We start from the raw sequence: 42,987 nt of genomic DNA on the forward strand, positions 1-42,987 counted from the left end.
CCGTCGCGTGGAAAGCTGCCATCCAGCAGGGTCGTGACCGTGAAGTCGCCAATATGAAATGACCTTGCGATGGTCGAGTTTGCTTTGGTTTCCGGGCTGGCGGCCAGAACCGGTGCGGCCGCAGCAGCAAACGGCAAGGCAGCGGCACTTCCCAAAGCGGCGCGGCGTGTAAGTTTTATTGTCATCTTCGTTCTCCCTGTCAGGACATCAATGTTGCAGTTAGGGCGTCGAGAGTTTCTTGCCAGTTTATACGCCATTCAGATGGGGTGCATGGATGAATAATACGTGTTAATTTTTGTTCATGGCGCGATCAGACAATAAGACAGTTCCGACAGATCAAAGCGTCGAGAATTTCCTGAAAACGGTTCAACCGGCGCGCCGTGCTGAAGACGCGCACCAGCTTGACAAGTTGTTTCGCGCCACCACCGGGTTTAAACCGGTCATGTGGGGCCCGTCGATCGTCGGGTATGGCCGCTACCATTATCGCTACAAAACGGGTCGTGAAGGGGACTTTCTGGCAACCGGTTTTTCGCCGCGCAAATCAGCTTTGGTGATTTACACCATGCCGGGTTACGCAGATTTTGCGGATCTCATGGCCAGATTGGGAAAGCACAAGCTGGGCAAGTCCTGTCTTTACGTCAACAAACTGGCGGATATCGACACGGGTGTTTTGCGCGAACTCATTCGCGCCGGACTGGACGACCTCGACAGGGTGTGGCCGGTGAAACCTTTCTGAATCACCTGATGGATCAAGCGGCGGCTGGACAAAATCGCGCCTTTGTGACAAGAGCCGCGCCAACAGGAGACACCCATGACAACCACCCGTTTCGCCCCGTCGCCCACCGGTTACATCCATGTGGGCAACCTGCGCACCGCCCTGATGAACTATCTGATCGCCCGCAAGGCAGGCGGCACTTTCATCTTGCGTATCGACGACACTGATCCTGAGCGGTCGAAAGAAGAATATGTCGACGCCATCAAGCAGGATATGGAGTGGCTGGGCCTGCATTGGGACCGGATTGAACGTCAGTCCGAGCGTCTGGACCGCTATGCCGAGGCCGCCGACAAGCTGCGCGAGATGGGCCGGTTTTATGAAGCTTTCGAGACGCCCACCGAGCTGGACCTGAAGCGCAAGAAGCAACTGAACATGGGCAAGCCTCCGGTCTATGATCGCGCCGCGCTGAACCTGTCGGATGCCGAGAAAGAGGCCCTGCGCACTGAGCGCGGCAACGGCGTCTGGCGCTTCAAGCTGGATCATGAACGGATCGAATGGACCGATGGCATCTTGGGTGACATCTCGATCGATGCGGCGTCCGTTTCGGACCCGGTGCTGATCCGTGGCGATGGTCAGGTTCTTTATACGATCGCGTCGGTGGTGGATGACACCGAGATGGGCGTCACGGATGTAGTGCGCGGCTCGGACCATGTGACCAACACGGCGACGCAAATACAGATCATCAAGGCGCTGGGGGGCACCTGCCCGCGCTTTGCCCACCATTCGCTGCTGACCGGCCCGCAGGGTGAGGCGCTGTCGAAACGTCTGGGCACGCTGGCGTTGCGCGATCTGCGCGAGCAGGGTGTGCAGCCTATGGCGCTGCTGAGCCTGATGGCACGTCTGGGCTCGTCTGACCCGGTTGAGCTGCGCTCGGAAATGGCCGAACTGATCGAAGGGTTCGATGTGAACCGGTTTGGCGCCGCGCCGACCAAGTTCGATGTGCAGGACCTGTTCCCGCTGACTGCCAGGTATTTGCAATCGCTGTCGCTGTCCGATGTGGCCAGTGCCGTTGCGGATGCCGGTGTTCCCGATGAATTGGCAGAACCTTTCTGGGCAATGGCCCGTGAAAACATCACCACCCTGGCCGATCTCAAGGGCTGGTGGGAGCTGTGTCGTGACGGGGCAGATCCCCTGATCGCCGATGAAGATCGGGAATTCATTACCCAGGCGATGGCTTTTCTGCCCGAAGGCCCGTTCGATGGTGACACGTGGGGCACCTGGACCAAAGCCGTTAAAGAGGCAACCGGTCGCAAGGGCAAAGGCCTGTTCATGCCACTGCGCAAAGCGTTGACCGGCATGGAGCGCGGCCCGGAAATGGCTGCGCTGATGCCGTTGCTACAGGTGATCCGCGCGCGCGGCTAACGTGGTGGCACACCAATTTTCTGGGCCACGTCATCGGCGTGGCCCTTTTTGTTACGCCGGCTGTACGAACCGAACCGACAAACTTGTCAGGCGGTCATCGACAAAATCACGTTCGACAGGTTTGAGTTGCTGGTGGCGTGGGTAACGCGGTTCGGCGCGATCATTCAGGATCGGGGCGTCCCAGCCTGTTGTCGTCTCAAAGAATCGATCCGCGCCGTCCTCGCCGAATGCCCGCAAGTAACCCTGCACGACAACATCGATATAGCTGAGCAGCAACGGGTGGTGATTGCTGGGCTGGCTGTGCCGATCCTGCGGGACGGCGTAGACAGCTATTTCGACGTCGTGCGTCAGGGGATGTGAAACCGACTGCGTTGCAGGAATCCGGTCATACGCCCATTCCCGTTCATCCAGCGCGGCCCAGTCATTATTGGGAACATGCGCAATCATGCCTTCGATCTCTGACTTCGGGTCGGGCACGGCAGTCAGAAACGCCACGGGTCGCAGATCGGTATGCCGCCAGGCCCGCCGCCAACCCTTCAGTCGCGCGGGGCGCGGACCGGGGAAATCATGCGTCGCGAGGTTCACGAGGCTGCCATAGCCAAAGAAATAGGGGTCGGCCATCCGAGAAGTGTCCTTTGGGTCGATTGATGTATGTCAAACCGCTTTTTTCCCGGACATGCAATAAGGTTGCATCTTGAATTTAGGGAGGCCCTCATGCGGATTACCAAAAGGACGAATATCGCTGTGCGCCTGTTGATGTATTGCGCAGCTCACCCGGACAGGCTGGTCACGAAATCCGAAATCGCCGAAGTGTGCAACATTTCGGAAAACCATCTGGCGCAGGTGATCAATCAGCTGAGCCAGCTGAACTATCTGAGCACACAGCGCGGTCGTAACGGTGGCATGTCACTGGCGCGCCCCGCGGATCAGATACGCATCGGTGCGGTGTTCCGGCATGTTGAAGGGGCTTTGCCCATTGCCGAGTGTTTCGCCGACGCGGACAACACGTGCCCGCTCACGGATGCCTGCCGGCTGAGGCTTGCGCTTCAGGACGCGGCAGAGGTGTTCTATGCGTCCCTCGACGATGTTACCCTGGATGCGCTGGTATGTGACAATGATCCGCTGCTGAGGCTCTTGCAGCCCGTGGCCTGCGTGCGCTGATTTCAATCGCTCGCGCGCAATATGCGCGCCGGACGCACCGAAAGTGGACGCAGGGCAAATGCCAGCCCAGCACATAACGTGACGCCTATCCCGGCCAGAACGATGCCGAAGGCCGATGACCAGATGACCGTGAACTCTGTGTCGAAGATGTAGGTGGCAACGGCCCAACCGCCCAGAATGCCAACGAACAGCGCGACGCATCCCGCAGCGGCCCCAAGCAGAACGGATCGCAGGCCAAAGCTGCGCAGGATACGGCCACGATCTGCACCCAATGTCCTGAGGATTGCTGCTTCGTATCTGCGGGCAGGTTCGCCCGCCGCCGCTGCGCCGATCAGAACCAGAAATCCGGTCAGCAGCGATACTCCTGCACCGTACGAGGTCGCTGCGGCGATGCCTGCCAGCAGGCCCGAGACACGATCAATGGCGTCGCGCACCCGGATGGCCGTGATATTGGGGAACTGGCCTGCAAGATCCCGCAGGATGGCCGCCTCGGCCTGTTCTTCGGCATAGACCGTCGCGATAAAGCTGTGCGGCGCACCGGCCAGCGCAGTGGGGTTCATCGACATGACGAAGCCCATTCCCGCGGTAGAGAAATCTACCTCGCGCAGGGACGTCAGCTCTGCCGTGATGTCACGCCCAAGGATATTGACGGTCAGTTGGTCGCCCAGGTTCAGGCCCATCTCTTCGGCTTCTTCGGCGGCAAAGCTGACCTGGGGTGCACCTGCGTAATCTTCGGCCCACCATTCCCCTGCGGTCAGGCGTGCCTTCGGTGGCGGTTGAACCGAATAGGTCACGCCGCGATCCCCTTCCAACACCCAGTGATCTCCGGCCACGTCCCGAGCGGGCTGGCCGTTGATCTGCGTGATGATCCCGCGCAACATCGGCGCGCTTTCAATGCGGCTGACCGCGGGGTCGCTTTGCAGGCGTTCGGTGAAGCCGGGCATTTGATCTTTCTGGATGTCCACGAAGAAGTACGACGGCGCGACATCCGGCAGGTTGCCCGAAATGGCGTTGCGCAGGGTACCGTCGATCTGCCCGACCGCAGCCAGCACCGACAGGCCCAGCCCCAGTGACAGAACCACAGACCCTGCGCCTTCGCGTGGGTCCGAGATGGCCGACAACGCCCATCTGACTGTGGGTCGCCCGCGGGCCAACGAAGTCCCAGCTCGGGCCAGTTTGCGAATGGCATAAGCGGCGAGGGCCAACAGCGCCAGTGCACCGACAAGCCCGCCGCCGGTCCAGACGGTAAGCCGCGTCGAGCCGCTGAACCATGATGCCAGGGCGATCAGCAACAACAGCCCGACACCCGTTGCCACGACGTAAATCAGACGTGGAAAGGGGCGGGCCGAGCTCAACGCGTCGCGAAACAACGTCGCGGAGCGCACATCTTCGGTGCGGGCCAAAGGCCAGAGTGTGAACAGGAACGCTGTGAGCAGACCGTATATTGCCGCCTCGACCAGCGGCTGTGCATACAGCGAAAACACTGCTGGAACCGGCAATTGGCTTTCCAGCAGTGGGGCCAGAACAAGCGGCGCCAATCCACCCAGCGTCAGGCCGATCGCGATCCCGAAGACGGACAGAACGCCAATTTGAATCATGTAGGTTTGAAAAATGGTGGCGCGATCGGCCCCCAAGGTGCGCAGTGTCGCAACGGTTTCCGTCTTCTGCGCCAGATAAGCACGCACGGCGGCAGAAACGCCGATACCGCCGACGGCAAGCCCGGACAGCCCGACAAGGACAAGAAATGCGCTCAGGCGATTGACGAACTCGGATATCCCGGGGGCACCGTTGCGCGCATCCGTCCAGCGCATCCCCGTGCCTTCGAATGCCGCATCAGCCTTTGCGGATACATCCGAAAGATCTGCGTTCCGGGGCAGGATCATCCTGTATTTTGTTGAAAACAGTGTTCCGGGTTCCAGCAGACCGGACGCCTGCAATGCCTCGGTTCGGACCAGAGTGCGCGGCCCAAGGCCAAACCCATCCGCCGCGCTGTCGGGCTCGTCCAGCAGGGCTGCCGTCAGGATGAACTCTTGCGCCCCAAGTGAAAACCGATCACCGACGGACAACCCAAGCCGGTCCATCAGCACAGGTTCCATCACGGCCCCGGGCAAGCCGGAACTGCCGTTCAGGGCGTCTTCCAGCGGGATCTCTGGTTCCAGCCGTACCGAGCCGACAAGTGGGTACGCGTTGTCGACCGACTTGACCTGAGTCAGTGCTCGTTCCGGATCTGTCGCGCCGGGCACAACGGCCATCGAGCGGAAATCAACAACCTCGGACATCTGGACGGATGTCTGTTGCATCCAGGCGCGCTCGGCCGGGTCGGCAAATCGATAGGTGAATTCAAGTTCGGCATCGCCCCCCAGCAGCGAGGCCCCTTCTTGCGCAAGCCCAGCCAGTATGGCTTGCCGCACCGACCCGACGGCCGCGATGGCGGCGACCCCCAACGCCAAACAGGCCAGAAAGATCCGAAAACCACTCAGGCCTCCGCGAAGCTCGCGGCGGGCGAGCCGCCCGGCCATCCGCAGGCTCATTCCGCGGCCTCCTGCCGGGTCTCTTCGGCGATCCTGCCGTCACGCAACCGAACGACCCGGTCACATCTTTCGGCCAATGAATGGCTGTGTGTCACCAGAACCAGGGTTGCATCGTATTTCCGGCGCAGACCAAACAGCAAATCAACAATTGCGGCCCCGTTGGTTTCGTCCAGATTCCCGGTCGGTTCATCAGCCAACAGGATTTTGGGGCGCGGCGCAGATGCTCGTGCCAAGGCAACACGCTGTTGTTCTCCGCCCGACAGTTGCGCCGGGTAATGATCGCGACGGTGCGACAGGCCAACGGCGTCCAGCTCTTGCTTGGCCCGGTCGAACGCATCCTTGTGCCCCACCAGTTCCAGTGGGGTTGCTACGTTTTCAAGCGCGGTCATCGTCGGGATCAGGTGGAAGTTCTGAAACACCACCCCCATACTATCGCGTCGAAACCGGGCCAGAGCGTCCTCATCCATGTCGGTCAGCTCCTGACCCAGCGCCATGATTTGACCGCGCGTCACTTGTTCCAACCCCGCCATCAACATCAGCAGCGAAGACTTGCCCGAGCCAGAAGGCCCGATAAGCCCCAGAGTCTCGCCTTTGTCCACAGTCAACGTAATGTCATGCAGAATATCGACCCGCCCGGCATTGCCATCCAGGGACAAAGAGGCATCTTGGAGGGCGAGAACAGCAGTCGTCATGGGTCTACCCGAAAAAGGAGCGGTCTTTTGGGATATGGAGCGATCACCGCATTGCGCAAGGCTTTGATAGCAGGCCTTTTCACGTGGTGCGGTTTTGCGGCCACAGCCGAACAAGTGGTGATTGCGGCATTGGGGGACTCGCTGACTCAGGGCTATGGGCTGGTGGAGGAAAGCGGGTTTGTTCCGCAGCTTGAACGCTGGTTGCAGACGCAGGGCGCGGATGTCCGCGTCATCAACGCAGGCGTTTCGGGTGACACGACGGCGGGCGGGGCCGCACGTGTGGACTGGACCCTGACACCGGATGTGGATGGCATGATCGTTGCCCTTGGCGGCAACGACCTGCTGCGGGGGATCGACCCTGCCGTATCAAAGGCTAATCTGCGCAGGATCCTGGACGTGGCGCGGGGCGTGAATGTACCGGTTCTGCTAATCGGTATGCAGGCGCCGGGCAACTACGGGGCCGATTACAAGCAAGCTTTCGACGGGATGTACCCAGACCTGGCGAAAGAGTTCGACGTCCTCTTCACCGCCAGTTTCTTTGAAGGTCTTGCGGCAGAGGGCGACCCCGGTGCGGTATCGCAGTTCATGCAGTCGGACGGAATACATCCAAACGCGGATGGGGTGGCAAAGATCGTTGAATCACTGGGGCCGTCCGTTCTGAAGCTTGTTGATCAGGCGGGTCAAGCGGAATAGGCGCACATCCATGGGCACCTAGACGACCGTGACAACTGTTCCGATCGGGACCCGGTTGTACAAATCGATCACATGCTCGTTCAGCATTCGTATGCAACCGTTGGACACTGCCCGGCCAATGGTCTGCGGCTGCGTCGTGCCGTGGATGCGGAAATAGGTATCGACACCGTTCTGGAACAGGTACAGCGCGCGCGCGCCCAGCGGGTTATCTCCGCCGCCGGGTTGGACATAGTCATTGTCCTTGAATTTGGCGTAAGCGACGGGATCACGTTCGATCATCTCATCCGTCGGGCGCCAGGTCGGCCATTCCTTTTTCACATCGATGGTGGCCGTGCCGGTAAACTCCAACCCCGCTTTGCCGACGCCGCATCCATAGCGGATCGCCTTGCGAGGTTCCGTGACGAAGTAAAGGTAGAACGACCGGGGCGCGACCAGCAGCTGTCCTGGTACGAACTGTTTCTTGATGCGCACGAATTGCGGCGTCGGATCATACTCGACCGCCTTTTTGGCGCGGGCGATGCCCGGCAACATGCTTGCTGCTGTTCCGGCCAGAAAAATACGGCGTGTAAACATCGAAACCCTCGTCGAATGACCAATGAAACTGAAACCAATTTCATCATCATATGATATTTGGTCAATTCTAGGGCAGTCATCACGTGGACGTGATGTGTCCTGTCTGCCACCCGAGGTTGTGGCGGGAAAGGGGCGAGGGGGATCCCCTCACCCGATATCAAGCTCAGGCCAGCTGGATGCTGTCGGCGCTTTCGCGGCCGTCACGACCGGCGCGCAGCTCGTACGTGACTTTCTGGTTGTCGGCCAGACCGGTCAGGCCCGAACGTTCGACAGCCGAGATGTGTACGAATACATCTTTGCCGCCCTCTTCCGGTGCGATGAAGCCGAAGCCTTTGGTGGTGTTGAACCATTTTACGGTGCCTGCTGGCATATCCGTGTCTCCTGTTTGAGTGCTGCCCACGGAGTTGCGGCAGCCTGGCGTCGTCGGTCTGTATCGATAGACTGACTGCCGATGAAGGAGACAGTAGGTCGAATAGAAAAACGTAAGCTCTTTGCATATGGCATCGGGGCGGGGGTGTGACAAGGGATTTCGTTCGATTTGTGCAAGGGCATGACCGATTTCTGCCGTGCCCACATGCGCGGGGGGCGAGTATTCTTTTACGGTGCCCACGCATTGCCCAGTGTCGATGAACGGGTTGAACGGCCGCATTTGGTCATCACAAATGCCGTGCAGAGTGGTGTTCATGTCACCAGATGGTCACGCGACCTTTTCGCAGCAATGCAGGGCGCGATGCGGTTTGCGTCAATCGTGATCGCTGTCCCGTCCAGGCGTCGGCGACCAAACCAGCCGCGATCCGGATGAAGATGTCTTTATCTCGCCTGCGTTTGCTTCGGCTGAATACTGGTTTGTGACGCGCGCATTCTCTGTCAACATAACGCCCACCAAAGTCGTCGCGATGGATGGAGATTGTCCCGCGCCACACGCCTGCCGTTGACGCAAAGCATGCGCTTTGATTTCAGAAATGAAAGCGCCGGGCATGCCTATTACCCATAAAGTGCGCGGGCCTCGGCGAAGGACAAAAGACGACGGTTCTTCTCGTCCCACAGGTGAAGCCGCGCATTGGCGAGGCTTTCCCGGATGGTCATTCGGTTGCTGTTTGCCAGTTCTTCATGATCGCGCAGCACTTCGGTCAGACGGTAGAACGGAATGCGGCTGTAGAGGTGGTGTACATGGTGGATGCCGATATTGGCACTGAACCACTGCAACACCGAGGGCAGGATATAGTGCGAACTTCCGTGCAGCGCCGCTTCATGCAGTTGCCAGTCTGCATCGGCGTCCCAATGCGTGTTCTCGAACTGGTGTTGTACATAAAACAGCCAAACTCCGGCCGTTGCGGCAATCAGAGTCGACGGCAGAAAGATCAGCAACATCGGCATCAGCCCGCCAAAATAGTAGATGGCCACAAGGGCAACCAGAATCGCAAGATTCGTCGCCATGGCGCTGACCCAGAACCTCACGCTGTCTGTCAGGCCCAGCGGAAGGCGGTTTTGAAACAGGAACAGATAGCCAGGGCCAAGCACGAACAAGGTGATCGGGTTTCGGTACACGCGGTACCAGAACCTGTTCAGTGGTGTTTTGGCCCGATATTCCGCCACGGTCAGGGTGTGGATATCGCCCATCCCGCGCTTGTCCAGGTTGCCGGAACTGTTGTGATGCGTGGAATGCGTGCGGCGCCAGACATCATATGGTGTCAGTGTCAGAACCCCGATGCCGCGCCCGATCCAGTCGCTGACGGCGCGGTTTTTGAAGAACGCGCCGTGCCCGCAATCATGCTGGATGGCAAACAAGCGCAACAGAAAGGCAGCATTGAGGACGGAAATCACAAAGGCCAGCCAATAGCTGACTGACAGTGACATCCAGGACAAAGCCCACAGCCCGAAAAAGGGGACAATGCTCACGCCCAGCTCAAAAGAGCTGCGCATTTGGTCCGGTTCGCGATATTTGGCAAGCGTTGTTACCCAGTCACGTGCGGCGGTGGTCTCCGGCTTGTCGCGGAGGGAGAGAGAGGGTTCAGTCATATGCCTGCCAGTCAAGTGTTTGCAGGCCACCGGATAGACGACCCCCCCGACATAGCAAGCGGTTTTTGTAAAGGTCGCTGCATTTCACGGTCACTTTTCGGTCAAAGGCCGGCAGAGGTGCCCTTTGCGTAACACTGGGCTCAAGACCTCATGCCGACACTTCGCGGCGCAGGACAATCTACAGGCTTGTCAAGTGCGGTCATCGGGCCTATACGCCTGCGGTGGCTTTCCGCCACGAGAATCAAAACCAAGAAATGCCGTGTTTGGCCCATCACGCTTCGGGGTCACATCCGGCTTAGGAGAAGCGATATGAAACTGAACGAACTGCGCGACAATCCTGGCGCCGCACCGAAACGCACCCGCGTTGGCCGTGGTCCCGGTTCCGGCAAAGGTAAAATGGGTGGCCGTGGTATCAAAGGCCAGAAATCCCGTTCGGGTGTGGCCATCAATGGCTACGAAGGCGGCCAGATGCCGCTGTACCAGCGACTGCCCAAGCGCGGCTTCAACAAGCCGAACCGCAAGGAATTCGCCGTTATCAATCTGGGCCTGATCCAGAAATTCGTCGACGCCGGCAAGCTGGACGCTTCGGCTGCGATCACCGAAGACGCTTTGGTTGCGTCCGGTCTGGTGCGCCGCAAGCTGGACGGTATCCGCGTTCTGGCCAAAGGCGAAATCAGCGCCAAGGTGAACCTTGAAGTAACCGGTGCTTCGAAATCTGCCGTCGAGGCAGTTGAGAAAGCGGGCGGTTCACTGAAGGTCACAAAAGCTGCTGCGGCAGAGTAATCGCTTGTGAGCGGGCAAAGACCCGCTTACATAGACCTCAGAGTTTTCCAAGACGCCGTCCGAGCCGGAAAACGGTTCCGGGCGGCGTTTGCATAAGAGAGACCGATTTATGGTATCAGCAGCAGAACAAATGGCAGCCAACACAAGCTGGGCTGCTTTGGGCAAGGCCACCGATCTGCGCAACCGCATCCTGTTCACGCTGGGTTTGCTGATCGTCTATCGTCTGGGCACCTTTATTCCGGTGCCGGGGATTGACGGAGCAGCTTTGCGCGAATTCATGGAGCAGGCGGGGCAGGGCATCGGCGGCATGATTTCGATGTTCACCGGCGGGGCGCTGGGGCGGATGGGTATCTTTGCCCTCGGCATCATGCCTTACATCTCGGCCTCGATCATCGTTCAACTGCTGACATCCATGGTTCCCGCGCTCGAACAGCTCAAGAAAGAGGGCGAGCAGGGGCGCAAGAAGATCAACCAGTACACCCGGTTCGGCACCGTGGCTCTGGCCACCGTTCAGGCCTACGGTCTGGCCGTTTCGCTGGAATCGGGCGATCTGGCGACTGATCCGGGGCTCTATTTCCGCATGTCGACCATGATAACGCTGGTTGGCGGCACCATGTTCCTGATGTGGCTGGGTGAACAGATCACCGCGCGCGGGATCGGCAATGGTATCTCTTTGATCATCTTCGTCGGCATCATCGCCGAGGTTCCGGCTGCTCTGGCGCAGTTCTTTGCAAGCGGCCGCAGCGGAGCGATCAGCCCTGCCGTGATCGTTGGCGTGATCGTCATGGTAATCGCGGTCATCACCTTTGTGGTGTTCATGGAGCGCGCCCTGCGCAAGATCCACATTCAGTATCCGCGTCGTCAGGCCGGTATGAAAATCTACGAAGGCGGCTCAAGCCACCTGCCAGTCAAGGTCAACCCTGCGGGTGTCATTCCGGCGATCTTCGCCAGCTCGCTGCTGCTGCTGCCGGTCACGATCTCGACCTTCTCGTCCGGTGCTGCCAACGGGCCGGTCATGTCGTGGCTGCTGGCCAATTTCGGCCCCGGACAGCCGCTGTATCTGCTGTTCTTCGCGTCGATGATCGTGTTCTTCGCCTATTTCTACACGTTCAACGTGTCGTTCAAGCCGGACGATGTGGCGGACAACCTGAAAAAGCAGAACGGGTTCGTGCCCGGTATCCGCCCCGGCAAGAAAACCGCCGAGTATCTGGAATACGTGGTCAATCGCGTGCTGGTTCTGGGTTCGGCCTATCTGGCCGCCGTGTGTCTGCTGCCTGAAATCCTGCGGGGCCAATTTGCCATCCCGTTCTATTTCGGTGGCACCTCGGTTCTGATTATCGTCTCTGTGACCATGGACACGATCCAGCAGGTTCAGAGCCATCTTCTGGCGCATCAATACGAAGGGCTTATCGAAAAGTCCCAGCTGCGCGGCAAAGGCAAGAAACGCGGCAGGAAGGGACCCTCTCGTCGATGAATATCATTCTGTTGGGCCCCCCGGGGGCCGGGAAAGGAACGCAGGCGCGTCATCTGGTGGAAACACGCGGGATGGTGCAGCTCAGCACCGGAGATATGCTGCGCGAGGCCAAGACCAGCGGAACCGAAATGGGCCAGAAGGTTGCTGCGATCATGGACGCGGGCAAGCTGGTCACCGATGAGATCGTGATCGGCCTGATTGAAGAGAAACTGACCACCGAAAAAGGCGCCGGTTTCATCTTTGACGGTTTCCCTCGCACTTTGGCACAGGCCGACGCGCTGTCGGCTCTGCTGACCAAGCTGGGCCAGTCCCTGCATACCGTGATCGAGATGCGCGTGGATGACGATGCTCTGGTGGAACGGATTACCGCACGGTCAACCTGTGGCGGATGCGGTGAGGTCTACAACGACAAGACCAAGCCGATCCCGGCTGACGGCAAGTGCACCAACTGCGGCAAGGAAAATGACTTCGTTCGTCGCGCCGACGATAACGAAGACAGTCTGCGCACGCGGTTGATGGAGTACTACAAGAAGACCTCTCCGCTGATCGGCTATTACTACGCCAAGGGCGATCTGCGCCCCGTGAACGGGCTGGCGGACATCAAGGAAGTCACGGCGTCGATCGAGGCCATTCTCGGCTGATTTCAATATGGGCTTGACGGCACCGCCAAAAGCCCATATCGACCCCCATCCCTAAAGGGAATCAAGACCGCGTGCGGGATTCGTCCCAACCGCCCCGACCACCTCGAATAATGCTGAACCCTCTGGCCACACTGCCACGGTAAAGCGTTGTGAAAAAAGGTTCTGGAGTTACGGAACCGCAACGAAAAGGAAAGTGACACGTGGCACGTATTGCCGGCGTAAACATCCCGACTGCAAAGCGGGTACCTATCGCCCTCACATATATCACCGGTATCGGAAACACTTCGGCCAAAGCGATCTGCGAAGCCGTGGGCATTGAAGCGCACCGTCGCGTCAACGAACTGTCCGACGCCGAAGTTCTGGCCATCCGCGAGCACATCGATGCAAATTTCACCGTTGAAGGTGACCTGCGTCGCGAAGTTCAGATGAACGTCAAACGTCTGATGGACCTGGGCTGCTATCGCGGCCTGCGTCACCGCCGCAACCTGCCGGTTCGCGGTCAGCGTACCCACACCAACGCTCGTACCCGCAAAGGCCCCGCAAAGGCCATCGCTGGTAAGAAGAAATAAGGGAGGGTCTGACCGATGGCACGTGACAAGACTCGCGTTAAGCGCAAAGAGCGCAAGAACATCGCATCGGGCGTTGCCCATGTGAATTCGACCTTCAACAACACCAAGATCCTGATCTCGGACGTACAGGGCAACGCCATCTCGTGGTCGTCTGCCGGTACCATGGGCTTCAAGGGATCGCGGAAATCGACCCCCTACGCCGCTCAGATGGCTGCCGAAGACGCAGGCAAGAAGGCGCAGGAACATGGCGTTAAGACGCTGGAAGTCGAAGTTCAGGGCCCCGGTTCGGGCCGTGAATCGGCACTGCGCGCGCTGGCTGCAGTGGGCTTCAACATCACGTCGATCCGCGACGTGACACCGATTGCTCACAACGGCTGCCGTCCGCCGAAGCGTCGTCGCGTCTAAGCGATTTTGAATTGAGCTGGGGCTGTGTTTCTGCACGGCCCCAGCACGTCATTTTGAACCTCGGGCGTCTGCACCTTGTTGGTCATGGGGCGCGGACAGGAATGGAGGGATTACATGATCCACAAGAATTGGGCAGAATTGATCAAGCCGACCCAGCTGGAAGCCAAGCCGGGCAATGATCCTGCACGTCAGGCCACCCTGGTTGCCGAACCGCTGGAGCGTGGCTTTGGTCTGACCCTGGGCAACGCCCTGCGCCGCGTCCTGATGAGCTCGCTGCAAGGCGCGGCCATCACCAGCGTCCAGATCGACAACGTTTTGCACGAGTTCTCGAGCGTCGCAGGCGTTCGCGAAGACGTCACCGACATCATCCTGAACCTCAAGCAGGTTGCCCTGCGCATGGAAGTCGAAGGCCCCAAGCGCCTGTCGATCAATGCCAAAGGCCCCGCAGTCGTCACCGCGGGTGACATCAGCGAAAGCGCCGGTATCGAGGTTCTGAACCGCGACCACGTCATCTGCCACCTCGACGATGGCGCTGACCTGTTCATGGAACTGACCGTCAACACCGGCAAGGGCTATGTCTCGGCCGAGAAGAACAAGCCTGAAGACGCGCCTATCGGCCTGATCCCGATTGATGCGATCTATTCGCCGGTCAAAAAGGTCGCTTATGACGTTCAGCCGACCCGTGAAGGTCAGGTTCTGGACTATGACAAACTGACCCTGAAGATCGAAACCGATGGTTCGATCACGCCGGAAGACGCACTGGCCTTTGCCGCTCGTATCCTTCAGGATCAGCTGTCGATCTTCGTCAACTTCGACGAGCCGGAATCGGCAAGCCGTCAGGACGAGGACGATGGTCTGGAGTTCAACCCGCTGCTGCTGAAGAAGGTGGACGAGCTGGAACTGTCGGTCCGTTCGGCAAACTGCCTGAAGAACGACAACATCGTCTATATCGGCGATCTGATCCAGAAGACCGAAGCCGAGATGCTGCGCACTCCGAACTTCGGTCGCAAGTCGCTGAACGAGATCAAGGAAGTTCTTTCCGGCATGGGCCTGCACTTGGGCATGGATGTCGAGGACTGGCCGCCCGACAACATCGAAGATCTGGCGAAGAAATTCGAAGACGCGTTCTAAGCGCGTCTTCCCCAATGCCCGGCCCGAAATGGGAATATCCGGGGACAATATGGGCATTTCCGCCCCAAGGAGAGCCGGTGACACGCATCGTCGGCCAGACAAAGCAAAACGCGAAAGAAGGAACTAGAAAATGCGTCACGCACGTGGTTACCGCCGCCTGAACCGTACTCATGAGCACCGCAAGGCGCTGTTTGCGAACATGGCTGGCTCGCTCATCGAGCATGAGCAAATCAAAACGACTCTGCCCAAGGCAAAAGAACTGCGCCCGATCGTTGAAAAACTGATCACTCTGGGCAAGCGCGGCGACCTGCACGCCCGCCGTCAGGCCGCAGCACAGCTGAAGGAAGACAAAGACGTCGCCAAGCTGTTCGAAGTTCTGGGCCCCCGCTACGCCGAGCGTCAGGGCGGTTATGTCCGCATCCTGAAAGCTGGCTTCCGCTATGGCGACATGGCCCCGATGGCGATCATCGAATTTGTTGATCGTGACGTCGACGCCAAGGGCGCGGCCGACAAAGCCCGCGTTGCCGCCGAAGAGGCAGCAGACGAAGAATAAGATCTGACCCAGGGTCAAGGTCGAACCTCCGTTCGGGAAACCGGACGGAGGTTTTTTCGTTATGGCATGCCGGCATGTTGCGGGGCATACCCGACCGCCGACTTGCAATTCGGATTTTGTGTCAGCATATCTGGGCCAATCGCAAAAAACGGAGCCACCATGATCCGCGTAATGCTGACCCTTGTTGCCTTGACCTGCGCGACGCAAGGAATGGCCGAAACGAAAGTTCCGCAGTCACAGGCCGAGATTTCGTTGGGATTTGCCCCGGTCGTGAAACAGGCATCACCGGCGGTTGTGAACATCTATGCCAAGATCGTCCGGCAGGGCCGGGCAAGCCCGTTTTTCTCGGACCCGTTCTTTCAGGATTTCTTTGGCCGGGGATTTGGCGAACCACGTCAGCGGGTTCAAAACTCGTTGGGTTCCGGGGTTATCCTGTCGGACGATGGGTATGTTGTTTCCAACTATCACGTGGTTGGCTCTGCGACCGAGATCCGGGTTGTCACCACGGATCGGCGCGAGTTTTCGGCCGAGGTTGTGCTGGGCCATGAGGAAAGCGATATCGCGATCCTGCGCTTGAAGGAGGCCGAAGATCTGCCCTACCTGACCCTTCGCGATTCCGACCAGGTCGAAGTCGGAGAGCTGGCGCTGGCCATCGGAAACCCGTTCGGGGTGGGGCAGACGGTATCTTCCGGCATCATCTCGGGGCTGGCGCGCACGGGCACGGCAACCGGGAATGGCCGCGGATATTTCATCCAGACGGATGCGGCAATCAACCCGGGCAACTCCGGTGGGGCGCTGATCGATGTGAATGGCCAGCTTATCGGGATCAATACCTCGATTCTGACCCGATCGGGTGGGTCAAACGGAATAGGCTTTGCCATCCCCGCCAATCTGGTGGCGCAATTCCTCAAGCAGGCGCAGCAGGGAAACGAAACCTTCGTCAGCCCGTGGGCAGGAATGTCGGGTCAACATATGAGCGCGGATATCGCGGAATCCCTTGGTCTGGCCATCCCGTTGGGCGTTGTGGTCTCTGATCTGCATGAGCTCAGCCCTTTGCGCGACGCAGGGTTCAGAGTTGGAGACGTGGTAACCCATGTGGACGGGGATGAGGTCAATTCACCCGCCGAGATGAAGTTTCGGATGTCGGTCGCCGGAGTGGGCGGAACCTCGGTTCTGACCCGTCTGCGCGGCGACCAAAGTGACCAGGTTGAGGTGGCGCTTATCAAAGCCCCCGATGTTCCGGCCGCCGAAGAAACGACGTTGAACGACAGAACCGTTCTTCCGGGGTTGGTGGTGTCCCGGGTCAACCCCGCGGTGATCACCAGGATGGGATTGCCGCTGTCGCTGACCGGTGTCGTCGTGGTGGATCCCGGCCCGTATGGCGGAAGGGCGGGATTGCGAACCGGTGATATTCTTGAAAGCATCAATGCCGATGAGATCCAGCGCCCTCGGGACGTTGAGACCGCGCTGACCGATCCGGGCCGTTACGTGCAGATAGGTCTGGTGCGCGGGGGGCGGTCCGTCTCTTTGCGGTTCCGGCTGTGACCTGTGAGTGATCTGTTCGATACCGGGGCGGCAGAACCCGCCGCTTCTCCTCACCGGCCTCTGGCTGACCGGTTGCGGCCTCGATCCCTGGCCGAGGTGATCGGGCAGGAGCAGGTGCTGGGCCCCGAGGCCCCTTTGGGTGTCATGCTGGCGGCAGGCAGTTTGTCCAGCCTGATCTTCTGGGGCCCACCCGGAGTTGGAAAGACCACGATTGCACGGCTGTTGGCACAGGAAACCGATCTGCATTTCGTTCAGATCAGTGCGATCTTTACCGGTGTGCCGGATCTGAAGAAAGTCTTCGAGGCCGCGAAAATACGCCGCCAGAACGGGCAGGGCACCTTGTTGTTCGTGGACGAGATTCACCGCTTCAACAAGGCTCAGCAAGATGGGTTTCTGCCCCATATGGAAGACGGGACAATCCTGTTGGTCGGCGCAACCACCGAGAACCCGTCATTCGAACTGAATGCCGCTGTGCTCAGCCGGTCGCAGGTGCTGGTGCTGGAACGGCTGAGCCTTGCCGATCTGGAGCGTCTGACCCAGCGGGCCGAGAAAGAGCTGGGCCACGCGTTGCCATTGACGCCTGCCGCCCGCGATGCGTTGCAAGAGATGGCCGATGGCGACGGTCGGGCTTTGCTGAACCTGATCGAACAGGTTTCGGCGTGGAAGGTGGATGCGCCGCTGGGCCCCGATGCGCTGTCTACGCGTTTGATGCGGCGGGCTGCAAAATACGACAAGTCTGGTGATGAGCATTACAACCTGATCTCGGCCCTGCACAAGTCGGTGCGCGGATCTGATCCCGATGCGGCCTTGTATTGGTTCGCGCGCATGCTGACCGGGGGCGAAGACCCGCGGTATCTTGCGCGCAGGATCACACGCATGGCGGTCGAGGACATAGGCCTGGCCGATCCGCAGGCGCAGGCCATTTGTTTGCAATCGTGGGAAACCTACGAACGTCTGGGTTCACCCGAGGGCGAGTTGGCGCTTGCTCAGGCGCTGGTCTATCTTGCCCTGGCGCCAAAATCCAACGGCGCCTATGTCGGCTACAAGGCGGCAATGCGGCTGGCCAAGCAATCCGGCAGCGAGCCACCGCCCAAGCATATCCTGAACGCGCCGACCTCTTTGATGAAGGAACAGGGTTACGGCGCGGGCTATGCCTACGACCACGATGCCGAGGACGGGTTTTCCGGTCAGAACTACTTCCCCGAGACGATGAAACGCCCGGTTTTGTATCAGCCGGTCGAGCGCGGTTTCGAGCGTGAGCTAAAGAAACGCTTCGATTATTTTGCCAAGCTGCGGACACAGCGGAACAGCTAGTTACGCGGGGTCAATCGTAAAGGTTCCGCGGCGCCACAGGCGACTTGATTGAAATTGGACGCTTCCCCTGGGTCAACGCTTGCAGCGGAGGACTTGATATGCCGGTCGATCATCGAAACGCGTGGAATGCCGGTTTGTGACGCGCTTAAGGTTGAATGGGCCAACGGGTTGGATGTCATTCGCCGCGAAGGAACCGCTGGTGCGACCCGTTTCCGGGACGGAGCAAGGCGGCACGGCGACTTCTCGAACATCTGAGATCCAGAGCCAGATACCTTGACTCTTGCCGCGTTGCGCGCGACAGACGCCCATGATTTCTGGGACACGGATAAACACGCAATCCGGGCGGATCACCCGCGCGGAACAAGGGGTAATGGCATGAGTGGCGTGCAGATGATTACAGTCGCTGAAGGTGATGGGGACCAACGCGTGGATCGCTGGCTGCGCCGCCTGTTTCCGCATGTCAGCCAGGGGCGCATTGAAAAAATGTGCCGCAAGGGAGAATTGCGTGTTGACGGTAGCCGCGCCAAGGCCTCGACCCGGCTGGAGGCCGGGCAGGTTGTTCGCGTGCCGCCCTTGCCGGACGCTGATCACAAACCGGCTGAGGCCAAGCATCACATCTCGGATGCGGATGCCAAGATGATCCAATCCTGCGTGATCTACCGTGACGATCACGTTCTGGCGCTGAACAAGCCGCATGGTCTGCCGGTGCAGGGCGGCAGCGGGCAGACAAGGCATGTTGACAGCCTGTCCGAAGCGCTGCGGTTCGACTATGACGAGAACCCTCGGCTGGTCCATCGGTTGGACAAGGACACGTCAGGTGTTCTGCTGCTGGCCCGCACCCGCGAAGCCGCCAAGGGTTTGACGGCCGCTTTCCGCCACCGCGATACGCGCAAGATCTACTGGGCGCTGGTTGCCGGGGTGCCGACACCGTATCTGGGTGAGATCAAGACCGGCCTTGTCAAGGCGCCTGGTCATGGCAAGCACGGCGAGGGCGAAAAGATGATCCCCGTGCATATAAACGAAATTGACAGCACTCCGGGCGCGAAACGCGCGCATACGCATTACGCAACCCTTTATCGAGTTGCCGGCCGCGCCGCCTGGGTCGCGATGGAGCCGATCACCGGACGTACGCACCAGTTGCGGGCGCATATGGCCGCAATCGGACATCCGATTATCGGCGACGGAAAATACGGCGGTTCGGGTCAGGAAAACCTTGGCGACGGATGGGGTGCGCAACTGGGTGGGATCATCAGCAAAAAGCTGCATCTGCACGCACGGCGGCTGTCCTTCCTGCATCCGGTGACGCGGAAACCAGTGACCGTGACGGCGCCCTTGCCCGAGCATATGAAGCACAGCTGGGACACGTTCGGATGGAGCGAGGATCTGGCGGCTGATGACCCGTTTGAGGCGCTGCAATGAGCGCACCCTTGCGGCTGGTCCTGTTCGACGTCGACGGTACTCTGGTCGACAGTCAGGGCAGTATCGTTCATTCCATGACCGCCAGCTTTCAGGCCGCCTTCGTGCCGGTTCCGACGCGAAAGGCGATCCTGTCCATTGTTGGCTTGTCGCTGCCGCATGCCATCGCCCGGTTGGCGCCGGAACAGCCCCTCTCGGTCCAGAACGATCTGGTCGACGGGTATAAAGAGGCCTATCACGCCCATCGTCTTGAATTGGGCGCGGCAAGTTCGCCGTTGTACCCCGGTGCGCGCGAGGCGATTGAAGCGTTGCATGCCGTGCCCGAAGTGCTTCTTGGCGTGGCAACCGGCAAGTCGCAGCGCGGGTTGGACGCATTGATCGAAGCCCATGGGCTGGAACCGTATTTCGTGACCCGGCAGGTCGCGGATCACCACCCGTCAAAGCCGCATCCGTCCATGGTGCAGACCGCATTGGCGGAAACCGGGGTCGATCCGGGTTGTGCAGTGATGATCGGCGACACGAGCTTTGACATGGATATGGCCGCGGCTGCCGGTGTTCGCGGCATCGGCGTCACTTGGGGCTATCATGACCGATCGGCTTTGACCGCAGCTTCTTGCATTGTCGAAACCTTTGACCAGTTGCCCAATGCTCTGGCTGAGATGTGGGATTGAAAGATGAGTGACTGGAAACCGAAACGCTTCTGGAAGGACAGCACCGTTGTCGCGGTTGATGGCGGCTTCACCGTCGAACTGGATGGCCGCAGGGTCAAAACACCCGCCAAGGCAGACCTGATCCTGCCAACCCGCCCCATGGCCGAAGCGGTGGCAGGGGAATGGGATGCGCAGGAAAAAGAGGTTGATCCTGCCGTGATGCCGTTCACCCGTTCTGCCAATGCAGCGATTGACAAAGTCCGCATCCAGCACGGGGAAGTGGCCGACATGCTGGCCGATTACGGCGATTCCGATTTATTGTGTTATCGCGCAACCCACCCGCAGGAGTTGCAGGATCGTCAGTGCTCCGAATGGGATCCCGCCCTGGATTGGGCCGAGACCGCGCTGTCTGCCCGTCTGGTTCCGGTTGCGGGCGTCCTGCATCAACCGCAGCCGGAATCCGCCCTGGCGACATTGCGTTCTCGGGTGCACGGGCTGGATGCGTTCCAACTGGCCGCTTTCCACGATCTTGTCAGTTTGTCGGGGTCATTGATTCTTGGCTTTGCGGCCGCCATGAACTGGCGCAAACCGGACGAGATATGGCGCATTTCAAGATTGGATGAAACCTGGCAGATCGAACAATGGGGCCATGACGAAGAAGCCCATCAGGTTGCCGAGGCCAAGAAAGCGGCCTTTATGCATGCCAAACGCTTCTTTGACATATCGGTTTGATCCTAAATTCCGGTTTTTTGAGCAGATCTGTAAACAGCTTGGGGCCTGATCCATCGTTTTCGATGATCCGGCCCTTGACGTTTGTTTATGAATACGCCCAAACTCAGTGCCACTAAAGGGGAGACACCTTTGGGGTAACCTATCCGGCATCCACTTGCCGGGCAGAGCCGTCTCGGACGGGGCGGAAAATCAGGAAGAGGTAAAAATGAAAAAATCCGTAATCTTGGGCGCGGCGACGATTGCCGGTCTTGCTGCTGGCGCAGCCATGGCAGGGACCGTTGACGACGTTAAAGCACGCGGCAAGCTGAATTGTGGTGTGACCACCGGTCTGGTTGGTTTTGCTGCGCCCGACGCCAATGGCGAATGGCAGGGCTTTGACGTATCGCTGTGCCGCGCCGTTGCTGCTGCTGTTCTGGGTGACGCCAACGCCGTTGAATTCGTTCCGACCACTGGTAAGACACGTTTTACCGCTCTGGCCTCGGGCGAGATCGACATGCTGGCAAGAAACACCACCTGGACCTTCAGCCGCGACGTCGACCTGAAGTTCGAATTCACCGGTGTGAACTACTATGACGGGCAGGGCTTCATGGTTCCCAAGGCGCTGGGCGTCAGCTCGGCCAAGGAACTGGACGGCGCCCGTGTCTGCATCCAGACCGGTACCACCACCGAGCTGAACCTGGCCGATTTCTTCCGTGCCAACAACATCAGCTACGAGCCGGTTCCGATCGAAACCAACGCCGAAGCGCAGCAGCAGTACCTGGCCGGTGCATGTGACGTTTACACCACCGATGCTTCGGGCCTGGCCGCAACCCGCGCCACCTTCGAAGCGCCGGACGAGCACATCCTGCTGCCCGAGATCATCTCGAAAGAGCCGCTGGGCCCGCTGGTCCGTCATGGCGATCACGAGTGGGGCGACGTTGTCCGCTGGACGCTGAACGCACTGATTTCGGCTGAAGAGCTGGGCGTGACCTCGGCAAATATCGACGAACTGAGCGCCGGCACCGACAACCCGGAAATCAACCGCCTGCTGGGTACAGAAGGCACTCTGGGTGAAATGCTGGGTCTGGACGCTGACTGGGCGGCCAAAGCGATCAAAGCTGGCGGCAACTATGGTGAAGTGTTTGCCAAGAACATCGGTGAGGAAACTCCGATCGGTTTGGCGCGGGGCCTGAACGCACAGTGGACCGAAGGCGGCCTGCTGTACTCGCCGCCGTTCCGTTAAGGCATCAATGGAAGAGGGCGCGGGGCAACCTGCGCCCTTTTCTACAATAAATTGCTGCGGGCAGATGCAGAGCGGGGAAAACCTCGCCGAAATGAAACAGCTCGCAAGCCACGGGGATCCCAAAATATGTCGACTATGACTGACCCACCGAAAGCTGATTTTCGGTTGTCTATGCTCATAAACGATACCCGCTATCGCTCTCTTACATTTCAGGTGATTGCGGCCATCGTCATTGCGCTTTCCATCTGGTATCTGGGCAACAACCTGATCCAGAACCTCAGGGCCGCAGGGCTCAATATTTCCTATTCTTTCCTCGGCGATTCAGCCGGGTACGACATCAACCAGCGTCTTGTTGAATATGACAGTCAGTCATCGCATGCACGCGCGGCACTTGTCGGTTTGCTGAACACACTGCTTGTGGCCTTTCTGGCCTGTATCACCGCAACTGTTTTCGGTGTGATCGCGGGCGTTCTGAGACTGTCGAACAACTGGCTCGTGTCGAAGCTGATGGCCGTGTATGTCGAGATCTTCCGGAACATCCCGGTTCTGATCTGGATCATCATCATCTTCACGATCATGACGGCCGTGCTGCCGGCGCCAAGCGCGTTCCGGGGGGAAAACCCGACGTCTTCAATGCTGTTTGGGTCCTTTGCCTTTACCAATCGGGGCATCTATTTTCCGCGTCCCGAATTCGCCAATGGCCTGTTTGCATCGACAGCCCTGAACTGGTTGCTGGTCATCGCCGTCCTGATCGGATCGTGGTTCGTCAGTGGCGAAATTGAAAAACGCGCAACCAAGAAGCAGGAAGAAACCGGCGAGCGCCCCGCGACACTGTTGCCGAAACTGGCAATCTGGCTGGTGCCTTTTGTGCTGTTGATGGTCATCATGGGCCTGACCTGGGATGTCCCCGAACTGAAGCGCTTTAACTTCAGCGGTGGAATGAATGCCGGCGGCCCCCTGATTGCGCTGTGGTTTGCCCTGTCGATCTATACCGGTGCCTTTATCGCGGAAAACGTGCGTGCGGGTATTCAGGCGATCAGCAAAGGTCAGACCGAGGCTGCCGCCGCGCTGGGCCTGCGTCAGGGACGGATCATGAAACTGGTCATCCTGCCCCAGGCATTGCGGGTCATCATCCCGCCGCTGATCTCGCAGTATCTGAATATCACCAAGAACTCGTCTCTCGCGATTGCCGTTGGCTATGCGGATATCACCGCAACACTGGGTGGTATTACTCTGAACCAGACCGGCCGGGCGATTGAATGCGTTCTTCTGCTGATGTTGTTCTACCTCACGGCCTCGCTGCTGATTTCGACGGGGATGAACATCTACAACGCTTCCGTCAAGCTGAAGGAGCGCTGAGCCATGAGTGATCAAGCAACAAACCCGATCGCCTTCGTGGCCGAAGGCACCATCCCGCCCTCACCGCCGCCGGCAAATGAGACCGGCGTCATCAAATGGCTGCGCGAGAATCTGTTTTCAGGGGTCGTCAACTCGATCCTGACAGTTCTGTCGCTGATCCTGATCTACATTCTTCTCAAGAATACCTTGCCATGGATTCTGAACGGAGTGTGGAATGCCAACTCGCTCGCGGAATGCCGCGAGATTCTGGGGGACAAGACCGGAGCCTGTTTCGCGGTTCTGACGGAACGCTGGCCGCAGCTGATCTATGGGTTCAAGTACCCCGTCGATGCCTATTGGCGGCCGAACCTGGCCTTTGTGCTGATGCTGGTGGCGATTGCGCCGGTGCTGTTCTTTGACTTGCCTCGCAAGATGCTGTTGTTCACTGCGGTCTATCCCTTCCTGGCTTTCTGGCTGATCTGGGGTGGCACGATCCTCGTGCCTCTGGTTGCGCTTGTTGGCTGCATGGCCGCCGGTGGTGTCTTCCAGAAGCTGGGCAACAACAACTTTGCCGCCGGGTTCTTCGGAGCGATTGTGACGGCACTGGTCATCTGGAACGTCGGAGGGGCCCTGATCCCGGAAGGCGCATCAGAAAACGCGTGGCTGACGGCCGTTCCCAGCCGTGATTTGGGCGGTTTCATGCTGAACATGATGCTGGGCGTGACCTGTGTGTCGCTGTCGGTACCACTTGGGATCGCACTGGCCTTGGGGCGACAGTCGAACATGCCGCTGATCAAGTGGGTCTGCGTCATCTTCATCGAGTTCATCCGCGGCGTGCCTCTGATCACGCTGCTGTTCGTGGCTTCGGTGATGCTGGCCTATTTCTTCCCGCCTGACAGCACGGTCGACCTGTTCCTGCGCGTTGTGATCATGATCACCATGTTCTCGTCCGCCTATATCGCCGAGGTGATCCGCGGCGGTCTGGCAGCGCTTCCGCGCGGGCAGTACGAGGCCGCAGACAGTCTTGGGTTGGATTATCCGCAGGCGATGCGGCTTATCATCCTGCCGCAGGCGCTGAAGATCTCGATCCCCGGGATCGTGAACGTGGCCGTGGGCCTGTTCAAGGATACGACACTGGTTTCGGTCATTTCGATGTTCGATCTGGTGGGTATGATCCGGGGACCCATCCTGGCGTCGACTGAATGGAACGGCGTCTACTGGGAGCTTCTGGGCTTTGCCGCGCTTCTGTTCTTCGTCGTCTGTTACGGCATCTCTCAATATTCTCAGTGGCTCGAGCGTCGCCTTGCCACAGATCATCGTTAAGGAGTTCAACACATGTCTGAACTTGCAATTGACCGCGAAATCGACCGCTCCAAGATGCAGGTGAGCGACGAGGTCGCCATCGAAATCAACAACATGAACAAGTGGTACGGGTCCTTCCACGTGCTGCGCGACATCAATCTGACCGTCAATCAGGGCGAGCGGATCGTGATCGCGGGCCCGTCAGGGTCGGGCAAATCCACCCTGATCCGCTGCCTGAACGCACTGGAAGAACACCAGCAAGGCAAGATCGTGGTGGACGGGATCGAGCTGTCGAATGACCTGAAGAACATCGACAAGATCCGGTCCGAGGTTGGAATGGTGTTCCAGCACTTCAACCTGTTCCCGCATCTGACCATTCTGGAAAACTGTACGCTGGCCCCGATCTGGGTGCGCAAGACGCCCAAGAAAGAGGCTGAAGAGAGGGCGATGCATTTCTTGGAAAAGGTCAAAATCCCTGAACAGGCCGACAAGTATCCCGGTCAGCTTTCAGGTGGTCAGCAGCAGCGTGTCGCGATTGCCCGCTCACTGTGCATGATGCCACGGATCATGTTGTTCGATGAACCGACATCGGCGCTGGACCCCGAGATGATCAAAGAGGTGCTCGACACCATGATCGAACTGGCCGAAGAAGGTATGACCATGCTGTGCGTGACGCACGAGATGGGCTTTGCCCGTCAGGTCGCCAACCGCGTGATCTTCATGGATGCCGGTCAGATCGTGGAACAGAATGAACCCGAAGAGTTCTTCAACAACCCGCAAAGCGAGCGGACCAAACTGTTCCTGAGCCAGATTCTGGGTCACTGACCTGCACAAAGGCTGAATGAATGAAGGCGGGGTATTGCCCCGCCTTTTTCTATTCGATCAACTCACGCGGGATGGTGAACCCCAGCACTGTCCCGGTTTGCCATCGGACCTCGGCCCAGCTGTTTATTTCGAACGACATGACGGTTGTTGCACAGGTTGGATAATCGAAAAAGCGTGTATGATTTGGCGGTTGCCGCACCAGACGGTTGGCAAAATCGGCGATCCCGGGATTGTGGCCCATCATCAAAACAGCCGGTTCCGTAGCACCTGAAAGTTCCCGCAGCATGACCATTGAATCAGCGTGGTAGAGCGCGCTGTGAAAGCTGACTTTATCGGCCTGCAAACCCATGCGATCCCATGTCTCGCGGGTGCGGGTTGATGTAGAGCTTAGGACTTCATCCGGCAACCAGCCGTGGTGACGCAACCAAGCAGCGATGGCCGGGGCCGACTTTCGTCCACGTTTGTTCAGCGGGCGGTCATGATCGCCAAGACCCGGGCTATCCCAGCTGGATTTCGCATGACGTGTCAGGATCAGAATTCGGGTCATGACGGATGAAAGGCTTTCATGTGATGGGCCGATTGTTCCGGGTCGCGTCCTGCGCCCGCGCTCAGAGGGCAGGCAAGGCGGGCCAGACACCCGCCCGCCATACAGGTCTGACCTTCAGCAGTGCCCAAATGGTCGTGGCATGCAGCGACGTCATAGAACTCCTGCGCGTTCAGCGCACTGACCGGACAGGTCGTCGTGCAAGGCGCGGCGCAGGTTTCGCAAGGCGACACGCCGGAAGGTGTTGGGATGGCGAACTCTTTGGCAAAATACAGTGCGCCCCGATAGGAAATCATCATCCCTACGGTTTCATGCACCAATGCCCCGACCGGGCTGCTGAACGTTCGCCCAGACTTGAGTGCCCAGTCAATGAATGGCGTGTACGGAGGGCCGCCGAACGGGAAATACGCCTGTGCGCCGAGCCTTTCGGCCATCTGATCGACGACCCTTTGCGACCATCGGTCAACGGGGTCGGCCTGGTGCCATTCCGGTGAGGCTTTCAGTACGGGCCAGAATCTCGGCCCGGCCCCCAACAGGATTAGCGTGCCGGTTTCGAGGTCTTTGGCTGCAACGTGGCGAGGATGCAGTGCGCCCATGACCAACAAACCAGTATCAAGGGCGGCGCTTTCAACCTGTTCATAGGGCGTCGCGTCAGGATCAGAGGAAGGCTGTGCAAGATGTGTCATGTCTCCTCCTCCTCTCTTGCGGGGTCAGTCCGGGCGTATCAGCGACCCGGCCCCATGTTCGGTGAACAGCTCCAGCAGCACGGCATTGGGTGCGCGCCCATCAAGTATGACGACAGCCCGAACGCCGCTGTGCAGGGCGTCCAGTGCGGTTTCTGTCTTGGGTATCATACCGCCTGCAATGGTGCCTTCGCGGGTCATTTCCCTTATCTGACCGGCCTTGAGTTCGGTCACGACATCGCCCGCCGCGTTCTTGACACCGGAAACATCCGTCAGCAGCAACAGACGGTCTGCCTTGAGCGAAGAAGCGATTGCTCCGGCTGCCGTGTCGCCATTGACGTTGAATGTTTCACCGTCGCGGCCTGCACCAAGCGGGGCGATGACCGGGATTACGTCATGTGAAAACAGATCATGCAGGATCTTCGGATTCATCTCGGCAGGAGTGCCGACAAAGCCCAGCGATGCATCCGTCTGATCGCAGACCATCAGGCCTGCGTCCTTGCCAGACAGGCCTACGGCTGATCCGCCCTGATCATTGATCGCCTGTACGATGCGCTTGTTCACGAGCCCGGACAGAACCATTTCGACCACTTCAACCGTGGCCTTGTCGGTCACTCGCTTGCCGTTCACGAATTCGGATTGAATGTCCAACTTGCCCAGCATTGCATTGATCATCGGACCACCGCCGTGGACGACCACCGGGTTTACACCCACCTGGCGCATCAGAACCACGTCCCGGGCAAAGCTTTCCATCGCCTCGTCGCTGCCCATGGCGTGTCCGCCAAGTTTGATGACGACGATGGCTCCGTCATAGCGCTGCAGATAGGGCAGGGCGCTGTTGAGTGTGGCTGCGGTGGCGATCCAGTCCCGGTTCATATCTCGTGTCTTCATTGCTAAAGTCCTTCTGGAAAACCGTGTTAGGACCTTTGCCCCACGCTGCCAAGGGTGAAGCTATTCCAGATGCGCAATGATGGACCGCAGGGTCGCAATGCCGTCACCCTTTTCGGAAGAGGTAAGCACGATTTCCGGAAATGCCGCGGGATGTTTGGACAACGCGGCCCGGGTTTTTTCCAGAACCTTTTCACGATCCTTGGCTTTGACCTTGTCTGCCTTGGTCAGAACGCATTGAAATGTCACGGCGCTGGTGTCCAGCAACTTCATAATTTCGTCATCGACCGGTTTCACCCCGTGGCGCGAGTCGATCAGGACAAAGGCGCGGCGCAGTGTCTGGCGCCCGCTGAGATATTGTTTCAGCAGCTTCTGCCACTTCTCGACCACTTTCACCGGGGCGTTTGCATAGCCATAGCCCGGCAGGTCCACGAGATAGAGTTCAGGGCCTTGGGTGAAAAAGTTGATCTCTTGCGTGCGGCCGGGCGTGTTGGATGCGCGGGCCAGACCTTTCGTGCCGGTCAAGGCATTGATCAGGCTGGATTTGCCCACGTTCGAACGCCCCGCAAAACAGACTTCCAACCGGTCAGGTGCGGGCAGGCCATTCATGGCGACAACGCCTTTGACGAACTCGGACGGGCCTGCAAACAGCTTGCGGCCTCGCTCCAGGGCGAATTCATCCGGGTCTTCGGCCAGGGGGAAGGGAAGCGTGGTCATAGCACCTGCACCTCATCGTTGACGCGGATTTCGCCGCCCTGAACGACCTCGGCGTAAACGCCGAAATCCTGATGGTCCCAGCTGTTCAGGGCGCGCAGGGTGTCTGCGTCCCTCTCACCGGTTTCGGGATTGGCGGTGGTGGCCATACATCGCGTGATCCGCTCGCGGACGCGAAGCACGGCCTCGCCAATGCGCAGGTCCCGGCCCAGCCAGTCAAACTCATCCCACAACGGCAGACCTTCGAACCAGAAATTGCCGCGCCACCGAACAATGGACAGAGTCTGGCCCAGCTTCTGTTCGACTGCGCGATGCGATGCCATGTTGCACAGGCTGATCGATGGAAAGTCGCTGTCCGTCATACCGCGCCCCGGAACCCGAACGATCCGGGCAGATGCAGCGCGGTCCGCCGGCATAAGTGGCTTTACCCAGTCCAGAAAAGCTTCTTGTTCGGTGTCCGGCGCAAAATCGAGATCCGGTCGCTGCGGGTGGCGCAATGTAACCCGGTCGCCCTGCAATTCGGCCGAAATGGCCATCAACTGAGGCGCTTTTGAACCGCGGCTGAAATTGAAACAGGGTGCCCATTCCGAACCATCGGTTTTGGCGGCCTCATGAGCGACCGCCCAAACGCGATCCCCGGGCATGGTCTGCCCGGGGATGAGTGTGACTTGGCTCAGGGCTTCTCGCCCATGGCTTTTGATCGGGTGGCGCCAAAGGCTTGAGACCGTTCCGCTCATTTGTTGTCCGTTTTTGGCGTCCGCTTGAAACCGGACTTTATGTTTCCGAATACATCCGGCTTATAGCCCTGGCTGCGCATGATCAGATATTGCTGTGTAAACGTGATTGTGTTGTTCGCGATCCAGTACACGACCAGACCACTGGCGAAACCACCCAGCATGAACATGAAGACCCAAGGCATCCAGGCAAAGATCATGGCCTGCGTCGGATCGGTTGGCGCCGGGTTCAATTTCTGCTGCAACCACATCGAAATACCCAGCAGCAGCGGCAGAATACCGATGAAGATCAGCGCCATCAGGCTGTCAGGTTGCGGCCCGGCCCATGGCAGCCAGCCAAAGAAGTTGAAGATCGAGGTTGGATCAGGTGCGCTCAGGTCCCGGAACGGGCCGAACCATGGGGCCTGACGCAGTTCGATCGTCACGAAAATCACCTTGTACAGCGAGAAGAAGATCGGAATCTGCAACAGAATAGGCAAGCAGCCTGCGGCAGGGTTCACCTTTTCCTTTTTGTACAGCTCCATCATGCCCTGCTGCATTTTCTGGCGATCATCGCCTGCGGCTTCTTTTAGGGCCTCCATTTGCGGCTGCAATTCCTTCATCTTTGCCATCGAGACGTAGGACTTGAAGGCAAGCGGGAACAGGATGGCCTTTATGATCAGCGTCAGGCCGATGATTGACCAGCCCATGTTTCCAATCAGGGCATTGATGTTGTGCAGCAGCCAGAAGATCGGCTTGGTCAGGAAGTAGAACCAACCCCAGTCGATGCTGTCGATGAACTTCTGAACACCTTCCGCCTGATACTCCCGGATGGTTTCCCACTCCTTGGCACCGGCGAACAGTCTGGTCGTGACCTCTTCCGTTGTACCGGGCGCGACTGTCAGTGTCGGCAGCACCGTTTCCGTTTGATAAATGTTGCGACGTGAATCGTATTTGGCAGCTGCCTTGAACGCTGCACCCTCGGCCGGGATCAGGGTGGTCATCCAGTAGTGATCCGTGAACCCAATCCAGCCGCCTTCTTTGACCTGATAGACCTCGGCCTGTGCGCGTTCATTGGGGTCGATATCGAAATCGCGCACATCGCCATAGTCGATCTCATCCAGAACGCCGTCAGCCATGACCATGACGCCTTCGTGAAGAATAAAGAAGTTCTTCAGGCCCGGCAGGTCACCGTCTTCGCCCATGCCGTGGCGTGCCAGAATGCCGTAGGGGGCCATGCCGACCTCGGCGTCGGTGGTGTTCTCGACCGACTGGGTGACCGAGAACATATAGTCTTCATCCACGGCAATGGTGCGGCGGAAGGTGAGGCCGTTACCATTGTCCCAAGCCAGCGTGATCGGAGTGTCAACACCCAGAGTTTCGCCCTGCTCAAGCGTCCAAAGAGTGTTCGGGCCGGGAACGTCCGTGACCGAGAGCCCCGCGCCGGGGGCCCAGCCATAAAGTGCATAATAGGCAGAGTCACTTCCAACCGGGGACAGAAGTTCGACGATCGGAGAATCCTCGGCCAGTGAAACCTTGTAATCCTTCAGCGACAGCTCATCAATTCGGCCACCGGCAAGCGACAGGCTGCCCGTCAGGCGGGGCGTGTCGATGCTGACGCGGGGCGCCTCGGGTTCGGCTTCGGCTTCAGTGGCGCTTGCAGTTGCTTCGCCGACCGTTCCGGTATCAGCGGCGCTGGGCGTCTGAACCTCATTCCCTTCGATGCTGGCGATTTCAGCCTGTTCCGTGGTTGGCGTCTGTTCCGGCGGAGGGAACAGCACGAACCAGACCAGGATCACGAGAAAGCTGAGCGCGGTTGCGAGGATGAGATTCTTGTTCTGATCGTCCATCTGGGACAGCCACCTTGAGCAGTGAAAGACACCCGCAGGGTTCAACAGAGTGCAGGCCCAAAGGTCAAGCGGAATCGCTCGTTATTTCGTCACGGATTGGTCTTCTGTGGCGCAGTTTCCGGTTCTTCAGCCCGTTTGCCGCCCGATTTTGGGCATTCCGTCGATCTTGTCGCGATGAGACGTGATCCAGTCCTCGGTTTTTTCGAAAGGCATGGGCTTGCCGATGCCAAACCCCTGAACATGGTCACATCCCAATTGCGCCATCAAAGCGTGTTCTCCGGGCGTCTCGACGCCTTCAGCAAGGGTTTCCAGATTCAGCCGTTCTGCCATGGTCAGAATTGCGCTGGCCAACTGCTGCTGGCTTGGGTCCTGGTCCGCCTTTGTCACGAAAGAACGGTCGATTTTGATCCGGGACACGTTGAACCGCTTGATTGAAGCGATCGAGGCATGCCCTGTGCCGAAATCGTCCAGATCGATACAGCACCCCATCGCGGCCAAGCCCGTGACATTGCGGGTGATTACGTCATCCGGTCCTCTGGAAAACACGGTCTCCAATACTTCGACCGCCAATCTGTCCGGGGTCAGATCGCATTGATCCAATTCCCATTTCAGGCGGTCGATCAGCCCCGGGTCGCGCAATTCGTCCGACGAGAAGTTGATGCCGATGCGTGGTACGGTCAGACCGGCGCGATCCCATTCGCGCATTGCGCAAAAGGCGTGATGCCGCATCGCCTGTCCCAGTTTGCCCATCAACTCTGCCTGTTCGGCAAAGGGCAGAAAGATATTGGGGCCCAGCACTCCCTTTGCCGGGTGTTCCCAGCGGGCCAGAGCCTCGAACCCGGACACACGCCCGGTATCCGTCGAGATCTGCGGTTGAAACCATGGTCTAATTTCACCGCTTTCCAGCGCCGCATCAAATTCCTTGCGCAGATTGGTTCTGACCTGAGCTCGGCGACGTGTTTCGGACGAAAAGGCACGAATCGTTGACGGCCCGTTTTGCTGTGCTTCTTGCAGCGCGTTGTTAGCAGCGTTGCACCAGTCTTTCGCGGTGCCGTCGGGGACATTGCTGCTGAGGCAGAAACCGATGGAGCAGGACATGTAAACTCCGGTTCCGTTCAGCATGATGGGGTCTTCGACCGCGGATTGTATTCGTCCCGACATCTGAATGCAGGTTTCCAGATCAAGCTGTTGCGTCGGGTGCAGAACAACCATCATCTTGTTTCCATCGATCCGGGTTGCGGTGTCACTGGAGCGGATCATGGACATGATGCGCAAACAGAATTGCTGCGCCACATGGTTCGCTGCTGCTTGGCCATGCAGATCGAGCATTTGCATATAGTCGTCCAGGATCACAGCGAAACAGGCCGACGTTTCACCTTTGCGGCGACTATCCCAGAGCACCTCAGCCAGAACGGTTTCGAACTGGTCATTCGGCAGCAGGCCACCCTGTTGCCGTTTCCTGTCTGCCGGGTTGGGGGCCATTGCGCCTATACCGGCAATCATCAGGGGCAAGCCCAGGGCCACCGCGACCAAAGCGCGTTCACCGCCAAGCCAGAACGCCCCCAGGCTTGTTGCCGGAACAAAGGCCAGAAAGGCTGGGCCGTATGCCACGTTTCCAAAAGCTTCAATAATACGGTCGACGAAAGGATGATTCCGCATCGGGTCCTGACCTTGGGCATGAATGGTATGCCGAGCCTAGGAAACCAGTCTGAGTCAGTCGTTAACGCAGCAGCGGTATTTCTTCCAAATTTTCCGATTTTTCGTCAGAGTTTACGGAAAGATTAACAAAATCAAAGAGTTTCGCATCCAACAGGTGCGACGGGCGCGCATTTGTTAACGCGCGGAACATAACCTGACGCCGACCCGGGCTGTTCTTTTCCCATTGATCGAGAATCTGTTTGACCTGCTGCCGTTGCAGCCCGTCCTGACTGCCGCACAAATCGCAGGGGATGATCGGATACTGCATGGCCTTGGCAAATTTCTCGCAGTCGGCTTCGGCGACGTGGGCAAGCGGGCGAAAGACAAAAAGATCCCCCTCTTCATTCACTAGTTTCGGTGGCATGGTGGCCAGTCGGCCTCCGTGGAAGAGGTTCATGAAAAACGTTTCGAGAATATCGTCGCGGTGGTGGCCCAGCACGACGGCGGAACAGCCTTCTTCCCGGGCAATGCGATACAGGTTGCCGCGGCGCAGTCGCGAGCACAGGGCGCAATATGTTCGGCCCTGCGGGACCTTGTCCATCACAACAGAGTATGTGTCCTGATACTCGATCCTGTGTGGCACGCCCATGCGGTCCAGAAACTCTGGCAGGACCGTTGCTGGAAATCCGGGTTGTCCCTGATCCAGATTGCAAGCCAGAAGATCGACAGGCAGCAATCCGCGCCATTTGAGTTCGTAGAGGACGGCCAGCAGCGTATAACTGTCCTTGCCGCCCGACAGGCAGACAAGCCAACGCGGCGGTGTGCCGTCCTTGTCATGGGCGGACGGGTCAACCATCCCGTATTGTTCGATCGCTTCGCGGGTCTGGCGCACGATGCGTTTGCGCAGTTTCTTGAACTCGGTGGTCGAGGGCGCGCCGGCAAAGAGCGGGTGGATATCGTCTGCATCATCAAACATGCGCAGCCCCTACAGCAGATGGCGCAACCGGGCAAGTGGCGGGTCAGCCAAGCCGCGCCAGCAGGGCGCCGGTATCCAACCCGGCTACTGCTCCGGGAATGCGGCCGCTGTCATCGGAAAGACGTGTGGCAACAAAGCCGTCAGCCACAGCGCTGGGCGCATGGCGCAGCAATTGCGAGGCCGTCAGCAGCAGTGCCGTACGTTCAGCGTACCAGCGCGCTTCGGCCTCGGGCGGAAGACCGGGCCAGCGGTTGCGATGCGCGGTCAAAGCTGCGTCATACCTTCTGTCCGTGCCTCGTACCGCATCCAACTCGGCCCCCAGAACCTCGGCGGCCAGCGGCTCACGCGTCAGGGTGCGCAGGATATCGAGGCAGATCACATTGCCTGACCCCTCCCAGATGCTGTTCAGGGGCGCTTCACGATAGATCAGGGGCAAGGGCGTGTCTTCGACGTACCCCATGCCGCCCAGCACTTCCATCGCTTCGACGACGACGACCGGGCAACGCTTGTTGTTCAGGAACTTGGCCAATGCGACGCCGATCCGGGCAAAGGCCTTGTCTTCGGGTGTCTGGCCGTCAAATGCCTGCGCCACACGCATTCCCAAGGTCACAGCGCCTTCCCAGTCCAGAACAAGGTCGGACAGGACCGCACGCATCAGCGGTTGATCAATCAATCGGCGCTGAAATGCGCTGCGGTGTTCCACCCAATGATGCGCTGCGCTGAGCGCGGCACGCATCAGCCCGGCCGGTGCCATGGCTGTATCAAGCCGCGTGTGGTGCACCATTTCCAGTATGGTGCGCACGCCCGCGCCTTCTTCGCCCAACTGATAGGCCAGCGCGTCATGATACTCGATTTCCGAGGATGCGTTGGATTTGTTGCCCAGCTTATCTTTCAGGCGCATCAGGTGGATCGCATTGCGTTCGCCTTCGAGCCAGCGGGGCACCAGAAAACAGGTCAACCCGCCGGGCGCCTGCGCCAGTGTCAGGAACCCATCCGACATTGGCGCGGAACAGAACCACTTGTGCCCTCGCAAGCGCCAATGATCCCCGTCGCGTGCCGCAATGGTCGTATTGGCGCGTATGTCCGAACCGCCCTGTTTTTCGGTCATCGCCATCCCCAGCGTCGCGCTGGTCTTTTGACCGATCGGTTCCTTCGAAGGATCATAGTGGCGGGCCATGAGTTTTGGCTGCCAGAGCGAGGCAATGTGTTCATTGGGGGCCAGTGCAGGGATTGCTGCATAGGTCATGGTCATCGGGCAGCAATGCCCGGGTTCGACCTGTCCGGCCAAATAGACCATCGCCGCATGGGTCGCATGCCCTCCGGGTTGTCCATCCCAGGCCAGTGCGGCATAGCCCGCCGATTGGCTGATCTGCATCATCTGATGATAGGCCGGGTGAAACCGCACCTCGTCCAGGCGCCTGCCGCCGGGATCGAACAGCCGCAGCTCTGGCAAATGCCGGTTGGCTTCCCGACCCAGTTCCCGCGTTTCTTCGGTTCCGAGTGTTTTGCCATATGCCGCCAGCTCCAAAGCGCGCGCGCCCGCTGTCTTTGCTGCGTCTTGCAGGACCGGATCGGACAGCCAAAGATCGGTGCCGCCGCGCGTGGGCGGTTGGTTCAGGACATCGTGGGTTGGCAGGGTGTCGCGCGCTGGGGATTTCATCGGGACCTCGGGTTGTGCAGGTCCAACTGTTCAGGCGCGGCACTTGCCGGTCAAGTCTGACGAGGGGTCAGGACGAAGGGTCGTTATGCTTGTCGTCAGGTACCGGATCATATCCGTCGCCGCCCCAAGGGTGGCAACGGCAGATCCGGTGAGCGGCCAAGTAGGATCCTTTGACCGCCCCGTGTTTCTCCAGCGCCTCAAGCGCATAGGCGGAACAGGTGGGTTGGTAGCGACAGTTGAAACCGACCCATGGGCTGAAGATCAGCCGATACGCCCGAACAGGCAGGGCGACGATATGGGACAGGAAGGTCATTTTTCAGCCGCATGCACCTTGCGGAGCGCATAGCGCAGGTCGTCCAACAATGCGTCATAGGGGCGGTTGGCGGTAACTTCGGCACGGCCGATCAGAACGTAATCCCACCCGTCGCGGCCGGCTTCGGGCAACACGGCCCGCGCGGCTTCGCGCAGACGGCGCTTGGCGCGGTTGCGGGCCACGGCATTGCCCACTTTTTTCGAGCAGGTGAACCCCACGCGAATCCCGATGCCCTCGCCGAGGCCACGCTTGCGGGCCTGCACCATCATCGAAGACGTGCCTTGTCGGCGGGCACGCGCCGCTTTCAGAAAGTCGGACCGTTTCTTGAGAACGGTCAGGGGTGCAGATGCACAAACGGACGCCGCCGGGGGCTTGTTCCCGGGGTGGTTCCTACCAACCTCAGGGGCCTCCGGCGGCGTCATGTTCATAACCTGATCGGTGAGCGGTTTACGCGCTCAGCGATTTGCGGCCGCGTGCGCGGCGTGCATTCAGGATCTTGCGGCCGGCCTTAGTGGCCATGCGCGCGCGGAAACCGTGGCGGCGTTTGCGAACCAGGTTCGAAGGCTGATAGGTGCGTTTCATCGCTCCGTCTCCAATCTATGCGGTCGGGTGCGGCGCGGATTCGCCTGCCCGTGGTGTTCGAAGCCCGTCCTCTACTGCCAAGCGGGGGGTAAGTCAAACCCCAACGGCCAGGTTTTCGCAGCTTTTGCAACAATTCTGTAACCGGCAACGGCAAAAGGTTTCAAAATACCCGTTTATCGCCGAAATTCCTCACATTCGGTGCCACAAAGATCAAGGCCCCGTGATCCCCCTATTGCTGGCCCGTCAGTCAGCGCATCTTGGGCACAAGATGAAGCACAAAGAACCGGAAAATCTGATGTCCGACACAAGCCAGGCGCCGCGCAACGGTTTCGCACGCCACATTCCGCTGCTTGTAATCCTGAGCGTAGCCGTTGTCGGCTTTTTCACGCTTGGGGATTACCTGACTTTCGAGACCTTGCGGGACAATCGCGAGGCGCTTCTGGCGTGGCGGGACGGTCACTATTGGATCATGGCAGCCGCTTTTGTCGCCATATACATCGTCATAGTGGCCTTTTCACTGCCCGGTGCCGCGGTGGCTTCGATGACGGGCGGTTTTCTTTTCGGTCTTTTTGCGGGAACTGTTTTCAATGTCGTGTCCGCCACCATCGGTGCGTCGGCGATCTTTCTGGCGGCGCGCTGGGGCTTGGGCGAAGCCCTGACGTCGCGCCTGGAATCATCAGAAGGCACGGTCAGAAAACTGAAGGACGGTCTGCGGGAAAACGAAATCTCGGTGTTGTTTCTGCTGCGTCTGGTGCCGGTGGTGCCGTTCTTTGTTGCCAATCTCGTGCCGGCTTTGGTCGGTGTGAAGTTCCGCAATTTTCTTTTGACGACCGCGCTGGGCATCATTCCCGGAGGTATCGTGTACACTTGGATCGGGGTCGGTCTGGGCGGTGTATTCGACCGTGGGGAAACGCCTGATGTTTCGTTGCTGTGGGAACCGTTCGTGATCGGGCCGATTATCGGGTTGTGTATATTGGCCGCCTTGCCCATCGTTTTCAAAGCACTGCGCGCGAAAAGAGGCACCTGAACCATGAAAGAGTTGAAAGCCGATCTCCTGGTCATTGGCGCCGGGTCCGGAGGATTGTCCGTCGCCGCGGGTGCCAGCCAGATGGGCGCGGATGTTGTCCTGCTGGAAGGGCACAAGATGGGTGGGGATTGCCTGAATTTCGGCTGTGTCCCGTCGAAGGCGCTGATCGCAAGCGGCAAAGCGGCCCATGCTCAGGCGCATTCCGTTCGTTTTGGCATCGCTGATACAATCCCTCAGGTCGACTACGCCGCAGTAAAGGATCATGTTCATGATGTGATCGCGCAGATCGAACCGATGGACAGCCAGCAGCGGTTCGAAGGCTTCGGCGTGACGGTCATTCGCGAATATGGCACGTTCATATCCCCTGAAAAGGTGCAGGCCGGGGATCATGTCATCTGTGCACGTCGCATCGTCATCGCGACCGGTTCATCACCGCTGGTGCCGCCGATTCCGGGGTTGGACACGGTGCCCTATTATACGAACGAAACCATCTTTGACTTGAGAGAGCGGCCAGATCACCTGCTGATCATCGGGGGCGGCCCGATCGGGATGGAGATGGCGCAGGCCCATATACGCCTCGGCAGCAAGGTGACGGTCGTCGAAGGGTTCAAAGCCTTGGGCAAAGACGATCCCGAGGCTGCCTCCGTGGTGCTGGATACCCTGCGCAGTGAAGGCGTGGACATCCGGGAAAACGCCATGATCGCTCAGGTGCGCGGAACAGAGGGCGCTGTGGAGGTCGTTGCCGAAAACGGTGAAATTCACCGGGGCTCTCATCTTTTGATCGCTGCCGGTCGCAAAGCCAATATCGAGCGTCTGAACCTGGAAGCAGCCGGAATTGAACGCACAAAAACCGGCATCAGAACGGATGACGCGTTGCGCACGGCCAATCGCCGCGTCTATTCGATCGGAGATGTAACGGGTGGCCTGCAATTCACCCATGTTGCAGGGTATCATGCAGGTGTCATCATTCGTTCGGCCCTGTTCGGTCTGCCGTCCAGGGCGAAAACGGCACATATCCCTTGGGCCACCTATACGGATCCAGAGCTGGCCCAGGTCGGACTGACCGAAGCTCAGGCCCGCGAGGCGCATGGAGAAAAGCTCGAAATCGCCCGCTTTGACTATCTCCACAATGACCGGGCGACTGCCGAGCGCAAAACCAAAGGCTTCGTCAAGGTCATGGTCGTGAAAGGCCGACCCGTCGGCGCCACAATCGTCGGGCATCAGGCGGGTGAGTTGATCAACTTGTGGTCGTTGGCTTTGGCCAATAACCTGAAGATGGGGCAGATCGCCGCCATGGTTTCACCCTATCCGACGATCGGAGAGCTTAACAAACGTGTGGCGGGTGCTTATTTCTCGCCAAGGCTGTTTGAGAATCAGACAGTTAAACGAGTGGTCAGATTCGTCCAGCGCTGGATTCCCTGACCTGAGGAGGGGCGCAAATTGAACTCGCTTTCGGGCCGATTTCTGATCCTGACGACGGTCTTCGTCATGTTGGCCGAGGTTCTGATCTTTGTCCCGTCGATCGCCCGGTTCCGCGAGGACTTTCTGCTGAACAGGCTCGAACGCGCGCAGATCGCCTCGCTGGCTTTGCTGGCGGACGACATGCTGGCCGAAGATCTTGAGGCAGAACTGCTGGAAAACGCAGGCGTCTACAATGTCGTGTTGCGACGGGATGAGGTTCGGCAACTGATGCTGTCGTCGCCGATTCCCGATCCAATCGCCGACACGTTCGATTTGCGGGATGCAAGCCCCTGGATTCTGATCCGGGATGCGATTAGCCGCTTTCTCAAACCCGAAAACGAAGTCATCCGGGTCATCGGAGAACCGGTCAAGGGGGCGGGCCTTCTGATCGAAGTCACCATGGATAGCATGCCGTTGCGAATGGCGATGATTGACTACGGGTTGCGTATTCTCGGTCTGTCCTTTGTGATCTCCATCATCACAGCGTTTTTTCTGTTTCTCGCCGTGCGCGTCGTACTTGTGCGGCCCATCAAAAGCGTTGTCGGCTACATGCAACGCTATGCCAGTGCGCCAGAGGACGCGCGTGGCATAATCTCGCCGAACTCGAAGGTGACGGAGTTGCGAGAGGCCGAGGAGGCACTGAAGATGCTGCAAACGGACCTGACCCAGGCGCTCAAGCAGCGGGAAAGGCTGGCGCAGCTTGGGGGGGCCGTCGCCAAAGTCAGCCATGACTTGCGCAATATCCTGACGTCGGCGCAGCTGTTTACCGACCGGATCGAGGCCAGCGATGATCCGCTGGTGCGGCGGATGGCGCCGAAACTGGTGAATTCCATCACCCGGGCCGTGTCCCTTTGTGAAAGCACATTGGCCTTTGGCCGCGCGGAAGAACCCGCGCCCACTCTGACTATGGTTCCGATCCGCGCAATCGCGGCGGATGTCGCGGCCAGCGAACAACTCGCCGTCGCGGATGCCTGCGTCGAAATCGTGAACGAAGTGCCGGACGCGCTTGTGGCCCGCGCCGACCCCGAACAATTGTACCGCGTCATCATGAACCTCGTGCGCAACGCAAGACAGGCTCTGGTTGCCTCGGGAAAACCTGGCCGGATTACGATTGCGGGGTGTGAATACGACGATGCTTGGTGCATCGAAATCCGCGACACGGGGCCGGGTCTTCCCCCCAAGGCGCGCGAAAACCTGTTTACACCTTTTCAGGGTGGGGTCCGAAAGGGTGGCTCGGGTCTGGGGCTGGCAATCTCGCAGGAGCTGGTGCGCGGCCATGGCGGGGACCTGGTTTTGAAAGAGACCGGACCCGAGGGAACAGTCTTTGAAATCAGCCTTCCGCGCGGGGATATGACTTTTTGATTTTTTTTTGAAGAATCGGCTTGCACGTCTCGGGCAGCAGGTCTAAACACCGCCTCACCAACGCGGACCGATAGCTCAGCTGGATAGAGTACTTGACTACGAATCAAGGGGTCGGGGGTTCGAATCCTCCTCGGTCCGCCACTGGTTTCCTGTTGAACGTCACAAGAACCTGACCCAACCGTCATAGTTGGACCAGAAAAGCAGTGAACGTTCGACGTCAGAAGACGACCCCAACCTTGGACATCACTTGAATTTGACCTTTGCGTCATCAACTAACACGCCGCCCCCATTTCATACTTCCGCAGACAATTTGGTCTGATCTGACCCCCTCTTGGGAAATCAGAGCTGATTTGTAGGTCAGACAGCGAAGCTGCCTGTTCCTGCTAATCTGCCACGTGGCGAACGCGGGAGGGGGCGAGGCAACGCTATTCGACAGGGGTGGTGCGGCCCGCAGGCACAGCCGAGGACACGGCCCTGTCTAAAAGGGTTGCCCGAGGGGGAGGGCAGCGCTCTCACCCTGACGGCCAGAGGCGTTTGGCTTGTCCAAATCCCGCTGGCCCACGAAGGAAAAGTAAGGGGAAAGAGGGTCCGCCGCCCTTTGCGATTGTATCATTTTGTCAAACTGCAAAAAGCAATAGGGCCACCAAGCCGACATTCGCCGCGTGAGCGAAATTCGATGACGGGCAAATTGACTCTGTGTAGTCCTATCTACCGTTTGAGAGCTACAGCCTCTTCGGTCTCAAGTTCAAACCACACTTTCTGAGAGGACAAAAATACCGTAGCGTTGGTTTTATGATTTTTACCAAGTTGGCAAGAAATGTTTGTTGGATTTGTGGAACAGCGGAAAACCTTACTGGCGAACACAAAATCAAGAAAAGCGATCTAACCAAGAACGCGACAGGAAAGCCCACGGTCTGGAGAAGCTTCAAAGGAGAAGAAAAACCGATCCAAGGTTTGAACTCTCGCCTCTTAAAATTTGAAAACTCGATCTGTGCTACCTGCAATAACCAGGTCACACAACCTGCGGACCGCGCGTATGATAAGTTTCAGGATACGCAAAGCCAAGTAATGGAAGAGAAACTGAGCGACGGCATCGACGTAATTGACGTCGTCCTGGAAGATCAAACTGAACTGTCTCGATATTTCGCGAAGCATTTAGGTTGTGCAGTCAGCTACAGCAGGTTCCCGATTCCTCGTCGGCTGTCGAATTTAGTCAATCGAAAGACAAGAAACATCTGCATTTCTCTTCAAGTTCGATCTGCCCCCTTCGTATGGAAAGATGATGAAACCGGTGAGGTCGGAAACATAAGTGCCATCGGAGGCATTGCTCTGATCCATAGAAAGAACCCAATCTCCTTTCCGTCAAAGTACCAAACTGCATTCATGACTAGTGGTTTGCAGTTTGTCATATCCATGAAGTTGAACGCCCTTGAAGCCATGGAAATTTGGTCGGTCTATCGAAAGAATATGGGAAAAACTCGACAAAAGATTTCTGACGAACGCTCTAAATTTCTTGGTCTATCTCACGACGATTGAATTGGCATGGATGATTGGTCAGCGGTAACCAGATCCGTCCGTGATGGACTCCTTGCAGTCACGCGGCATTTTTTTTCCAGGTTCAATCGAAGGGCCGCCATTATAGTCGCACCAAAGCTGCCGTTCATCCCATTAGTCAGTGCCGCAGCGCAGCTTCCCCAAAGCCGACGCAGGTCGATGTTGCGGTAGGCTTCTTATTTTTCTTGCGCATTACCGCGCGTAGATCTTTTTTGTTGCAAAGTACTCTCCCTGTTGGACTTTGCTGGAAGTAAATTTTTCACCTATAACTTTTAGTCTCACTACCAAATAGAGGTCGCTGTCTACAGCATTCGAAATTTTCTCAAGATCATCAGCCGAACAGCATGTCGCCACGGCAAAATTTGAACCACATCCTCTTAGCCGCGCAGGAAACCACTCCTCTAGCCAAAACTTCCAGCAAACGATTGGTTCGCGATCAAACATGAACGCTACTTTGTCGGAGAAGGGTTCAGCAATGTGCGAAAAGCCATTGATTTTAAACTTCGGTTCAACATAGCCACGCATACAGAGCTCTACTTGCCAGCGACCAATTCCTTGAGGGAAAACTCTCTCGACCAACTTATTACCACCTGCTCCGATCATGTGACCAAAAAGCTCGCTTAGCTGTCCCTGATGGTCTTCCTCTGCAACGACCATACATTCCCAATCAATATCAATTCCGCGTTCATCAGACCGAAGCGGTCCACTGGCAAATAGCGGGACTTCACTCGGAAGCCTCCATTCGTTCAAGAAACGCTGCAAAACGGCATCACTGAGGCCTGAGCCTGATATATTTAAGTCTTCAAAGTCAGGCCAAAAATCAGGGCGCTGATTGGGGGAAATGCCCGACAATGGCTGACCGAACGGCAGGGCAGGAACGAGATATTCAACTAAGCTTGCAGTGTCCAAAATTCCCTTGGCAAAGCAGTATCCGATAGTTCGTAGGTACGCAGAGACAATCGCGCTTTCACAGTTCAATGAGAGCGAACAACTCACGTTATCTAGACTGTGGTATTTTTCACTTATGAAGTCACTGTGATTGAAAAAACGAAAAGGCATGCGCTTGGTTAGTTCTTCCCATTCGGCTGCCATCCGAAGGTCAAGCCTAAGGCTGCAGGCTTGGGATAACCGTTGTATATGCATGCTCCAAATACTCGGAACCCCATTCTTGGATCGTTCCATCCTTTCAGAGGGTCTCAGATCAACATTCGAAAACTCTGAGTACTCTAGGGTCAGGACTCATAACCAATAAATGACGGTTGCGGCGAGGGCGATGGCGGAGAGGAAGACCTTCGGGCATCTGTCGTATCTGGTCG

44 protein-coding genes and 1 tRNA gene (1 of these 45 running past the window's edge) are annotated in these 42,987 nt (G+C 58.4%); 25 read left to right on the forward strand and 20 right to left on the reverse strand.

All coding sequences use genetic code 11. The features are described 5' to 3' along the window. Positions 1 to 185 carry the start of an MBL fold metallo-hydrolase gene (locus tag ACR0LI_RS14470; protein WP_171724236.1) on the reverse strand. 748 nt of this gene lie to the left of the window's left edge, so 185 of the gene's 933 nt are visible here — the first part of the coding sequence; the start codon lies at positions 183 to 185; the stop codon falls past the left edge of the window. Between the two features lie 116 nt (positions 186 to 301). Here ACR0LI_RS14470 and ACR0LI_RS14475 point away from each other — a divergent pair, with 116 nt between their 5' ends. Beyond that, positions 302 to 736 (forward strand): DUF1801 domain-containing protein, encoded by a 435-nt coding sequence (locus tag ACR0LI_RS14475; RefSeq protein ID WP_210093303.1) that lies wholly within the window; start codon positions 302 to 304, stop codon positions 734 to 736. A 75-nt stretch (positions 737 to 811) separates the two neighbouring features. Continuing rightward, a complete protein-coding gene (gltX, locus tag ACR0LI_RS14480) occupies positions 812 to 2,137 on the forward strand; it encodes a glutamate--tRNA ligase (RefSeq protein WP_480492603.1) in 1,326 nt (441 codons plus the stop codon). Between the two features lie 51 nt (positions 2,138 to 2,188). Here the strand turns inward: gltX and ACR0LI_RS14485 are convergent, their stop codons facing one another. Continuing rightward, positions 2,189 to 2,758, reverse strand: a complete 570-nt coding sequence (locus ACR0LI_RS14485) for a gamma-glutamylcyclotransferase family protein (RefSeq protein ID WP_210093301.1) — start codon at positions 2,756 to 2,758, stop codon at positions 2,189 to 2,191. 93 nt (positions 2,759 to 2,851) lie between these two features. Between ACR0LI_RS14485 and ACR0LI_RS14490 the strand changes: the two genes are divergently transcribed. Beyond that, the gene (locus ACR0LI_RS14490) at positions 2,852 to 3,298 is read left to right on the forward strand and encodes an RrF2 family transcriptional regulator (RefSeq protein ID WP_170346430.1); all 447 of its coding nucleotides are present in this window, start codon (positions 2,852 to 2,854) and stop codon (positions 3,296 to 3,298) included. 2 nt (positions 3,299 to 3,300) lie between these two features. Here the strand turns inward: ACR0LI_RS14490 and ACR0LI_RS14495 are convergent, their stop codons facing one another. Both ACR0LI_RS14495 and ACR0LI_RS14500 read right to left on the reverse strand, forming a co-directional pair. After that, complete coding sequence (locus tag ACR0LI_RS14495) at positions 3,301 to 5,829, reverse strand: ABC transporter permease (RefSeq protein ID WP_480718732.1); 2,529 nt, start codon at positions 5,827 to 5,829, stop codon at positions 3,301 to 3,303. Continuing rightward, positions 5,826 to 6,521 (reverse strand): ABC transporter ATP-binding protein, encoded by a 696-nt coding sequence (locus ACR0LI_RS14500; protein WP_480718733.1) that lies wholly within the window; start codon positions 6,519 to 6,521, stop codon positions 5,826 to 5,828. The genes ACR0LI_RS14495 and ACR0LI_RS14500 overlap by 4 nt, the downstream gene beginning before the upstream one ends. A gap of 27 nt (positions 6,522 to 6,548) precedes the next feature. Between ACR0LI_RS14500 and ACR0LI_RS14505 the strand changes: the two genes are divergently transcribed. Continuing rightward, positions 6,549 to 7,214 carry an arylesterase gene (locus ACR0LI_RS14505; protein ID WP_171634795.1) on the forward strand — a complete coding sequence of 222 codons (666 nt, stop codon included), beginning with the start codon at positions 6,549 to 6,551 and terminating at the stop codon, positions 7,212 to 7,214. Positions 7,215 to 7,232: 18 nt separating this feature from the next. Here ACR0LI_RS14505 and ACR0LI_RS14510 read toward each other — a convergent pair whose 3' ends face one another. The 3 genes from ACR0LI_RS14510 to ACR0LI_RS14520 all read right to left on the reverse strand — a co-directional run bounded on the left by ACR0LI_RS14510 (position 7,233) and on the right by ACR0LI_RS14520 (position 9,806). Then, the gene (locus ACR0LI_RS14510; RefSeq protein ID WP_152456903.1) at positions 7,233 to 7,787 is read right to left on the reverse strand and encodes a L,D-transpeptidase; all 555 of its coding nucleotides are present in this window, start codon (positions 7,785 to 7,787) and stop codon (positions 7,233 to 7,235) included. A 163-nt stretch (positions 7,788 to 7,950) separates the two neighbouring features. Continuing rightward, positions 7,951 to 8,157 carry a cold-shock protein gene (locus tag ACR0LI_RS14515; RefSeq protein ID WP_152456904.1) on the reverse strand — a complete coding sequence of 69 codons (207 nt, stop codon included), beginning with the start codon at positions 8,155 to 8,157 and terminating at the stop codon, positions 7,951 to 7,953. A gap of 614 nt (positions 8,158 to 8,771) precedes the next feature. Beyond that, positions 8,772 to 9,806: a fatty acid desaturase gene (locus ACR0LI_RS14520; protein ID WP_171634793.1), complete on the reverse strand. Its 1,035-nt coding sequence runs from the start codon at positions 9,804 to 9,806 to the stop codon at positions 8,772 to 8,774. A 309-nt stretch (positions 9,807 to 10,115) separates the two neighbouring features. On the opposite strand from ACR0LI_RS14520, the gene rplO reads away from it, so the two are divergent. The 16 genes from rplO (at position 10,116) to ACR0LI_RS14600 (ending at position 25,706) form a co-directional block, all read left to right on the forward strand. Continuing rightward, positions 10,116 to 10,589 (forward strand): 50S ribosomal protein L15, encoded by a 474-nt coding sequence (gene rplO / locus ACR0LI_RS14525; RefSeq protein WP_171634791.1) that lies wholly within the window; start codon positions 10,116 to 10,118, stop codon positions 10,587 to 10,589. A gap of 109 nt (positions 10,590 to 10,698) precedes the next feature. Beyond that, on the forward strand, positions 10,699 to 12,063 hold the full coding sequence (secY, locus tag ACR0LI_RS14530) for a preprotein translocase subunit SecY (protein WP_171634788.1): 1,365 nt from the start codon (positions 10,699 to 10,701) through the stop codon (positions 12,061 to 12,063). After that, positions 12,060 to 12,704: an adenylate kinase gene (locus tag ACR0LI_RS14535; RefSeq protein WP_152456908.1), complete on the forward strand. Its 645-nt coding sequence runs from the start codon at positions 12,060 to 12,062 to the stop codon at positions 12,702 to 12,704. The genes secY and ACR0LI_RS14535 overlap by 4 nt, the downstream gene beginning before the upstream one ends. A 200-nt stretch (positions 12,705 to 12,904) precedes the next feature. After that, positions 12,905 to 13,273: a 30S ribosomal protein S13 gene (gene rpsM / locus ACR0LI_RS14540; protein WP_008757392.1), complete on the forward strand. Its 369-nt coding sequence runs from the start codon at positions 12,905 to 12,907 to the stop codon at positions 13,271 to 13,273. Positions 13,274 to 13,288: 15 nt separating this feature from the next. Continuing rightward, positions 13,289 to 13,678, forward strand: coding sequence for a 30S ribosomal protein S11 (gene rpsK / locus ACR0LI_RS14545; protein WP_008757289.1), 390 nt, complete (start codon positions 13,289 to 13,291; stop codon positions 13,676 to 13,678). Between the two features lie 114 nt (positions 13,679 to 13,792). Further along, complete coding sequence (locus ACR0LI_RS14550; protein WP_117870179.1) at positions 13,793 to 14,809, forward strand: DNA-directed RNA polymerase subunit alpha; 1,017 nt, start codon at positions 13,793 to 13,795, stop codon at positions 14,807 to 14,809. 130 nt (positions 14,810 to 14,939) lie between these two features. Further along, positions 14,940 to 15,362: a 50S ribosomal protein L17 gene (gene rplQ, locus ACR0LI_RS14555; RefSeq protein WP_170687292.1), complete on the forward strand. Its 423-nt coding sequence runs from the start codon at positions 14,940 to 14,942 to the stop codon at positions 15,360 to 15,362. 159 nt (positions 15,363 to 15,521) lie between these two features. Then, the gene (locus tag ACR0LI_RS14560; protein ID WP_171634785.1) at positions 15,522 to 16,907 is read left to right on the forward strand and encodes a trypsin-like peptidase domain-containing protein; all 1,386 of its coding nucleotides are present in this window, start codon (positions 15,522 to 15,524) and stop codon (positions 16,905 to 16,907) included. A 3-nt stretch (positions 16,908 to 16,910) separates the two neighbouring features. Further along, a complete protein-coding gene (locus ACR0LI_RS14565; protein WP_480718734.1) occupies positions 16,911 to 18,221 on the forward strand; it encodes a replication-associated recombination protein A in 1,311 nt (436 codons plus the stop codon). 375 nt (positions 18,222 to 18,596) lie between these two features. Beyond that, complete coding sequence (locus tag ACR0LI_RS14570; protein ID WP_480718735.1) at positions 18,597 to 19,640, forward strand: RluA family pseudouridine synthase; 1,044 nt, start codon at positions 18,597 to 18,599, stop codon at positions 19,638 to 19,640. Continuing rightward, positions 19,637 to 20,308, forward strand: a complete 672-nt coding sequence (locus ACR0LI_RS14575) for an HAD-IA family hydrolase (RefSeq protein WP_480621695.1) — start codon at positions 19,637 to 19,639, stop codon at positions 20,306 to 20,308. The genes ACR0LI_RS14570 and ACR0LI_RS14575 overlap by 4 nt, the downstream gene beginning before the upstream one ends. A 3-nt stretch (positions 20,309 to 20,311) precedes the next feature. Then, a complete protein-coding gene (locus ACR0LI_RS14580; RefSeq protein ID WP_210093294.1) occupies positions 20,312 to 21,019 on the forward strand; it encodes an ATP12 family chaperone protein in 708 nt (235 codons plus the stop codon). Between the two features lie 205 nt (positions 21,020 to 21,224). Next, a complete protein-coding gene (locus ACR0LI_RS14585) occupies positions 21,225 to 22,241 on the forward strand; it encodes an amino acid ABC transporter substrate-binding protein (protein WP_171724225.1) in 1,017 nt (338 codons plus the stop codon). 126 nt (positions 22,242 to 22,367) lie between these two features. Continuing rightward, the gene (locus tag ACR0LI_RS14590; RefSeq protein ID WP_480718736.1) at positions 22,368 to 23,600 is read left to right on the forward strand and encodes an amino acid ABC transporter permease; all 1,233 of its coding nucleotides are present in this window, start codon (positions 22,368 to 22,370) and stop codon (positions 23,598 to 23,600) included. 3 nt (positions 23,601 to 23,603) lie between these two features. Then, on the forward strand, positions 23,604 to 24,902 hold the full coding sequence (locus tag ACR0LI_RS14595) for an amino acid ABC transporter permease (protein ID WP_171205993.1): 1,299 nt from the start codon (positions 23,604 to 23,606) through the stop codon (positions 24,900 to 24,902). Between the two features lie 12 nt (positions 24,903 to 24,914). After that, on the forward strand, positions 24,915 to 25,706 hold the full coding sequence (locus tag ACR0LI_RS14600) for an amino acid ABC transporter ATP-binding protein (protein WP_171724223.1): 792 nt from the start codon (positions 24,915 to 24,917) through the stop codon (positions 25,704 to 25,706). Between the two features lie 49 nt (positions 25,707 to 25,755). On the opposite strand, the gene ACR0LI_RS14605 is transcribed toward ACR0LI_RS14600, so the two are convergent. From ACR0LI_RS14605 to rpmH, 12 genes are all read right to left on the reverse strand, one after another. Next, positions 25,756 to 26,253, reverse strand: coding sequence for a SixA phosphatase family protein (locus ACR0LI_RS14605; RefSeq protein ID WP_480621693.1), 498 nt, complete (start codon positions 26,251 to 26,253; stop codon positions 25,756 to 25,758). Next, positions 26,250 to 26,936 carry a ferredoxin gene (locus ACR0LI_RS14610; protein WP_480718737.1) on the reverse strand — a complete coding sequence of 229 codons (687 nt, stop codon included), beginning with the start codon at positions 26,934 to 26,936 and terminating at the stop codon, positions 26,250 to 26,252. The genes ACR0LI_RS14605 and ACR0LI_RS14610 overlap by 4 nt, the downstream gene beginning before the upstream one ends. 24 nt (positions 26,937 to 26,960) lie before the next feature. Continuing rightward, positions 26,961 to 27,824 carry an acetylglutamate kinase gene (argB, locus tag ACR0LI_RS14615; protein ID WP_171119631.1) on the reverse strand — a complete coding sequence of 288 codons (864 nt, stop codon included), beginning with the start codon at positions 27,822 to 27,824 and terminating at the stop codon, positions 26,961 to 26,963. A gap of 60 nt (positions 27,825 to 27,884) precedes the next feature. After that, positions 27,885 to 28,538: a ribosome biogenesis GTP-binding protein YihA/YsxC gene (gene yihA / locus ACR0LI_RS14620; RefSeq protein ID WP_171634759.1), complete on the reverse strand. Its 654-nt coding sequence runs from the start codon at positions 28,536 to 28,538 to the stop codon at positions 27,885 to 27,887. Continuing rightward, positions 28,535 to 29,272 (reverse strand): MOSC domain-containing protein, encoded by a 738-nt coding sequence (locus ACR0LI_RS14625; RefSeq protein ID WP_480621691.1) that lies wholly within the window; start codon positions 29,270 to 29,272, stop codon positions 28,535 to 28,537. Before ACR0LI_RS14625 ends, yihA begins: the two co-directional genes overlap by 4 nt. Further along, positions 29,269 to 31,098: a membrane protein insertase YidC gene (gene yidC, locus ACR0LI_RS14630; protein ID WP_480718738.1), complete on the reverse strand. Its 1,830-nt coding sequence runs from the start codon at positions 31,096 to 31,098 to the stop codon at positions 29,269 to 29,271. The genes ACR0LI_RS14625 and yidC overlap by 4 nt, the downstream gene beginning before the upstream one ends. A gap of 126 nt (positions 31,099 to 31,224) precedes the next feature. Next, a complete protein-coding gene (locus tag ACR0LI_RS14635) occupies positions 31,225 to 32,757 on the reverse strand; it encodes a putative bifunctional diguanylate cyclase/phosphodiesterase (protein ID WP_480492614.1) in 1,533 nt (510 codons plus the stop codon). A gap of 61 nt (positions 32,758 to 32,818) precedes the next feature. Further along, positions 32,819 to 33,712: a tRNA 2-thiocytidine(32) synthetase TtcA gene (ttcA, locus tag ACR0LI_RS14640; protein ID WP_209834576.1), complete on the reverse strand. Its 894-nt coding sequence runs from the start codon at positions 33,710 to 33,712 to the stop codon at positions 32,819 to 32,821. A 43-nt stretch (positions 33,713 to 33,755) separates the two neighbouring features. Then, positions 33,756 to 35,372 (reverse strand): acyl-CoA dehydrogenase family protein, encoded by a 1,617-nt coding sequence (locus ACR0LI_RS14645; RefSeq protein WP_480718739.1) that lies wholly within the window; start codon positions 35,370 to 35,372, stop codon positions 33,756 to 33,758. Positions 35,373 to 35,439: 67 nt separating this feature from the next. Continuing rightward, a complete protein-coding gene (gene yidD, locus ACR0LI_RS14650) occupies positions 35,440 to 35,685 on the reverse strand; it encodes a membrane protein insertion efficiency factor YidD (protein WP_152456928.1) in 246 nt (81 codons plus the stop codon). Continuing rightward, positions 35,682 to 36,107: a ribonuclease P protein component gene (rnpA, locus tag ACR0LI_RS14655; RefSeq protein ID WP_171634743.1), complete on the reverse strand. Its 426-nt coding sequence runs from the start codon at positions 36,105 to 36,107 to the stop codon at positions 35,682 to 35,684. Before rnpA ends, yidD begins: the two co-directional genes overlap by 4 nt. Positions 36,108 to 36,132: 25 nt before the next feature. Next, positions 36,133 to 36,267 (reverse strand): 50S ribosomal protein L34, encoded by a 135-nt coding sequence (rpmH, locus tag ACR0LI_RS14660; protein ID WP_005980833.1) that lies wholly within the window; start codon positions 36,265 to 36,267, stop codon positions 36,133 to 36,135. Positions 36,268 to 36,562: 295 nt separating this feature from the next. On the opposite strand from rpmH, the gene ACR0LI_RS14665 reads away from it, so the two are divergent. The 5 genes from ACR0LI_RS14665 (at position 36,563) to ACR0LI_RS14685 (ending at position 41,653) form a co-directional block, all read left to right on the forward strand. After that, positions 36,563 to 37,294 (forward strand): TVP38/TMEM64 family protein, encoded by a 732-nt coding sequence (locus tag ACR0LI_RS14665; protein WP_152456930.1) that lies wholly within the window; start codon positions 36,563 to 36,565, stop codon positions 37,292 to 37,294. A 3-nt stretch (positions 37,295 to 37,297) separates the two neighbouring features. Beyond that, positions 37,298 to 38,716: a dihydrolipoyl dehydrogenase family protein gene (locus ACR0LI_RS14670; RefSeq protein ID WP_480718740.1), complete on the forward strand. Its 1,419-nt coding sequence runs from the start codon at positions 37,298 to 37,300 to the stop codon at positions 38,714 to 38,716. 18 nt (positions 38,717 to 38,734) lie between these two features. Continuing rightward, positions 38,735 to 40,117, forward strand: coding sequence for a sensor histidine kinase (locus ACR0LI_RS14675; protein WP_253284979.1), 1,383 nt, complete (start codon positions 38,735 to 38,737; stop codon positions 40,115 to 40,117). A gap of 64 nt (positions 40,118 to 40,181) precedes the next feature. Then, positions 40,182 to 40,258, forward strand: a tRNA-Arg gene (locus ACR0LI_RS14680). A gap of 651 nt (positions 40,259 to 40,909) precedes the next feature. Next, positions 40,910 to 41,653, forward strand: a complete 744-nt coding sequence (locus tag ACR0LI_RS14685; RefSeq protein WP_480718741.1) for a hypothetical protein — start codon at positions 40,910 to 40,912, stop codon at positions 41,651 to 41,653. 210 nt (positions 41,654 to 41,863) lie between these two features. Here the strand turns inward: ACR0LI_RS14685 and ACR0LI_RS14690 are convergent, their stop codons facing one another. Then, positions 41,864 to 42,763 (reverse strand): hypothetical protein, encoded by a 900-nt coding sequence (locus tag ACR0LI_RS14690; protein WP_480718742.1) that lies wholly within the window; start codon positions 42,761 to 42,763, stop codon positions 41,864 to 41,866. Positions 42,764 to 42,987: the final 224 nt, after the last annotated feature.

It is taken from the genome of Ruegeria sp. CL7 (genome assembly GCF_056536445.1).

Excerpts from the sequence above, each read along its gene's own strand:
- ACR0LI_RS14475 (WP_210093303.1), top strand. The coding sequence starts at position 302 with ATGGCGCGATCAGACAATAAGACAGTTCCGACAGATCAAAGCGTCGAG.
- gltX (WP_480492603.1), top strand. The coding sequence starts at position 812 with ATGACAACCACCCGTTTCGCCCCGTCGCCCACCGGTTACATCCATGTG.
- ACR0LI_RS14485 (WP_210093301.1), bottom strand. The coding sequence starts at position 2,758 with ATGGCCGACCCCTATTTCTTTGGCTATGGCAGCCTCGTGAACCTCGCG.
- ACR0LI_RS14490 (WP_170346430.1), top strand. The coding sequence starts at position 2,852 with ATGCGGATTACCAAAAGGACGAATATCGCTGTGCGCCTGTTGATGTAT.
- ACR0LI_RS14495 (WP_480718732.1), bottom strand. The coding sequence starts at position 5,829 with ATGAGCCTGCGGATGGCCGGGCGGCTCGCCCGCCGCGAGCTTCGCGGA.
- ACR0LI_RS14500 (WP_480718733.1), bottom strand. The coding sequence starts at position 6,521 with ATGACGACTGCTGTTCTCGCCCTCCAAGATGCCTCTTTGTCCCTGGAT.
- ACR0LI_RS14510 (WP_152456903.1), bottom strand. The coding sequence starts at position 7,787 with ATGTTTACACGCCGTATTTTTCTGGCCGGAACAGCAGCAAGCATGTTG.
- ACR0LI_RS14515 (WP_152456904.1), bottom strand. The coding sequence starts at position 8,157 with ATGCCAGCAGGCACCGTAAAATGGTTCAACACCACCAAAGGCTTCGGC.
- ACR0LI_RS14520 (WP_171634793.1), bottom strand. The coding sequence starts at position 9,806 with ATGACTGAACCCTCTCTCTCCCTCCGCGACAAGCCGGAGACCACCGCC.
- rplO (WP_171634791.1), top strand. The coding sequence starts at position 10,116 with ATGAAACTGAACGAACTGCGCGACAATCCTGGCGCCGCACCGAAACGC.
- secY (WP_171634788.1), top strand. The coding sequence starts at position 10,699 with ATGGTATCAGCAGCAGAACAAATGGCAGCCAACACAAGCTGGGCTGCT.
- ACR0LI_RS14535 (WP_152456908.1), top strand. The coding sequence starts at position 12,060 with ATGAATATCATTCTGTTGGGCCCCCCGGGGGCCGGGAAAGGAACGCAG.
- rpsK (WP_008757289.1), top strand. The coding sequence starts at position 13,289 with ATGGCACGTGACAAGACTCGCGTTAAGCGCAAAGAGCGCAAGAACATC.
- ACR0LI_RS14550 (WP_117870179.1), top strand. The coding sequence starts at position 13,793 with ATGATCCACAAGAATTGGGCAGAATTGATCAAGCCGACCCAGCTGGAA.
- rplQ (WP_170687292.1), top strand. The coding sequence starts at position 14,940 with ATGCGTCACGCACGTGGTTACCGCCGCCTGAACCGTACTCATGAGCAC.
- ACR0LI_RS14560 (WP_171634785.1), top strand. The coding sequence starts at position 15,522 with ATGATCCGCGTAATGCTGACCCTTGTTGCCTTGACCTGCGCGACGCAA.
- ACR0LI_RS14570 (WP_480718735.1), top strand. The coding sequence starts at position 18,597 with ATGAGTGGCGTGCAGATGATTACAGTCGCTGAAGGTGATGGGGACCAA.
- ACR0LI_RS14575 (WP_480621695.1), top strand. The coding sequence starts at position 19,637 with ATGAGCGCACCCTTGCGGCTGGTCCTGTTCGACGTCGACGGTACTCTG.
- ACR0LI_RS14580 (WP_210093294.1), top strand. The coding sequence starts at position 20,312 with ATGAGTGACTGGAAACCGAAACGCTTCTGGAAGGACAGCACCGTTGTC.
- ACR0LI_RS14585 (WP_171724225.1), top strand. The coding sequence starts at position 21,225 with ATGAAAAAATCCGTAATCTTGGGCGCGGCGACGATTGCCGGTCTTGCT.
- ACR0LI_RS14590 (WP_480718736.1), top strand. The coding sequence starts at position 22,368 with ATGTCGACTATGACTGACCCACCGAAAGCTGATTTTCGGTTGTCTATG.
- ACR0LI_RS14595 (WP_171205993.1), top strand. The coding sequence starts at position 23,604 with ATGAGTGATCAAGCAACAAACCCGATCGCCTTCGTGGCCGAAGGCACC.
- ACR0LI_RS14600 (WP_171724223.1), top strand. The coding sequence starts at position 24,915 with ATGTCTGAACTTGCAATTGACCGCGAAATCGACCGCTCCAAGATGCAG.
- ACR0LI_RS14605 (WP_480621693.1), bottom strand. The coding sequence starts at position 26,253 with ATGACCCGAATTCTGATCCTGACACGTCATGCGAAATCCAGCTGGGAT.
- ACR0LI_RS14610 (WP_480718737.1), bottom strand. The coding sequence starts at position 26,936 with ATGACACATCTTGCACAGCCTTCCTCTGATCCTGACGCGACGCCCTAT.
- argB (WP_171119631.1), bottom strand. The coding sequence starts at position 27,824 with ATGAAGACACGAGATATGAACCGGGACTGGATCGCCACCGCAGCCACA.
- yihA (WP_171634759.1), bottom strand. The coding sequence starts at position 28,538 with ATGACCACGCTTCCCTTCCCCCTGGCCGAAGACCCGGATGAATTCGCC.
- ACR0LI_RS14625 (WP_480621691.1), bottom strand. The coding sequence starts at position 29,272 with ATGAGCGGAACGGTCTCAAGCCTTTGGCGCCACCCGATCAAAAGCCAT.
- yidC (WP_480718738.1), bottom strand. The coding sequence starts at position 31,098 with ATGGACGATCAGAACAAGAATCTCATCCTCGCAACCGCGCTCAGCTTT.
- ACR0LI_RS14635 (WP_480492614.1), bottom strand. The coding sequence starts at position 32,757 with ATGCGGAATCATCCTTTCGTCGACCGTATTATTGAAGCTTTTGGAAAC.
- ttcA (WP_209834576.1), bottom strand. The coding sequence starts at position 33,712 with ATGTTTGATGATGCAGACGATATCCACCCGCTCTTTGCCGGCGCGCCC.
- ACR0LI_RS14645 (WP_480718739.1), bottom strand. The coding sequence starts at position 35,372 with ATGAAATCCCCAGCGCGCGACACCCTGCCAACCCACGATGTCCTGAAC.
- yidD (WP_152456928.1), bottom strand. The coding sequence starts at position 35,685 with ATGACCTTCCTGTCCCATATCGTCGCCCTGCCTGTTCGGGCGTATCGG.
- rnpA (WP_171634743.1), bottom strand. The coding sequence starts at position 36,107 with ATGACGCCGCCGGAGGCCCCTGAGGTTGGTAGGAACCACCCCGGGAAC.
- rpmH (WP_005980833.1), bottom strand. The coding sequence starts at position 36,267 with ATGAAACGCACCTATCAGCCTTCGAACCTGGTTCGCAAACGCCGCCAC.
- ACR0LI_RS14665 (WP_152456930.1), top strand. The coding sequence starts at position 36,563 with ATGTCCGACACAAGCCAGGCGCCGCGCAACGGTTTCGCACGCCACATT.
- ACR0LI_RS14670 (WP_480718740.1), top strand. The coding sequence starts at position 37,298 with ATGAAAGAGTTGAAAGCCGATCTCCTGGTCATTGGCGCCGGGTCCGGA.
- ACR0LI_RS14685 (WP_480718741.1), top strand. The coding sequence starts at position 40,910 with ATGATTTTTACCAAGTTGGCAAGAAATGTTTGTTGGATTTGTGGAACA.
- ACR0LI_RS14690 (WP_480718742.1), bottom strand. The coding sequence starts at position 42,763 with ATGGCAGCCGAATGGGAAGAACTAACCAAGCGCATGCCTTTTCGTTTT.